At 72.7% G+C, this 57,671-nt stretch carries 49 protein-coding genes, 1 tRNA gene and 4 pseudogenes (1 of these 54 cut by a window edge); 30 read left to right on the top strand and 24 right to left on the bottom strand.

Annotated elements, in window-relative coordinates; translation table 11 throughout:
• The 3 genes from BJF81_RS03945 to BJF81_RS20535 all read right to left on the bottom strand — a co-directional run.
• Window positions 1–27, bottom strand: the beginning of a protein-coding gene (locus BJF81_RS03945; RefSeq protein ID WP_075957248.1) for a carbon starvation CstA family protein. The gene continues 1,767 nt to the left of window position 1, outside the view; the window shows 27 of its 1,794 coding nt (coding positions 1–27); its start codon is at window positions 25–27; its stop codon lies beyond the left edge, outside the window.
• A 216-nt stretch (window positions 28–243) separates the two neighbouring features.
• The gene (locus BJF81_RS20540) at window positions 244–3,030 is read right to left on the bottom strand and encodes a cell wall-binding repeat-containing protein (protein ID WP_158068605.1); all 2,787 of its coding nucleotides are present in this window, start codon (window positions 3,028–3,030) and stop codon (window positions 244–246) included.
• Window positions 3,031–3,041: 11 nt separating this feature from the next.
• Window positions 3,042–3,722 carry a S8 family serine peptidase gene (locus tag BJF81_RS20535; RefSeq protein WP_075957246.1) on the bottom strand — a complete coding sequence of 227 codons (681 nt, stop codon included), beginning with the start codon at window positions 3,720–3,722 and terminating at the stop codon, window positions 3,042–3,044.
• 412 nt (window positions 3,723–4,134) lie between these two features.
• Between BJF81_RS20535 and BJF81_RS03930 the strand changes: the two genes are divergently transcribed.
• Together BJF81_RS03930 and BJF81_RS03925 are read left to right on the top strand one after the other, a co-directional pair.
• Window positions 4,135–5,868: an ABC transporter ATP-binding protein gene (locus BJF81_RS03930; RefSeq protein WP_075957245.1), complete on the top strand. Its 1,734-nt coding sequence runs from the start codon at window positions 4,135–4,137 to the stop codon at window positions 5,866–5,868.
• A gap of 56 nt (window positions 5,869–5,924) precedes the next feature.
• Window positions 5,925–7,849, top strand: a pseudogene (locus tag BJF81_RS03925) (ABC transporter ATP-binding protein).
• A 1-nt stretch (window position 7,850) separates the two neighbouring features.
• On the opposite strand, the gene BJF81_RS03920 reads toward BJF81_RS03925, so the two are convergent.
• From BJF81_RS03920 to BJF81_RS03900, 6 genes are all read right to left on the bottom strand, one after another.
• Window positions 7,851–8,603 (bottom strand): class I SAM-dependent methyltransferase, encoded by a 753-nt coding sequence (locus tag BJF81_RS03920; RefSeq protein WP_075957244.1) that lies wholly within the window; start codon window positions 8,601–8,603, stop codon window positions 7,851–7,853.
• Window positions 8,600–9,595, bottom strand: a complete 996-nt coding sequence (locus BJF81_RS03915) for an SLAC1 anion channel family protein (RefSeq protein WP_075957243.1) — start codon at window positions 9,593–9,595, stop codon at window positions 8,600–8,602. The genes BJF81_RS03920 and BJF81_RS03915 overlap by 4 nt, the downstream gene beginning before the upstream one ends.
• A 184-nt stretch (window positions 9,596–9,779) precedes the next feature.
• Window positions 9,780–10,940 (bottom strand): ABC transporter permease, encoded by a 1,161-nt coding sequence (locus tag BJF81_RS03910; RefSeq protein WP_075957242.1) that lies wholly within the window; start codon window positions 10,938–10,940, stop codon window positions 9,780–9,782.
• On the bottom strand, window positions 10,937–11,101 hold the full coding sequence (locus BJF81_RS17890) for a hypothetical protein (protein ID WP_158068604.1): 165 nt from the start codon (window positions 11,099–11,101) through the stop codon (window positions 10,937–10,939). Before BJF81_RS17890 ends, BJF81_RS03910 begins: the two co-directional genes overlap by 4 nt.
• Window positions 11,059–12,201: an ABC transporter permease gene (locus BJF81_RS03905; protein WP_075957241.1), complete on the bottom strand. Its 1,143-nt coding sequence runs from the start codon at window positions 12,199–12,201 to the stop codon at window positions 11,059–11,061. Before BJF81_RS03905 ends, BJF81_RS17890 begins: the two co-directional genes overlap by 43 nt.
• 5 nt (window positions 12,202–12,206) lie before the next feature.
• The gene (locus BJF81_RS03900; RefSeq protein WP_075957240.1) at window positions 12,207–13,202 is read right to left on the bottom strand and encodes an ABC transporter ATP-binding protein; all 996 of its coding nucleotides are present in this window, start codon (window positions 13,200–13,202) and stop codon (window positions 12,207–12,209) included.
• Between the two features lie 140 nt (window positions 13,203–13,342).
• Between BJF81_RS03900 and BJF81_RS03895 the strand changes: the two genes are divergently transcribed.
• The 3 genes from BJF81_RS03895 to BJF81_RS03885 are packed head-to-tail and all read left to right on the top strand — an operon-like array spanning window position 13,343 to window position 16,996.
• Window positions 13,343–14,086: a methyltransferase domain-containing protein gene (locus BJF81_RS03895; protein WP_075957239.1), complete on the top strand. Its 744-nt coding sequence runs from the start codon at window positions 13,343–13,345 to the stop codon at window positions 14,084–14,086.
• 28 nt (window positions 14,087–14,114) lie between these two features.
• Window positions 14,115–15,731, top strand: coding sequence for an FAD-dependent oxidoreductase (locus tag BJF81_RS03890; protein WP_075957238.1), 1,617 nt, complete (start codon window positions 14,115–14,117; stop codon window positions 15,729–15,731).
• Entirely contained in the window at window positions 15,728–16,996 is a 1,269-nt protein-coding gene (locus BJF81_RS03885; protein WP_075957260.1) for a cytochrome P450, read from the top strand. The genes BJF81_RS03890 and BJF81_RS03885 overlap by 4 nt, the downstream gene beginning before the upstream one ends.
• Here BJF81_RS03885 and idi read toward each other — a convergent pair.
• The 3 genes from idi to BJF81_RS03870 are packed head-to-tail and all read right to left on the bottom strand — an operon-like array spanning window position 16,932 to window position 20,535.
• Window positions 16,932–18,587 (bottom strand): isopentenyl-diphosphate Delta-isomerase, encoded by a 1,656-nt coding sequence (gene idi / locus BJF81_RS20785; RefSeq protein ID WP_075957237.1) that lies wholly within the window; start codon window positions 18,585–18,587, stop codon window positions 16,932–16,934. The genes BJF81_RS03885 and idi overlap by 65 nt on opposite strands.
• Window positions 18,588–18,640: 53 nt before the next feature.
• Window positions 18,641–19,969, bottom strand: a complete 1,329-nt coding sequence (locus BJF81_RS03875; RefSeq protein ID WP_143780654.1) for a glycosyltransferase — start codon at window positions 19,967–19,969, stop codon at window positions 18,641–18,643.
• Between the two features lie 20 nt (window positions 19,970–19,989).
• The gene (locus BJF81_RS03870; protein WP_269087301.1) at window positions 19,990–20,535 is read right to left on the bottom strand and encodes a glycosyltransferase; all 546 of its coding nucleotides are present in this window, start codon (window positions 20,533–20,535) and stop codon (window positions 19,990–19,992) included.
• A 290-nt stretch (window positions 20,536–20,825) separates the two neighbouring features.
• Here BJF81_RS03870 and BJF81_RS18295 point away from each other — a divergent pair, with 290 nt between their 5' ends.
• Window positions 20,826–21,296 carry a hypothetical protein gene (locus BJF81_RS18295; RefSeq protein WP_075957234.1) on the top strand — a complete coding sequence of 157 codons (471 nt, stop codon included), beginning with the start codon at window positions 20,826–20,828 and terminating at the stop codon, window positions 21,294–21,296.
• 28 nt (window positions 21,297–21,324) lie between these two features.
• Here the strand turns inward: BJF81_RS18295 and BJF81_RS03860 are convergent, their stop codons facing one another.
• Both BJF81_RS03860 and BJF81_RS18290 read right to left on the bottom strand, forming a co-directional pair.
• Window positions 21,325–21,702, bottom strand: coding sequence for a hypothetical protein (locus BJF81_RS03860; protein WP_075957233.1), 378 nt, complete (start codon window positions 21,700–21,702; stop codon window positions 21,325–21,327).
• A gap of 60 nt (window positions 21,703–21,762) precedes the next feature.
• Complete coding sequence (locus BJF81_RS18290) at window positions 21,763–22,413, bottom strand: cobalamin B12-binding domain-containing protein (protein ID WP_075957232.1); 651 nt, start codon at window positions 22,411–22,413, stop codon at window positions 21,763–21,765.
• Window positions 22,414–22,508: 95 nt separating this feature from the next.
• On the opposite strand from BJF81_RS18290, the gene BJF81_RS03850 reads away from it, so the two are divergent.
• Window positions 22,509–23,828 carry an alpha/beta hydrolase family protein gene (locus BJF81_RS03850; protein WP_075957231.1) on the top strand — a complete coding sequence of 440 codons (1,320 nt, stop codon included), beginning with the start codon at window positions 22,509–22,511 and terminating at the stop codon, window positions 23,826–23,828.
• 225 nt (window positions 23,829–24,053) lie between these two features.
• Here BJF81_RS03850 and mgrA read toward each other — a convergent pair.
• Window positions 24,054–25,084: pseudogene (gene mgrA / locus BJF81_RS03845) on the bottom strand (L-glyceraldehyde 3-phosphate reductase).
• 412 nt (window positions 25,085–25,496) lie between these two features.
• Between mgrA and BJF81_RS03840 the strand changes: the two are divergent.
• The 3 genes from BJF81_RS03840 to BJF81_RS03830 are packed head-to-tail and all read left to right on the top strand — an operon-like array spanning window position 25,497 to window position 26,965.
• The gene (locus BJF81_RS03840) at window positions 25,497–26,117 is read left to right on the top strand and encodes an NAD(P)/FAD-dependent oxidoreductase (RefSeq protein WP_237770000.1); all 621 of its coding nucleotides are present in this window, start codon (window positions 25,497–25,499) and stop codon (window positions 26,115–26,117) included.
• A gap of 34 nt (window positions 26,118–26,151) precedes the next feature.
• Complete coding sequence (locus BJF81_RS03835) at window positions 26,152–26,478, top strand: ArsR/SmtB family transcription factor (protein ID WP_075957230.1); 327 nt, start codon at window positions 26,152–26,154, stop codon at window positions 26,476–26,478.
• Between the two features lies 1 nt (window position 26,479).
• Window positions 26,480–26,965 (top strand): SRPBCC family protein, encoded by a 486-nt coding sequence (locus BJF81_RS03830; RefSeq protein WP_075957229.1) that lies wholly within the window; start codon window positions 26,480–26,482, stop codon window positions 26,963–26,965.
• 80 nt (window positions 26,966–27,045) lie between these two features.
• Here BJF81_RS03830 and BJF81_RS03825 read toward each other — a convergent pair.
• Window positions 27,046–27,132: transfer RNA gene (locus tag BJF81_RS03825), tRNA-Leu, on the bottom strand.
• A gap of 198 nt (window positions 27,133–27,330) precedes the next feature.
• Between BJF81_RS03825 and BJF81_RS03820 the strand changes: the two genes are divergently transcribed.
• The 7 genes from BJF81_RS03820 (at window position 27,331) to pknB (ending at window position 35,149) form a co-directional block, all read left to right on the top strand.
• On the top strand, window positions 27,331–28,221 hold the full coding sequence (locus tag BJF81_RS03820) for an FhaA domain-containing protein (protein WP_075957228.1): 891 nt from the start codon (window positions 27,331–27,333) through the stop codon (window positions 28,219–28,221).
• Window positions 28,222–28,692 carry an FHA domain-containing protein FhaB/FipA gene (locus BJF81_RS03815; RefSeq protein ID WP_075957227.1) on the top strand — a complete coding sequence of 157 codons (471 nt, stop codon included), beginning with the start codon at window positions 28,222–28,224 and terminating at the stop codon, window positions 28,690–28,692.
• 12 nt (window positions 28,693–28,704) lie between these two features.
• Complete coding sequence (locus BJF81_RS03810; protein ID WP_075957226.1) at window positions 28,705–30,138, top strand: PP2C family protein-serine/threonine phosphatase; 1,434 nt, start codon at window positions 28,705–28,707, stop codon at window positions 30,136–30,138.
• Window positions 30,129–31,520 carry an FtsW/RodA/SpoVE family cell cycle protein gene (locus BJF81_RS03805; protein ID WP_075957259.1) on the top strand — a complete coding sequence of 464 codons (1,392 nt, stop codon included), beginning with the start codon at window positions 30,129–30,131 and terminating at the stop codon, window positions 31,518–31,520. The genes BJF81_RS03810 and BJF81_RS03805 overlap by 10 nt, the downstream gene beginning before the upstream one ends.
• A 190-nt stretch (window positions 31,521–31,710) precedes the next feature.
• The gene (locus BJF81_RS20775; protein WP_446740533.1) at window positions 31,711–32,454 is read left to right on the top strand and encodes a penicillin-binding transpeptidase domain-containing protein; all 744 of its coding nucleotides are present in this window, start codon (window positions 31,711–31,713) and stop codon (window positions 32,452–32,454) included.
• A complete protein-coding gene (locus BJF81_RS20770; RefSeq protein ID WP_342447068.1) occupies window positions 32,340–32,972 on the top strand; it encodes a penicillin-binding transpeptidase domain-containing protein in 633 nt (210 codons plus the stop codon). Before BJF81_RS20775 ends, BJF81_RS20770 begins: the two co-directional genes overlap by 115 nt.
• Window positions 32,969–35,149 (top strand): Stk1 family PASTA domain-containing Ser/Thr kinase, encoded by a 2,181-nt coding sequence (pknB, locus tag BJF81_RS03795; protein ID WP_075957225.1) that lies wholly within the window; start codon window positions 32,969–32,971, stop codon window positions 35,147–35,149. Before BJF81_RS20770 ends, pknB begins: the two co-directional genes overlap by 4 nt.
• 45 nt (window positions 35,150–35,194) lie before the next feature.
• Here pknB and BJF81_RS03790 read toward each other — a convergent pair whose 3' ends face one another.
• Window positions 35,195–35,854, bottom strand: coding sequence for a DUF881 domain-containing protein (locus BJF81_RS03790; protein ID WP_075957224.1), 660 nt, complete (start codon window positions 35,852–35,854; stop codon window positions 35,195–35,197).
• 198 nt (window positions 35,855–36,052) lie between these two features.
• On the opposite strand from BJF81_RS03790, the gene BJF81_RS03785 reads away from it, so the two are divergent.
• Window positions 36,053–36,316, top strand: a complete 264-nt coding sequence (locus tag BJF81_RS03785; RefSeq protein ID WP_075957223.1) for a cell division protein CrgA — start codon at window positions 36,053–36,055, stop codon at window positions 36,314–36,316.
• 241 nt (window positions 36,317–36,557) lie between these two features.
• Here BJF81_RS03785 and BJF81_RS19010 read toward each other — a convergent pair whose 3' ends face one another.
• Both BJF81_RS19010 and BJF81_RS03775 read right to left on the bottom strand, forming a co-directional pair.
• The gene (locus BJF81_RS19010; RefSeq protein WP_237769999.1) at window positions 36,558–37,172 is read right to left on the bottom strand and encodes a rhomboid family intramembrane serine protease; all 615 of its coding nucleotides are present in this window, start codon (window positions 37,170–37,172) and stop codon (window positions 36,558–36,560) included.
• A gap of 372 nt (window positions 37,173–37,544) precedes the next feature.
• Window positions 37,545–38,062 (bottom strand): annotated as a pseudogene (locus BJF81_RS03775) (peptidylprolyl isomerase).
• A 117-nt stretch (window positions 38,063–38,179) separates the two neighbouring features.
• Between BJF81_RS03775 and BJF81_RS03770 the strand changes: the two are divergent.
• The 8 genes from BJF81_RS03770 (at window position 38,180) to BJF81_RS03735 (ending at window position 49,853) form a co-directional block, all read left to right on the top strand.
• Window positions 38,180–39,784 carry a hypothetical protein gene (locus BJF81_RS03770; RefSeq protein WP_075957222.1) on the top strand — a complete coding sequence of 535 codons (1,605 nt, stop codon included), beginning with the start codon at window positions 38,180–38,182 and terminating at the stop codon, window positions 39,782–39,784.
• A gap of 319 nt (window positions 39,785–40,103) precedes the next feature.
• A complete protein-coding gene (locus BJF81_RS03765; RefSeq protein WP_083663972.1) occupies window positions 40,104–42,389 on the top strand; it encodes an acyltransferase family protein in 2,286 nt (761 codons plus the stop codon).
• A 55-nt stretch (window positions 42,390–42,444) separates the two neighbouring features.
• Complete coding sequence (locus tag BJF81_RS03760; protein ID WP_075957221.1) at window positions 42,445–43,662, top strand: ATP-grasp domain-containing protein; 1,218 nt, start codon at window positions 42,445–42,447, stop codon at window positions 43,660–43,662.
• Complete coding sequence (locus BJF81_RS03755; RefSeq protein WP_075957220.1) at window positions 43,652–44,695, top strand: hypothetical protein; 1,044 nt, start codon at window positions 43,652–43,654, stop codon at window positions 44,693–44,695. Before BJF81_RS03760 ends, BJF81_RS03755 begins: the two co-directional genes overlap by 11 nt.
• Entirely contained in the window at window positions 44,692–45,882 is a 1,191-nt protein-coding gene (locus tag BJF81_RS03750) for an alpha/beta hydrolase (RefSeq protein ID WP_075957219.1), read from the top strand. Before BJF81_RS03755 ends, BJF81_RS03750 begins: the two co-directional genes overlap by 4 nt.
• 62 nt (window positions 45,883–45,944) lie before the next feature.
• Entirely contained in the window at window positions 45,945–46,496 is a 552-nt protein-coding gene (locus BJF81_RS03745) for an NYN domain-containing protein (RefSeq protein ID WP_075957218.1), read from the top strand.
• A gap of 116 nt (window positions 46,497–46,612) precedes the next feature.
• Window positions 46,613–47,140 (top strand): peptidase, encoded by a 528-nt coding sequence (locus BJF81_RS03740; RefSeq protein ID WP_075957217.1) that lies wholly within the window; start codon window positions 46,613–46,615, stop codon window positions 47,138–47,140.
• A 43-nt stretch (window positions 47,141–47,183) separates the two neighbouring features.
• Window positions 47,184–49,853, top strand: a complete 2,670-nt coding sequence (locus tag BJF81_RS03735) for a phosphoenolpyruvate carboxylase (RefSeq protein WP_075957216.1) — start codon at window positions 47,184–47,186, stop codon at window positions 49,851–49,853.
• A 55-nt stretch (window positions 49,854–49,908) separates the two neighbouring features.
• Here BJF81_RS03735 and BJF81_RS03730 read toward each other — a convergent pair whose 3' ends face one another.
• Window positions 49,909–50,730, bottom strand: coding sequence for a mechanosensitive ion channel family protein (locus BJF81_RS03730; RefSeq protein WP_075957215.1), 822 nt, complete (start codon window positions 50,728–50,730; stop codon window positions 49,909–49,911).
• Between the two features lie 111 nt (window positions 50,731–50,841).
• On the opposite strand from BJF81_RS03730, the gene BJF81_RS03725 reads away from it, so the two are divergent.
• Both BJF81_RS03725 and BJF81_RS03720 read left to right on the top strand, forming a co-directional pair.
• Complete coding sequence (locus tag BJF81_RS03725; RefSeq protein ID WP_075957214.1) at window positions 50,842–51,837, top strand: asparaginase; 996 nt, start codon at window positions 50,842–50,844, stop codon at window positions 51,835–51,837.
• A 50-nt stretch (window positions 51,838–51,887) separates the two neighbouring features.
• On the top strand, window positions 51,888–52,766 hold the full coding sequence (locus BJF81_RS03720; protein WP_075957213.1) for a polysaccharide deacetylase family protein: 879 nt from the start codon (window positions 51,888–51,890) through the stop codon (window positions 52,764–52,766).
• Window positions 52,767–52,780: 14 nt separating this feature from the next.
• On the opposite strand, the gene BJF81_RS17200 is transcribed toward BJF81_RS03720, so the two are convergent.
• Window positions 52,781–52,960 carry a hypothetical protein gene (locus BJF81_RS17200; RefSeq protein ID WP_143780652.1) on the bottom strand — a complete coding sequence of 60 codons (180 nt, stop codon included), beginning with the start codon at window positions 52,958–52,960 and terminating at the stop codon, window positions 52,781–52,783.
• Here BJF81_RS17200 and BJF81_RS03715 point away from each other — a divergent pair.
• Together BJF81_RS03715 and BJF81_RS03710 are read left to right on the top strand one after the other, a co-directional pair.
• A complete protein-coding gene (locus tag BJF81_RS03715; RefSeq protein ID WP_143780651.1) occupies window positions 52,950–53,297 on the top strand; it encodes a hypothetical protein in 348 nt (115 codons plus the stop codon). The genes BJF81_RS17200 and BJF81_RS03715 overlap by 11 nt on opposite strands.
• Before the next feature lie 513 nt (window positions 53,298–53,810).
• Window positions 53,811–54,892: pseudogene (locus BJF81_RS03710) on the top strand (transposase).
• 142 nt (window positions 54,893–55,034) lie between these two features.
• On the opposite strand, the gene BJF81_RS03705 reads toward BJF81_RS03710, so the two are convergent.
• From BJF81_RS03705 to BJF81_RS17190, 3 genes are all read right to left on the bottom strand, one after another.
• Window positions 55,035–55,715, bottom strand: coding sequence for a phosphorylase family protein (locus BJF81_RS03705; protein ID WP_075957211.1), 681 nt, complete (start codon window positions 55,713–55,715; stop codon window positions 55,035–55,037).
• A 1-nt stretch (window position 55,716) separates the two neighbouring features.
• Window positions 55,717–56,100 (bottom strand): hypothetical protein, encoded by a 384-nt coding sequence (locus BJF81_RS17195; protein ID WP_143780649.1) that lies wholly within the window; start codon window positions 56,098–56,100, stop codon window positions 55,717–55,719.
• Between the two features lie 158 nt (window positions 56,101–56,258).
• The coding region (locus BJF81_RS17190) for a hypothetical protein (RefSeq protein ID WP_237769997.1) at window positions 56,259–57,671 on the bottom strand (1,413 nt) is incomplete at its 5' end.

Below are 57,671 nucleotides of genomic sequence, written 5' to 3'. Positions count from 1 at the left end.
GATGAGGGCGAGGACCAGGGAGTTCATGAGCGGCACCTTTGGGGGGCGTTACGGGACACTTCGCACCGTAGCCCTCCCCTAGCACCGTTCCGACGGCCGGGTTCCCGATCCGACGAAACGTTACACAGTTGTGACGCGTGTGGCGTGTGTGATGTATGTGGTCGTACGCATGCGAGCGCCCCCCGCACCCGGACGGGTGCGAGGGGCGCCTGCGTGGACCGTCGGTCCTGCGAGGTCAGGACCTCACGGGTAGACGATGTCGTTCAGCCGGTCCTCGACGGCCTTCTCCACCGAGACGTAACCGCCGGCGATGGTCATCTCCTGCACCCGCAGGTCGATGATGGCCTCCAGGATCGGGGCCGGGACCGAGCCGGTCTTGACCAGCAGGACCGGGCTGTTGTACTTCGCGGCGACCGGGCCGGCGGCCAGGGCGTCCGGGTAGTTCCAGCCGGTGGCCACCAGCGCGTGGTCGACGGGGGCGTCGTAGAAGCGCTGCGCGACGCCGGCGGACACGGCGAACCGGTCCTCACCGCCGATCCGCTCGACCTCGGGGGCGTAGGCACCCAGGTCGGTGAGGATGTTCTCGCTCACCGTGGACGGACCACCCACGACGACGATCCGGTCCGGCGAGAGCCGCTCCAGCTCGTCGATGACCTCCGCCGGGACACCGGTCGGACGGACCAGCATGACCGGGGACTCCATCATGCCCGCGGGGGCCGAGGCGGACAGTGCGTCCGCGTAGACCTCGCCACCGGCGACGAAGACGGTGTCGGCCGCGTCGAACTCGGCGGCGATGTTCGCCGAGAGCGCGTAGCGGTTGAGACCGTCCAGCCGCTTCACGGGGGCGTAGTCGGCCAACGCCTCGGCCAGGGCCGGGGTGATGGTCGTCGTGCCGCCGAGGACGACGATCTGCTCGGGCTGCAGGGTCTGCAGCGCCATGCGGGTCGCGGCCGGGATGACCTTGTCCGTGGTCAGCAGCACCGGAGCGTCGTCCGCCGCGGCCAGGGCACCACCGGACAGGGCGTCCGCGTGGACCCACCCGTTGGCGACGTAGACCTTCTCCACGCCGGCGTCGAAGTTCTCGACCGCCAGCTCGGAGGCGACGGAGTAGCGGTCCTGGCCCAGGGCCCGGGTGACGGTCGGGCTGTCGACGGTCGAGTCACCCTCCCAGGCCACCGTGAAGTACGGGCTGGTCCAGGTCTCGACGCCCGGGTCACGGTCGTCGTTCCAGGCGCTGGCCTTGGTGACCCGCACCTCGAGGATGTAGTCCCCGGACGTCACCCGCTGACGGGCACCGTCGGAGTCGACGTACTTGCCGTCCCAGGTCCACGCCGAGATGCCGTTGCGGCTGCCGGAGCGGGCCAGGTAGTCCACCTCAGTGACGACGCCGACCGAGGCACCCTTGGTGCCGTCGACGTTCGCGCGGTAGACCTCCCACTCCATGTGGCGGGCCTGGTGCTCGAAGTGGAGCGCGAGGGTCGGCACGTCGTTGCCGTCCATCTCGTAGATGTTGCCCTCGTCGACCAGGTTGTAGCTGCCGTCCGCGTCGACGCAGTCGACCCCGAGGAAGGTGTCGCACTCGGCGACCTCGAGCAGCGCGGGCAGCTCGAGGGTGGTCACGAGGTTGCCCTCCGCGTCCTCGGCGACCATGTCGGCGAGGACCTCGACGTCCTGCAGGTCGTAGGCGGACCCGCCGTAGGCGACCGAGTAGTCGATGCCGTCCGGGTCGTCGAAGGAGATGTACCCACCGAAGGTGACACCCTCCGCCGGCGAGGTGATCGTCACCGGGACGGTGGCGGTGCCACCGGCCGGCACGGTCACGCTCGCGGGCACGTCCACGTCGGCGTAGGAGAGGTAGAAGCCGTAGTCGTTGGCCGTCCCTCCCGTGGCGACGGTCGGGACGTGCTCGACCGTGAACGTCTTGGTCAGGGTCCCGGTGTTGGTGAGGGTGATCTCCTGCGTGGAGCTCTCACCGGACAGCTGCTGGCCCAGCTGGATGATGCCGGGTGCAGCGATGGTCTCGGCCAGGATGGCCTCGTCGACCTGGATCATGCCCGACCCTTGCTTGTGCACGACCTCCGGGCCGTAGCCGGACAGCAGGTTCCACTCCAGGACCTCGGAGGTGTTCTGCAGGCGAAGCAGCAGCTCGTCGTGCAGCAGACCCGGGCTCGCCTCGAGCATAAGCGCGGCGGCACCGGCTGCGTGCGGGGCGGCCATGGAGGTGCCCGACAGCGTGGCGTAGGGCTGCTGCTCGAGCGGGTAGGTCGAGTAGATCGACCCGCCCGGCGCCGAGATGTCCGGCTTGAACGTCAGGTCGGCCGTGGTGCCGTAGGAGCTGAAGCTGCTCATCAGGCCACCGGTCGGGTTGGGCGCCTCGACCTGCTCGTCGGTCCACGTGATGGACGTGGTGCCGTCGCCGGCCGCCGCGTCGTCGTCGAGAGCCTCGCCGTCGGCGCGCGTGATGGCCACCACGGGGATGGTCACCGCGGGGTCGCCCGCAACGGTGGGGCTGAAGGCACCGGCCACGTTGTTGTAGATGATGACGCCGGAGGCACCGGCGTTCATGGCGTTGACGGCCTTCGCGTGGAAGGTGCACGTGCCACGCTGGATGAGGGCGATGTTGCCCTCGACCGCGGCAGCCACGTCTGTCGGCAGAGCCGTGCAGGCCTGGGCCTCGGTGGTACCGGGCGCACCGACGGGGACGACGGCCTCGGTGCCGGAGGTCGGGGCCGCCGGCGCACCGGTGGCCTCGCTGTAGGGGACGGGCTCGCCGTCGGCGTCGAGGAACATGTTCGCCCGGTAGGCCACATTGTCGACCGAGCCGACCCCGATGGTGTCGTGGCCCACGCCGGGGGCACCGGCGGAGTGCAGGCCGCTGTCGCCGCTGTTGCCGATGGAGGCGGTGACGATGACGCCCTCACGGGACAGGGCATCGGTCGCCTGGGCGGTGGGGTACTCCTGCCAGGCGGAGAACGCCGAGCCGATGGACAGGTTCACCACGTCCATGCCGTCGGCGAGGGTGCGCTCCATCGCGCGGAGCATCACGTCGCGTCGGTGGAGCCCTCGCAGCCGAACACCCGGTAGGCACCGAAGGTCACGTCAGGGGCGACGCCGTCGACCGTGCCGTCCGCGCCGACGATGCCGGCCACGTGCGTCCCGTGCCCCTGGCAGTCGTCGGGGTTCTCGTCCGGGATGGGCTGGGGGCTGTAGGCGTCCGAACTGGGGTCGGCGTTGTACGCGTCGCCGACGAAGTCGTAGCCATGCGTCACCCGGGCCGACGGGAAGGGCGTGCTGCCCGGCTCGCCGTTGCCGCCCAGGTCCGGGTGGTCGATGTCGATGCCGGTGTCGATGACGCCGACCTTGATCCCCTTGCCGGTGTAACCCAGCTCGCTCTGGGCGACGTCGGCACCGGTCATCGAAAGCGCGGTGAACATCTCCGGGTCGATGGTCGTCGCCTCGGGCTCCTCCGGGGCGTCCATCACGGCGATCGGGAAGATGGCCTCCACGACCTGGGAGGACGCCAGCTCGGTGAGCTTGTCCTCCATGGCGTTGACCGAGATGCCGTTCCACAGGCTGTCGAACTCGGCGCGGACCTCGACGTCCACCCCGGCCTGCTCGGCGTCCGCCAGGAACTGGTTGCGCTCGGCCTGGATCTGCTGCAGCGAGCCACCCTCGCTGGTGGGCGCCGAGGCGAACTGGACGAAGAAGGCGTGCGGCGCCATCTCCACGCCACTGATGGTGCTGCCCTGGATCTTGCTCTCGGGCGCGGGGATCCCGGGGCCAGGTAGTCGTCGTTGGCTGCCGCGGACAGGGGAGCAGCGAGCGCCCCCGTCATGGTCAGGGCGACGACACCCGCGAGAGCACGGCGAGGATTGTTTCCTCGAGGTGCTGAGTTCACGCGACTATCTCCCTTGATGCCGAGACGCACGCCGGTCGGCGCACGCCGCCCCCGAGCCTGCCAAAGACTGGTCGTCGGCTGAATGGTGCCTTGGTTACGACTGGGTAACGATCGGTCGGAACAGGTCACGGAACGGCAAAGTGACGTCACGGCCACCTCGCCGCCACCCCCTCAGGGGTGAGACGGGAGCAGTGAACCTGAGAGGACCGACAGACCCGGGGTGCACAATCGACCTTGTGCTGATCCGAGTCCTGCGCCGCCGGCTGCGGCCCTACCTCGGACTGGTCGTGGGGGTCCTGGTGCTGCAGCTGGTGGCCACCCTGGCCAGTCTGTGGCTGCCCGCGTTGAACGCCGACATCATCGACAACGGCGTGGCCCGGGGGGACACGGCATACATCTGGCGGGTCGGTGCGGTCATGCTCGCGGTGAGCGCCGTGCAGGTGGTCTCCCAGATCGGCGCAGTGTGGTGCGCCGCGCGGACCGCGATGGGGGTGGGGCGCGACCTGCGCGCGGGGGTCTTCGACACCGTGCTGTCGTTCTCCTCCCGCGAGCTCGGCCAGTTCGGAGCCCCGACGCTGATCACCCGCAGCACCAACGACGTGCAGCAGGTCCAGATGCTGACCTTCATGACGCTGGTCATGCTCGTGGCCGCCCCGATCACCGGGGTGGGCGGGGTGGTCATGGCCATCCGTCAGGACGTCGGCCTGTCCTGGCTCATCGCCGTGGCCGTCCTGGTCCTGCTCGCGGGGATGGGCCTGGTCATCCGGGCCATGGTGCCGCTCTTCCGGGCGCAGCAGAAGCAGCTCGACGCCGTCAACCGGGTGATGCGCGAGCAGATCGGCGGCATCCGGGTGGTCCGGGCGTTCACCCGCGAGGAGGACGAGAAGGCACGCTTCCGGACGACCAACACCGAGCTCACCCGGATCGGGCTGCGGGTCGGGGACCTGATGGCGCTGATGTTCCCCTTCGTCATGCTCGTGATGAACCTCTCCAGCGTCGGCGTGGTGTGGTTCGGCGCCCAGCGGGTGGAGTCGGGGGCGATGCAGGTGGGCTCGCTCATCGCCTACATCAGCTATCTCATCCAGATCCTCATGTCGATCATGATGGCCACGATGGTCGCCACGATGATCCCCCGCGCCTCCGTGGCCGCCGAGCGGATCGGCGAGGTGCTCGACACCGCGACGAGCGTGGTCCGGCCCGAGGATCCGGCGACGCCGCCGACCCGGCACGGCACCGTCCACCTCGACGGGGTGTCGTTCACCTACCCGGGGGCGGAGGAGCCGGTGCTGCGGGACGTCACCTTCACCGCCCGCCCCGGCACGACCACCGCGATCGTCGGGGGCACCGGCGCGGGCAAGACGACGCTGCTGCGCCTCATCCCCCGCCTGGCCGACGTGACCGGCGGGGCCGTCCGGGTGGACGGCGTCGACGTGCGCGACCTGGCCCCCCACGACCTGTGGGCGCGGGTCGGCCTCGTGCCGCAGCGCCCCTACCTGTTCTCCGGCACGGTCGCCAGCAACCTGCGGTTCGGCGACCCGGACGCCACCGACGAGCAGGTCTGGGAGGCCCTGCGGGTGGCCCAGGCCGCCGACTTCGTCTCCACCTGGTCGGACGGTATCGACCACCCGGTGGCCCAGGGCGGGACGAACGTCTCCGGCGGCCAGCGGCAGCGGCTGTGCATCGCCCGGGCGCTGGTCGCCCGGCCGGACATCTACCTCTTCGACGACAGCTTCTCGGCGCTCGACCTGTCCACCGACGCCCGGCTGCGGGCCGCCCTGCGTCCCATCACGCGGCAGGCCACGGTGGTCGTCGTCGCCCAGCGCATCTCCACCGTCGTCGACGCCGACCAGATCGTCGTCCTGGACGCCGGGCGGGTCGTGGGCACCGGGACGCACGACGAGCTGCTGGCGAGCTGCCCGACCTACGTGGAGATCGCCCGGTCCCAGGAGCTGGCGGGGGCGTCGTCGTGAGCGAGGACCGACGCCCCGAGGTCCGGCGCGGACCCCGTCCCGGAGGCCCCCACGGGATGGGTGCCCCCGTGGAGAAGCCGTCCGACTTCCGGGCGTCGGCGGCCCGGCTGGCCCGCCGCCTGGCTCCCTACCGGCTGCTCATCGGCCTGTCGGTCGTGCTCACCGTGGTGGGCGTCGTCCTCGGCACGCTGGGCCCCCGGGTCCTGGGCCGGGCGACCGACCTGGTCTTCGGCGGCTGGATCGGGTCCCGGCTGCCGGCCGGGGCGTCGGTCGAGGACGTCGCGGCCGGGTTACGTGCCGACGGGCAGGAGACCTACGCCGACCTCGTGGAGGGCACGCCCCACCTCGTCCCCGGCCAGGGCATCGACTTCGACGCCCTGGCCCTCGTCATCGCCCAGGTGGTCGGCCTCTACCTGGCCGCCGCGCTGCTGACCTGGATCGCGGTCCGACTGGTCAACCGGATCTCTATGTGGACCGTCCGCGACCTGCGGTCCGAGTCCGAGGACCAGCTGCACCGGCTGCCGCTGTCCTACTTCGACCGGCAGCCCCGCGGGGAGATCCTCTCCCGGGTCACCAACGACCTGGACAACCTGCAGCAGACGCTGCAGCAGACCTTCGGGCAGCTGCTCAGCGCCGCCGTCACGGTGGTCGCGATCCTGGGCATGATGCTGTGGATCTCGCCCGTGCTGACCCTCATCGCGCTGGGCACGATCCCGGTGTCCGTGGTCGTGACCATCCTCGTGGCGAAGCGCTCGCAGAAGCTGTTCAAGGCCCAGTGGAAGCACACCGGGACGCTCAACGGGCAGATCGAGGAGGCCTTCACCGGGCACGAGCTGGTCACCGTCTTCGGCCGGCGCGAGCAGGTCACCGCCCGCATGAGGGCCACCAACGAGGAGCTCTACGACGTCACCTGGCGGGCCCAGTTCATCAGCGGCATCATCATGCCGGCGATGTTCTTCGTGGGGAACCTCGGCTACGTGCTCGTCGCGGTCGTCGGCGGGCTGCGGGTGGCGACCGGCACCCTGTCGCTGGGCAGCGTGCAGGCGTTCATCCAGTACTCCCGCCAGTTCACCCAGCCGGTCACCCAGGTCGCCTCGATGGCCAACCTGCTGCAGTCCGGCGTCGCCTCGGCCGAGCGGGTCTTCGAGCTGCTGGACGCACCGACCGAGACGCCGGACCCGGTGGACGCCGCCCCGGTCAGCGCGCCGCGGGGCCGGATCGTCTTCGAGGACGTCGACTTCTCCTACGGCCAGGAGCCCCTCATCGAGGGCCTCTCACTCGTCGCCGAGCCGGGACAGACGGTGGCGATCGTGGGGCCGACGGGGGCCGGGAAGACGACGCTGGTCAACCTGGTCCTGCGGTTCTACGAGCTCGCCGGGGGCCGGATCACCCTCGACGGGCGGGACATCACCACGATGACCCGGCACGACCTGCGCGCCCGGATCGGATGGTGCTCCAGGACGCCTGGGTCTTCGAGGGGTCGATCCGCGACAACATCGCCTACGGCCGGCCCGGGGCGACCGACGCGGAGGTGCAGGCTGCGGCGGAGGCGGCCTACGTCGACCGGTTCGTCCAGCACCTGCCCGACGGCTACGCCACCGTCCTCGACGACGAGGGCTCCTCGATCAGCGTCGGCGAGAAGCAGCTGATCACCATCGCCCGGGCGTTCGTCTCCCAGCCCTCCCTGCTCATCCTGGACGAAGCCACCAGCTCGGTCGACACCCGCACCGAGCTGCTCGTCCAGGAGGCGATGGCCCGGCTGCGGACCGACCGCACCAGCTTCGTCATCGCCCACCGGCTCTCGACGATCCGCGACGCCGACCTGATCCTCGTCATGGAGCACGGCCGCATCGTCGAGCAGGGCACCCACGAGGAGCTGCTGGCGGCCGAGGGGGCCTACGCCCGGCTGCACGCCGCGCAGTTCAGCGGGGCGGCGGTGGACGTGGACCAGGTCGACGAGGTGCGGGTCCCGGCCTCGTAGGTCAGCAGGCCCGGCGGGCGACCACCCCGTAGAACTGGCCCATCCGCCGGAACGGCTCCCGGCGCGACAGGGCGATCTCGAGCCGCTCCCAGGACGCGTAGAACTCCGGGTCCTCCTTGGGCCCGTTGTCGAGCATGAGGTCGCCGACGGTCCGCCCGCCGAAGACGTCGACGACCTCCATCCCGGCGTCGGCCACCCAGCGCTCCAGCCGGGGCAGGGCGATCTTGGCGACCTCGGTGCCGAACGTCAGCGTCGGGGCCCTCGTGGCCGCCAGCTCGGCCAGCGCCGCGTCCGGCCCCTGTCGCAGGAAGGTGGTCAGCACCCGGTGGTCCGGGTTCGGCAGCACCACCGTCAGCAGGCCGTCCGGCCGGAGCACGCGCACGAGCCGGCGCAGGTCCGCGGCCGGGTCGGGGCGGTACTGCAGCACGTAGTGGCACAGGACGGCGTCGACGGCCGGCCGGCCGCCCAGGTCGTCCAGCCCGCCGACCTCGGTCCGCAGGCCCCGCTCCCGCGCCAGCGCCAGCATCCCCTCGGCCGGGTCGAGCACGGTCACCCGGTGCCCCAGCCGCTGCAGGGGGGCGGCGTCCAGCCCGTCCGCGCCGCCGACGTCGAGCACGTCGAGCCGCGGGGCCCCGGTCCCCACGTCCCCCAGGTGGGCGGCGAGCACGTCGCGCACGACGGCATACCTGACCCGGTTCCAGGGCTCGGCGGTGTAGGACCGCCAGTCCTGGAGGTGCTCGTCGAAGGAGCTCACGGAGCCATCGTGGCAGGAGCCGGCCGCGGTGCCTCCTCGGGGACGCAGATCTGACCGCGGACGGCCGCCCGCAGGGTCAGCGCGAGCACGTAGAGCGCGAGCGCGGTGACGAGGGCGAGCAGGGCGCCGGCGACCAGGTCGTAGCCCCACCCTGGACGGGCCCCGGCCATGGCCGTCGTGGCGACCGCGGCGGCGGCGAGCGGGAAGGTGTAGGCCCAGTAGGGCAGCGCGAAGGGGATGCGGTGCAGCCGGCCGGCCTGCGCGACCAGGACCGCGACGAACGCCAGGACGGCGGCGTGGAGGATGCGGCCGAAGGGGTCGTCGACGCGGCCGGTGAGCACCTCCCAGGACAGCAGGGCCACGGCCGGCGGGGCGACGAAGATGGCCAGCGTGGGCAGCAGCTTGGCGGGCAGCGGCTCGGCGTGGATGAGCACGCGCTCCAGGACGAGGGGCAGCAGGGCCACCCAGAAGAGCACGCCGACCCCGAACGCCACCCAGGCCAGTTCGACCGAGCCGACCGACCCGGCCGCGAGCGGGGTGACGATGTTGCCGACGACGGGGATGAACCAGGCGGGCGTGATCTGGGAGGCGCCGATGTCCCCGCGCCCGGCCCACGCGGTGAGCACGAGCACGGTGGCCAGCAGGTGCCCGACGGCGCCGACCCACCACAGGACGGTGGCGAGGGTCGGGGCGATCTCGGCGTAGGCGGTGGCCAGGATGAGGACGGCGATGGTGATCGTGGGGGCGAAGGCCATCTTCACCGGGTGCCGCAGCTCGGCCCGGGCGGCCTGCGGGTGCCACGCCCACTTGGCGACGTACGCCACGGCCACGACGACGAACGCGACGCTGGCCAGCGCGAGGAAGGTGAGGAAGGGCCATTCGGGCAGCTCCCACACGCGGGCCGCACGGCGCCAGGCCAGCGCGGTCCCCCCGAGACCCATCACGGCGGAGAACAGGGTCACGGGCAGGTGGGCGAGGGAACGGTCGGCCATGCCTCCATGATACCCCTGGGGGTATGTGGTACGGCCGGCGAGGCGGTCCCCCCTCCTCCGCGATCCTCACCCGCCTCGGGGCCCCTGAGCCGTCAGAGGCCCTGGAACCGGCAGGCTGACCGATCGTGGTCGTCAGGACGACCACGATCCTCCACGCTGCCGGGGGCGCCGGGCGGCCCACCCCTCACATCACGCGGCCGAGGCTCCGGCGCAGCGCCCAAGTGCCGAGGGCGAGCACGACCGCGGCCATCCCGGCCAGCACCCCGACCTGCGGCAGCACGTCGACCAGGCCCCCGCCGCGGCGCTGGACCTCGGCGATCGCCTCGTAGGCCCAGGCGTGCGGCGTGAGGTAGGCGAACCGGCGCATCGTCTCGGGGAAGAACTCCAGCGGCACCATCGAGCCGCCCAGCGCCGCGAGCACCAGGCCGACGCCGACCGCGACCCCGCTGGCCACGCCCTCGCCGTCCATCAGCACGCCGATGAGCATCGCGACGCCGGCCGCGACCAGGCCGAACACCGCGACCACGACGGAGACCACCGCGAGGTTGCCCCACTCGACGCCGAAGAGCAGCGAGCTGGCCGCCATGATGTAGACGCCCTGGAACACCGCCACGACGAACCGTCCGAGCGCCTGCCCGGCCACCACCTGCCGGGCGCTCACCGGGGCCGCCATGACCCGCCGCAGCGCCCCGCTGCGCCTCGCCTGGATGGTCGCGCTGGCCGCCGTGAGGGTGTTGAGGAAGACGAAGAGCAGCAGCTGCCCGCCGGCGCCGATGTCGAAGCGGCCCATCGAGGCGAACTCCTGCATCACCGGGTCGGTGGAGCGCACGTCCACCGTCACGGGGTCGCGCTGCTCCTCGGCCCGCGCCAGCGCCGCCGCGACGTCGTCGGGCGAGACGCCGTCGGCCGCACCGGCCAGCGCCTGCCGGCGGCCCAGCTCGACGACCGCCGAGTCGGCCGCCCCCTGCACCAGCTGGTCCAGCCCCGGGGGCGCCTCCTCACCGGGGGCGACCATCTCCAGGGCGACGGGCTCGGCCGAGCGCACGACCACCCCGACGTCGAGGGCCCCCTCGGTCACGGCATCCCCCAGCTCCTCCTCGTCGGGGTATGCCGTGGCCTCCAGCCCGGCCGCCTCCAGCTGGTCGACGAGGACGGTGGTCAGGGTGGCCGCCCCGTCCCCGGCGGCCCCGTCCACGACGCCGACCGAGCTGGCCGACTGAGAGGTGGCCTGCAGGCCCAGCACGACGACGAGGATCATCGGCAGCACGAGGACGAAGAACAGGTTGAACCGGTCGGCCAGGAACCGCTTGAGCTCGTGGACGGCGATGGCGACGACGGCGCTCACAGCGGGTCCTTCCGGCCCGGGACGACCCGGGCGAGCAGCAGCAGGGCGGCGATGAAGCCGACCAGGGTCAGCAGGACCGGGCCGAGGTCGGCGACCCCGCCGCCTCCGGCGGTGATGCTCAGCCCGCGGCCGAGCGCCGCGACCGGGTTGAGCGCGAGCACCTGGCCCAGGAGCCCCTCGTCGGCACCCGGAAGAAGGTCCCGCCGACGACGCCGAGCGAGATGGCCACGACCGAGAGCATGAGGCTGGCCTGCTCGGCGGTGCCGGCCAGCTTGAGGATGAGGGCCATGACCGACGTCGCCGCGGCCACCACCGCCACGACGAGGACGAGGACCACGGGCCAGGACCCGAAGGCCACGTTCTCGAGGAACAGCGACCCGGCGACGAGCAGCACCGTCGTGGACGCCGTGCCGAGCAGGACCGCCACGACCGCCTTGGCCAGCGGCACCAGCCACGGCCGGATCGGGGCGGAGCGCACCCGCGCCAGCGTCCCCCACTCCCGTTCGGTGAGCATCGTCAGCACGGCGAAGCCGACGGTGAAGAAGAGGAACATCCCGGCCTGCCCGGCCACGATCCCGGCCGACAGCGACAGCTGACCGCCGGCGACCCCCCGCACCGTCCAGGCGGCCCCGCCCGTCGCGAGCCCGTCCTCGGCGCCCTCGGCTGTCCCTGCGGCACCGTCGGCCGCGCTCGCCTCGGCCTCGGACGGACCCCCGGCCCCCGACCCACCCCCCGACAGCTGGGCCACGAGCGCCTCCAGCTGCTGCCCGTCCAGGCCCAGCTCGGCCCCGGCGGCGACGGCCGTGGCGTCGCGGCCCATCGCCTGGACGGTGCTGCTGACCACCCCGACGACCACCTGGCCGGCCAGGCCGGCGTCCTCGCCCACCTCGACCTCCACGGTGGCGCCGGTCCCGTCGGCGAGCGCGGCGGCATACCCCTGCGGCAGGGTGATCCCGACCTGGGCCTGGCCGGAGGTGACGGCGGCGGTGACCTCGTCGGCGGGGACCTCGAGCACGGTGACGTCGATCCCCGCCTCGGCCAGGCCGGCCAGCGTCTGCGGGACGGCGGCGGCCGCCTCGTCGCCCTCGGGCACCGAGACCGCCGCCGTGACCGGCTCCAGCTGCGGGTCGTCCACGCCCGAGAACGCCAGGCTGAAGACCGCCGACAGCGCCAGCGGGATGACGACGGCGAAGAGGACCATCGACCGGTCACGCAGGTGCTGGCGCAGGTCGTGCGCGACGAGGACGAGGAGGGCGCGCACGCGCGTCAGTCCCTCAGCGCCCGGCCGGTGAGGTGCAGGAAGACCGACTCCAGGTCGGGGCGGGTGATCTGCACGTCGTGCAGGCTCATCCCGGCGTCGGTGGCTGCGGTGACGATGCCGGTGATCGCCGTCGGTGCCCCGCGCACGGTCAGCCGCAGGCCCTCGGCGTCGCGGGTCACCCGCTGCACGGCGGGCAGGACCTCGACGGCGGCCTCGGCGGCCTCCAGCGCGCCCCCGCCGGCCAGCACGACGAGGTCGGCGTCCCCGACCAGTTCGACGAGCTCGTCGCGGGTGCCCTGGGCCTGGACGCGCCCCTCGTCCATGACGGCGATCCGGTCGCAGAGGCGCTCCGCCTCCTCCATGTAGTGCGTCGTGTAGAGCACGGCCATCCCCGCGTCGGTGAGCGTGGCGACCGACTCGAGGATCGCGTGACGCGACTGCGGGTCCACCCCGACCGTGGGCTCGTCGAGGATGAGCAGCGTGGGCTCGTGCAGCAGGCCGATGCCGATGTTGAGCCGGCGCTTCATGCCGCCGGAGAAGGTCTTGCTCGGCTTCTTGGACCGGTCCTCCAGGCCGACCAGCTCGAGCACCTCCTCGACCCGGGTCTTCAGCCGGGTGCCGCGCAGCCCCTGGAGCCGGCCGAAGAAGCGCAGGTTGTCGCGGGCGGACAGCTCGGGGTAGATCGCCAGCTCCTGGGGCACCAGGCCCAGGTGGCCCTTGGCCCGGATCGGGTCGGCCGCCATGTCGGTGCCGGCGACGTGGACGCTGCCGGCGTCGGGGCGCAGGAGGCCCGCGATCATGAGGATCGTGGTCGTCTTGCCCGCGCCGTTGGGCCCGAGCAGCCCGAACGTCTCGCCGGGGTCGACCCGCAGGGAGACGCCGTCGACGGCCCGCAGGTCGCCGTAGGCCCGGACGAGGCCGTCGACCTGCAGGACCGGGGCCGAGGTCCGGGTCTGGTCCGGGCGGACGGGGGCCGCGGTGCCCGGCGAGGAGGTGGTCATGACGCCACGCTATGCCCGACGGTCACGCCAGGACAGTGACAGACGTCCCGTCCTGGCCGTGCGACCCGTCACGGGGCGGTGGACGCCCGCGACTAGGCTGGCGGCGTGGACCGCATCCCCTTCCTGATCGTGCCCGGCCGGTGAGGGCCGCGGCGACGCAGCTGGCCGAGCAGTTCGACCGGGCGGCCGACCGCTACGACCTGCTGACCCGGCTCAACCCCGGCTACCACCGGGCGCTGCGCGACGCGGCCAGGGGCCTGGTCGACCGGCTGCGGGGCACCGGCACGTCCGACCGTCCGCCCACCCTGTGGGACCTGGGCTGCGGGTCGGGGCTGTCCACCGAGGCCCTCCTGCAGGCGGCCGGCCAGGACGCCCGGGTCGTCGGGCTGGACGCCTCGGAGGGCATGCTGGCCCAGGCCCGCGCCAAGGACTGGCCGGACGGCGTCCGGTTCGTCCACGCCGTCGCCCAGGACCTGCCCGAGGTCGCCGCGCGCGAGCTGGACGGGCCCGCGGACGGCGCGTTCGCGGCATACCTGCTGCGCAACGTGCCCGAGGACCAGCGCGACGACGTGGTCCGCGCCATCGGAGAGCAGGTACGCCCCGGGGGGTGGGTCGCGCTGCAGGACTACCACGTCAAGGGCGACCGGGTCGCCGGCGCCGTGTGGACCCTCGTGTGCTGGGGCGTCGTCATGCCGCTGGCGGTCGTGGTCCGCGGCAACCCGACGATCTACCGCTACCTGTGGCGCAGCGTCCTCGACAACGACAGCACCGCCGAGCTGACCGGCCGGCTGACCCGCGCCGGGTTCACCGACGTGGCCTGGTCCACCGCCGGCGGCTGGCAGCGCGGCATCCTGCACACCGTGCTCGCCCGCCGACCCGGCTGAGCCCGCGACCCGACCCAGGGAGCCCCCCATGACCGACCGCACCCCTCCCGGCCGCGACCCGCACGCGGTCCACCACCCGGCCCCCGACGGCGCGCCCCGCCTGGACGACGACCGGCACGTGGTCGTCGTGGGCGGCGGCATCGCCGGGATCGCCGCCGCCGTCGTGCTCGCCGAGCGGGGCGCCCGGGTCACCCTCGTCGAGGCCTGCGAGCAGCTGGGCGGCCGGGTGCGCGCGTGGCCCACGGAGGACGGGCGGACGATGAGCCGCGGCTTCCACGCCTTCTTCCGGCAGTACTACACGCTCCGCGCCCTCCTGCGCCGCGCCGACCCCGGGCTGGACCACCTCGTCCCGGTGCCCGACTACCCGTTGCGCCGCGGCGACGGGCTGACCGACAGCTTCGCCAAGCTGCCCGCGACCCCGCCGGCCAACCTCGTCACCTTCGTGCTCCGCAGCCCCACCTTCCCGGTCTCGGCGCTGCCGTCGGTGCACATCCCCAGCGCGCTGGAGCTGGTCAACGTCTCCTACCCGGAGAGCCACGAGCGCTACGACGGGGAGTCCGCGCAGGACTTCCTCGACCGGCTGCGCTTCCCCGAGGGCGCCCGGCACCTGGCGCTGGAGGTGTTCGCCCGCTCGTTCTTCGCCCATCCCAGCGAGTTCGGCGCCGGCGAGCTGGTCGGGATGTTCCACAGCTACTTCACCGGCTCCTCCGAGGGCCTGCTCTTCGACGTGCCCGACGACGACTACGACACCGCCCTGTGGGCGCCGCTGGGGCGCTACCTGGCCGGTCTCGGGGTCGACGTGCGCACCGGCACCCGGGTGGAGGGGCTCGCCCCCGGCGAGGACGGGGTATGGCGCGTGCGCGCCGGCTCCGAGGAGCTCGCCGCCGACGCCGTCGTGCTGGCGACCGACCCGCGGGCGACCCGCGCCCTGGCCGCCGACCTGCCGGTGTCGTCGGACCGCACGCTCGGCCGGGCGCAGCAGGCATGGCACGGGCGGGTGGCGGACGGGCGCAACGCCCCGCCGTTCGTCGTCGTGCGGCTGTGGTTCGACGGGCTCGTCGCACCGTCGCGGGAGGCCTTCCTGGGCACGAGCGGCTACGACCTGCTCGACAACGTCACCGTGCTCGAGCGCTTCGAGCAGGGCGCGGCGGACTGGTCGGCCGAGCACGGCGGGTCGGTCGTCGAGCTGCATGGGTATGCCGTGGACCCCGCCCGCGACCCCGACGTCGCCGGGGAGGGACGCGGCGGGCTGGACGAGATCCGCGTCCGGGCCCGGCTGCTGGCCTCGCTGCACGAGGTCTACCCCGAGACCGCCGAGCTGGGCGTCGTGCACGAGGAGCTGCTCGTCGAGGACGACTGCGGACTCGTCGGCACCGGCCCCTGGCGGCAGCGGCTGACCGTGGACACGCCCTACCCCGGGCTGGCCCTGGCCGGCGACGGGCTGCGGGTCGACTGGCCGATCGCGCTCATGGAGCGCGCGGCCGTGACCGGTGTGCTCGCCGCCAACCACCTGCTGCAGGGGTGGGGCGTGCGGGGCGAGGACGTGTGGACGGTGCCGCTGGAGGGGATCCTGCGCCGGCGGCCGCACGTGCCGGCGGCGCTGCGGAGGGGCGCGGCCCGGGTGCCCGGGCTCCGGCGCCGATGAGCCCCGACCGGCGCCGGGCCGTCAAGGCGGGCGAGGCGAGCACGCCGCGGGTCGAGCGCGAGGGCCACGTCTGGCGGATCCGGTCGCTGGAGGCAGCCCGCCAGGTGCTGCGGGCGCGGGAGGCCACGACCCAGGCCGGGTTCACCGCCGAGGCGATCCCGCAGGGCTACCTCGACCACCACCCGATCCTCGTCTCCGACGGGCCGCAGCACGACGACCAGCGGCGCAAGGTCGCCCGGTTCTTCGCGCCGAAGGTCGTCGGCGAGCGCTACACCGACCTCATGGAGGAGTGCGCCGACCGGCTGCTCGACGAGGCGGAGGCGGCCGGCGGGTGCATGCTCGACGAGCTGGCGCTGCTCTACACCGTCGAGGTGACCGCCGAGGTCGTCGGGCTGACCGAGTCGTCGGTGCCGCGGATGGCCCGGCGCCTCGAGTCGTTCTTCAACCAGCCGCCGTTCGACATCACCCGCGACGACCTGGGCCGGACCCCGCGGCAGTGGGCCAGGGCCGCCGTCAACGGGCTGGTGCCGGTCGCCCGGTTCTACCTCGCCGACGTCCGTCCTGCCCTGCGGGAGCGCCGCCGGCAGCGCCGGCCGGACGTCATCAGCCACCTGCTCGACGAGGGCTACTCCACGACCGGGGTGCTCGTGGAGTGCGTCACCTACGGCACCGCCGGGATGGTGACGACCCGCGAGTTCGTCGTCATGGCCGCCTGGCACCTGCTGCGGCACGACGCGCTGCGGGAGCGCTACCTCGTCGCCGGCCAGGAGGAGCGGTTCGCGATCCTGCACGAGATCATCCGGCTCGAGCCGGTCGTCGGGCACTTCTACCGCCGGGTCCACCAGCCGGTGCGGATCAGCGACGGGGAGGAGTCGTGGACGATCGGCGAGGGCGACCTCGTCGACGTCTGCGTGCGCCCGGCGAACGCCGACCCGCACGTCGTGGGCGAGGACCCGCTGGACCTGTGCCCGGGCCGGTCGCTGCCCGCCGGGGTCAACGACTCCGTGCTCTCCTTCGGCGACGGGGCGCACAAGTGCCCCGGCCAGCCGCTGGCGATCCTCGAGTCGGACGTGCTCCTGCGGCGCCTGCTGGCCCGGGCGCCCCGGATCGTGGCCGAGCCCGAGCTGGGCTGGGACCACCTCATCGAGGGCTACTGGCTGCGGGGCATGCGGCTGGCCCTCGGCGAGGGGGACGGCCGCCTCAGACGTCGCGCCAGGCGATCGCCCGCGCGGTGGCTCGCAGCCCGTCGACGCCCTCGGGCGTGAGCGGGGCGTCGACGAGCACGTCCTCGGCCGCGGCCAGCTCCTCGGCGATCCGGTCCTCCAGCTCCTGCCGGATGCCGGCCTCGACCAGGGCCTCCTGCATGAGCCGGACGTCGCCCGGGCGGGCCTCCGGCGTGCCGACCCGCTCCATCGCGGCGGCGGCCTCCCCGGTGAGCCGCTCGGCGCCGAGCACCCAGATGAGCGTGGTCTTGCCCTCGCGCAGGTCGTCGCCGGAGGGCTTGCCGGTGACGTGGTGGTCGCCCCACACGCCGAGCACGTCGTCGCGCCAGGCGAACGCCCGGCCCAGGTGCCGGCCGTACGTGGCCAGCGCGGCGCGCTGCCCGGGGTCGGCCGTGGCGGCCAGGGCCCCCAGCTGCAGCGACCGCTCGATCGTGTAGGAGCCCGACTTCAGCGCGGCCACCGCCTCCGCGTGCGGCAGGTCGGTGCGGCGGGCGGCGGCCCCGGTCAGGTCCGCCCGCTGGCCGACGATGAGCTCGAGGTTGAGCTCGTACCAGTAGTCGCGCATCTCGCTGGGCAGCGGGTGCACCATCCGGTCGGCCTCGCAGTGGGCCAGGTCGCCGAGCAGCACGGCGATGTTCTCGCCGAACCGGTCGGCGTCGCCGTGCCCACCGCCCCGGCGGAAGGCCTCCGCGGCGACGACGTGGGCGGCCGCCCGGCCCCGGCGCTCGGCCGACTGGTCCATGACGTCGTCGTGGACGAGGGCGAACAGGTGCAGGGTCTCCAGGGCGGCGGCCGCGCGCACGACATGGCCGTGGCCGCGGCTGCCGATCTCGCCGCCCGAGGCCACGAAGCCCCAGTGGCACATCTGCGGCCGGATCCGCTTGCCGCCGCCGGCCAGCAGGGCGTGCAGCCAGGTCGGCAGGTCGCCCACCTCGGCCCCGAGCAGGTCGGGCGGGCCTGCGGGGGCCAGTCTGCTCCATACCTGATCCACCCAGGCGCTCTCGTCGCGCAGCAGCGCGTCCACCCGGTCCAGGGTCGCGGCGGCGCCGGTCCCCCCGGCGCGGTCGGGGGCCGGGCCGACCGGCAGCCGTGGGCGCTCGCCGTCCAGCTCGGGGACCTGGAGGGTCGACCAGGGGCTGTAGACCTGGGGCGTGGCGCGCATCGCCGTGACCAGGTCGGACCAGGCCACCCAGGCGTGCTCGCACACCTCGGCGGGGTCGGGCCGCACGTCGCCGACGACCCGGCCCACGAGCACGGGGCACAGCTCGTGCTCGACGATGCCGCTGGCGTCGACGGCGCGGTAGCGGAAGTCCGGGAGCACGAGCTGGAGGTCCTCGACCTGCAGGCCGAGCTCCTCGCCCAGGCGGCGGCGGACGGCGTCGCCCAGCGCCTCCCCGGGGCGGGGGTGGCCGCAGCAGGCGTTGGTCCACACGCCCGGCCAGGTGAGCTTGTCGAGGGCGCGGCGGGTGATGAGGACCCGGCCGCGGTCGTCGAAGAGGTAGAGCGAGAAGGCCCGGTGCAGCGGCGTGTCCGTGCCGTGCACCTGCGTCCGTGAGGCGGTGCCGATCTCCGTGCCGTCGTCGTCGACCAGCACGACCCGGTCGTAGTCGCGGTCCGTCGTCGTCGTGCTCACCGAGAAAGCATCCTCACCGTCGCCCTCCCCGGGCGAGCGCCCGGGACTCGACTCTATCCGTTCGTCCAACCCTGACCCAGCAGGCCCAGCACCAGCTCGGCCCCGTCCCGCCCGGGGTCGCGCGTGGCCAGGGACGCGGCGACCCGGCGGGCCCCGGCCCGGTATGCCGTGCCCTCCGCCCGCGCGAGCGCGCGGGCCAGCGCCCGGGGCCGGGGGCGGGAGCCGCCGAGGTGGAGGCCGGCGCCGGCCCACTCGACGCGCCGGCCGATGTCGGCCTTCTCCTCGGTGCTGCCCACCTGCAGGACCGGGACGCCGTGGGCCAGGGCGAGCAGGACCCCGGTCCAGCCGCCGTTGGTGACGAAGACCCCGGCGTGCGGCAGCACCGCCGAGTAGGGGACGAACCGCTCCACGGCCACCGGGCCCCGGGCACCACCGGCCCCGTCGCCGTGCCGCGGGGGCCCTCCTGCCAGGCGGTCCGGCACCACGCCGGGGCCGCCGAGGCGGGCCGGGTCGCCCGAGCCGGTGGTCAGCACGCCCGCCCGGCCGGTGGCGCGCAGCGCGGCCAGGGTAGGGGCCAGCACCTCGGCCGGGTCGTCGCGCAGCGTGCCCTGGGTGGCCAGGACGACCGAGCCGTCGTGGCCGGCGACCACCTCGTCCCACCAGTCCGGCCGACGCCAGCCGGTCGGCCCCGGCGGGCGCAGGGCCCCGACGAAGTGGACGTGGTCGGGCAGGTCGGCGCGGGGGTACTCCAGCTCGGGGGCCCCGCAGTGCAGGTGCAGCAGCGGCGACAGGCTCGCCTCGAGGACGGGGACGTCGCGGCGCGGCAGCCCCAGGGAGGCGCGGAGCGCGGCATACCCCTGCTGCGCCCGCGCCATGACCACGCGGCGGCTGGCGACCTGGACGACGGTGTTGCGCCACACCCACGGCTGGGGCGTGCGGTAGGGCAGGCCGGCGCCGAAGGGCGGGGTCAGCGCGTCCGGGAAGTGCAGGGGGCCGTCGCCGAAGCTGACCCACGGCACGCCGAGCCGTTCGGCGGCCAGCGCGCCGGCGTGGCCGAGGGAGTCGGTCAGCACGACGTCGGGGCGGACCTCCTCGACGAGGCGCACGACCGTGCGCACGCGGGTGACGGCGTCGGCGACCAGCCAGGCGTAGCGCGCGGAGACGTCGCGGACGCGTCCCCCGGGCGGGCTGAACGGCGGCACGGGGCCGGTGTCGTGCACCGAGCCGTCGGGCGCGGCGACGGCCAGCGACCCGACCCAGGGGGTGGCAACCCCGTGGTGCACCTCGGCCCCGCGGGCGGTCAGGCCCTCGAGGAAGGGCACGGCGTTGAGCGTGTGCGCGTAGATCGGGCTGCTCAGCGCCAGCACTCTGGGTCCCCTCACCCGACCATTGTCGGGGTCGGTCAGCCGTGCGTGCCGACCTGCGTCATCCGGCCGACGACCCGCACCGTCGTCGCGAGCCCGTCCTCGGCCGCCATCACGGCGGCGGCGGCGCGGGCGCGGGCGGCGTAGCGCGGCGCGGTGAGCGCCTCGTGCAGCCGGTCGGCCACCGTGCGCGGGGTGGCCAGCACCGGACGCAGGGGCGCCGGCCCCAGACCGGCCCGGTGGACCTGCCGGGCGAAGTGGGCCTGGTCGCCCAGGTGCGGGACGACGACCTGGGGCAGCCCGGCGGCGGCCACGGCGTGGGTGGTGCCCGCCCCGCCGTGGTGGGCGGCCGCCACGACGTGCGGCAGCAGCGCCCGGTGGTCGACCTCCCCGACGACGAACGCGCCGTCGCGCGGACCGGGCCGGGCCCCGGCCACCTGGACGACGGCCGGCCGACCCAGCCGTCGGGCCACCCCGGCGAGCCGGTCGACGAGCTGGTCGGGCCGGTCGGCGGGCATGCTGCCGAGCGCGAGCAGCAGGCCGCCCGGGTGCCGGCGGAGGTGCTCCTCGAGGTCGGTCGGCAGCGACGCGACCGGTGCGGGGTCGGCCCACCAGCGACCTGCTGCACGTCGGGGGCAGGGTCGGGGTCGAGCGCGGCGCTGGTCGCCAGGAGGGCGGGCGCGCGGTATGCCGCGGGCGCGGCGGGAGCGTCAGGGGTGGCGGGCGCGGTGGGCGTCAGCCGGCGCGCGACCTCGTCGGCGAGCGCCGCGGACAGGCCGGTGGTCATCCGCCACAGCATCCGCTGCCGGGCCGACTCGAGCACGGAGGGGAGCAGCTCGGTGACCGTGTGGGACCAGGCCGAGGTGCCCGCGGGGTGGGGGGTGAGGGGTGCCATGAGCGCCAGCCGGGCCGGGACGCCCCGGGCCTGGAGCAGGGGGACCAGGCGGGCCGTGGGGAGGCCGGAGACGACGGGGTCGGCACCGCGCAGCAGCGGCGCGATGCCGTCGGCCAGGGTGGCGGCCCGGGCGGTGAGGGCGCGGCGCATCTGGAGGTACATCAGCCCGGGGTTGAGGTGCGCGGACCGCCGGACGGCCGGCGAGGGCGACCACATGGTCCGGTCGGCCGTCGGCCCGACGACGACCGGCTCGACCCCGGCCCACCGCATCCGGGCGGCGCCGTCCTCGAGGACGGCCGCGGTGACGGCATACCCCTCGGCGCGGAGCGCCTGCCCCAGGCGGGCGAACGGCTCGACGTCGCCACGAGTGCCCAGCGCCAGCAGGAGGACGTGCGGTGCCCGGTCGCCTCCGTGGGGACGGTGTCGATCGCGCTCTCTAGAGAATTCTAGGTCTATGGCGAGATTCCGTGATATCTCGTCAGAGACCGGACTCGGTGCCCAGCACGTCCCGCTCGGCGGGGATGGCGTCGGGGTCGTCGCCGCCGACGGGTGGCCCCGTGGTGCCGGCCGGGTCGTCGGCGCCGCCGAGGACGCCGCCGGGCTCGGGCGCCCCGTAGGCCGTCCCCTGCTCGGGCACCTCCTGGGCGATCCGCTGGTCGATGGTCTCCTCCTCCGGGTCGTCGTCGAACTCGGAGTGGATCGGCTGGCTGGTCGGCGGGCTCCACGGCACGTCGTCGGTGGACTCCGGCTGGTCGAGGTCGACCTGGGCGCGCTCCGCCTGCTCCTCGGTGCGGTCGACCGTGCCGAAACCGTCGTCGTCGCGGTCGCGCTCGTGCTCGGGGGTGTGTTCGCTCATGGCCCCACCGTGCCCCCCGGCGGCCCCGGGGGCAAGCCGGAGCGGGGAGGGTCGGTCGGCTCAGGCCGTCCCGAGCAGCTCCGCCGGGCCGGCCTGCGCCTCGGTGAGCACCTCGGCCAGCCGGTCGGCCGCGACGACCAGGTCCGGCGGCAGCACCGTGCCGGGCAGGTCGGCGCCGGCGAGCTCGGCGGCCCGTCCGCCGAGGGCCAGGACCGCGTCCCCGGCGATGAGGTCGAGGGCCACCCGGCTGGCCCGCAGGCGGGCCGGGTCGTCGCCGGAGACGACGACCACCTCGGGCCGGTGCACACGCAGGGCGCGGCGCAGGTCGTGCAGCGGCGTGCTGGCCCCGAAGAAGCGGACCCGCCACCTGCGCTCGCGCAGGAGCAGCCCGTAGGCCAGCAGCGGCAGGTCGTGCAGCTCCCGCGGCGGGCAGGCGAGCCACGCCTGCGGCCCGTCGCCGCTCCCCCAGCCGTCGGCCATCCGGTCCAGCGCCGACCGGACGAGCTGGGTCGCCAGGTGCTCCTGGGCCACCGAGACCTCGCCCCGCTCCCAGCCGAGCCCGACCTGCCGCATGACGGGGACGACGAGGTCGCCGACCAGCCGGTCCAGCCCCAGCCGCTCCCGCTCCCGGCGCAGGACGTCCTGGGCCGCGTCGTCGTCGAGCCCCACCAGCGCGGCGAAGAGCTCGGTACGCGCGTCGGGGGTGGGCATCCGTCCATCGTCCCACGTCGCGGGGACGGTGCCGCCCTTGACACGGGGTGTGACCGGGGTCACCCTGAAGGATCATCTCGACGCAGGGGAGTGCCATGGGGATCGTCGCGGCCGACAGCGAGGTCGGCCTGCCCGTCGTGTCGCAGCTGCGCCGCTACCCGCAGCCCGCGGCCCGGCTGGCGCTGCGCGCGCTCGGGCTGGCCAGCCTCGGCGCGCGGCACGGGGTCCGGCTGCACCGCGTCATCTACGCGACGACCGGGGTGGACGGGCGGCCGACGGTGGCCTCCGGCCTGGTCGCCACCCCGGAGGGGGTGCGTCCGCACGCGGTCGTCTCCTACCAGCACGCCACCCAGACCCACCGGCTGCACGTGCCCTCCGCCCCCCACAAGCTCGAGGGCGTGATGGCCTCGCTGGCCTTCGCCGGCGCCGGCTACGTCTTCGTGGCACCGGACTACCTGGGGATGGGCAGCTCGCCGGGGCCGCACCCCTACCTGCACGCCGAGACCGAGGGCCGGGCCGTCGTCGACCTGCTGGCCGTGCTGCCACGCGTGCTCGCCGAGGTCGGGACGGCGGTGCCCGACCGGGTCGCGCTGCTGGGGTTCTCCCAGGGCGGCCACGCCTCGCTGGCCGCGCTGGGGAAGCTGACGCGGACGCCGCAGCCGTTCGAGGTGGCCGCGGTGGCGTCGGTGGCCGGGGCCCACCGGCTGGCCGAGACCGTCGGGCCGGCGGTCCTCTCGGGGAGGTCGGCCCACCACACGACCTACCTCGCGGCGCTGGCCACCTCCTACGCCCGGGTCTACGGGCAGCCGCTGGCCTCGATCGTCCGCGAGCGCTGGGCACGGCGGCTGCCGATCCTGCTCGACGGGCGGCGCAGCTCGATGGAGGTCGAGCTGGCGCTGCCCCGCGACCCCGCCCACCTGCTCACCCGCGAGACGGTGGACGACCTCGTCGGTGCGGGCGAGGGCTGGTTCCCCCGGCGGCTGGCGGAGAACAGCGTCGGGGACGTGGCGACGGCGGCCCCCGTGCGGTTCTACGTCGGCGGCCAGGACGTCGACGCCCCGGCCGAGGACGCCCACCGGGCCGCCGCCCTGGTGCGCACGCACGGCGGACGGGCCCAGGTCGTCCACGTCGGCGCGGTCGACCACAAGGGCACGGCCCTGGTGGCGGTCGGCCTGACCCGGGAGTGGTTCGACGAGGTGCTGGCCGTCCCGGAGGCCCCGGCCGACGCCGTCGCGACCGGCGAGGCGGACGACGGGTCCGCCACCGAGAGGGCGCTGGCCGGGCGGTCCCGGCTGCGGTCTGTGCACCTGCCGACGGTGCACCTGCCGGCCGTCCCGCGTCCGGCCGTGCACCTGCCCACGGTCCACCTGCCGGCCATGCACCTGCCGCTCGACCGCCTCCGCCACAGCGCCTGAGGGCCGCCGTCGGCCCGACCTGACGAGTTGTGGCCCCCACCAGGGCCTCAACCCGACGTACGAGACGCGGCCGCCGTCGTCCGTCATGCAGCGACCGGGTCAGGGCTCTGGGAATGCCTGACCGTCGGGAACGCCTGACCGTCGGGCGCACGAGCGACCCTGACACGGTGGGGTGACCACCTCCCGCCCCGGAGCGCCGAGGGGCCGAGGGGCCGACGGCCGGCCTCAGCCCAGGCGGGCCCCCCGCCACAGGTCGATGCCGGAGTCGACCGCGTGCTGGTCGATGAGGGCCAGCTCGTCCTCGTCGAAGCTGATCCGGTCGAGGGCGCCGACGTTCTGCTCGAGCTGCCCGGGGCTGCTGGCGCCGATGAGCACCGAGCTCATCCGCTCGTCGCGCAGCGTCCACGCCAGCGCCATCTGGGCCAGCGTCTGGCCGCGCCCGGAGGCGATCTCGTCCAGCGCACGGAGGTGCTCGACGGTCTCGTCGGTGATGAGGTCGGTCGACAGGCTCTTGCCCTCGGTGGCGCGGGACCCCTCGGGGATGCCATGCAGGTACTTGTCGGTGAGCATGCCCTGGGCCAGCGGCGAGAAGGCGATGCAGCCGGCGCCGACCTCGTCGAGGGTGTCGAGGAGGGCGTCCTCCTCGGTCCAGCGGTTGAGCATCGAGTAGGACGGCTGGTGGATGAGCAGCGGGGTGCCCAGGTCCTCGAGGATGGCCGCGGCCCGGCGGGTGTCCTCGCTGGAGTAGCTGGAGATGCGACGTAGAGCGCCTTGCCCGACCGCACGATCGCGTCGAGCGCCCCCATCGTCTCCTCCAGCGGCGTCTCCGGGTCGGGGCGGTGGTGGTAGAAGATGTCGACGTAGTCCAGCCCGGTCCGCCGCAGCGACTGGTCGAGGCTGGCGACGAGGTACTTGCGCGAGCCGCCGACCTGGCCGTAGGGGCCGGGCCACATGTCCCAGCCCGCCTTGGTCGAGATGACCAGCTCGTCCCGCAGCCCGGCGAAGCTGCGGCGCAGGTGACGGCCGACGTTCTCCTCCGTCGCCCCGTAGGGAGGCCCGTAGTTGTTGGCCAGGTCGAGGTGGGTGATGCCCAGGTCGAAGGCCTTCCGCAGCACCTGCTCCTGCCGGTCGAAGGTCACGTCGTCGCCGAAGTTGTGCCACAGGCCCAGGCTGACGGCCGGCAGCTGGAGGCCGGAACGGCCCACCCGGCGGTAGTGCATCGTGTCGTAACGGGTCGGGTCGGGCGTGTACGTCATACCCCCAGTGTCGCGCAGGCCCCGGCCCGCCGTTCACCGGTCCGGGAGGCGCCGCCCGCCGCCCGGCCCTACAGTCCGGTGGGTCCGCACCCCGACGAGATGCCAGGAGCACCGACATGACCGTGCCGTCGACGTCCGAGGTGGTGGTGGTCGGCGGCGGCCCCGCCGGCCTGCAGGCCACCCTCACGCTGGGCCGGGTGCACCGGCAGGTGGTCCTCGTGGACGAGGGGGAGGGCCGCAACGCGTCCGCCGGACACCTGCACAACCTGGCCACCCGCGACGGCACCCCGCCCGCGGAGTTCCGCCGGATCGCGCGGGAGGAGCTCGCCGGATACCCCACCGTGCAGGTGCTGGACGGCCGGGCGCTCCGGGTGCGCGACGTCACCGAGGACGGCGACGGCGACCCCGCCTCATGGTCGAGCTCGAGGACGGCGGGCGGCTGCACACCCGGCGGGTGGTGCTCGCGACCGGGATGCGCGACGAGCTGCCGCAGGTCCCCGGGCTGGCGGAGCTGTGGGGGAGCCTCGTGGTCCAGTGTCCCTTCTGCCACGGGCACGAGATGGCGGGGCGACCGGTCGCGGTGCTCGGCGCCGACGCGGCGGCGCACACGGCGGGCATCATGCGGCCCGTGGCCTCCGAGGTGGTCGTGCTGACCGACGGCACGGAGCTGCCGGAGGACCCCGGCGCGTCCGTCCGGTCGGAGCGGGTGCGCCGCCTCGAGCGCGTGGGGGACCAGGTGCGCGTCGTCCTCGCCGAGGGTGAGCCGGTGGTGGTCGCGGGCATCTTCGTGGCGACGACCGCGGTGCAGGCCACGCCCTTCGCCGAGCAGCTCGGCCTGGTGCTCAACCCCTCCGGCGGGGTGCGGGTCGACGAGCACGGCCGGACCAGCCGTCCGGGGGTCTACGCCGCGGGCGACCTGGCGCACGTGGCCGCCCTGGAGGCCCCCGTCCCGTCGGTCGTGCAGGCGCTGGCGGCCGGGTCGATGGCCGCCGGATGCGTCGTGGCCGACCTCGTCGACGGCACCCGACCTTGACAACATACAACTGATTAGTTGTATGTTGGTTCTCATGGACGGGACGAGCGAGGACCGGGCGGACGCCCTGTTCCACGCGCTCGCCGACCGGACGCGGCGCGACATCCTGCGTCGCGTGCTGGCCGGCGAGCACTCCGTCTCCTCCCTGGCGGCGAGCTACGACATGAGCTTCGCCGCGGTCCAGAAGCACGTCGCCGTGCTGGAGTGCGCCGGCCTGCTCACCAAGCGTCGCCGTGGCCGCGAGCAGCTGGCCAGCGGCGACGTGGAGGCGGTCCGGTCGGTCGCCTCGATGCTCACCGAGCTCGAGGGGATCTGGCGGGGCCGCATCGACCGCATCGACGCACTGCTCGAGGAGAACTGACATGCCTGTCACCGACGTCACCCAGGACATGGACACCCGCACGCTGACCATCACCGCCGAGTTCGCCGCCCCCGTGGAGAGGGTCTGGCAGGTGTATGCCGACCCGCGCCAGCTGGAGCAGGTGTGGGGCCCGCCGACCCACCCGGCGACCTTCGTCGAGCACGAGCTGACGCCCGGCACCCGCTGCACCTACTACATGACCGCCCCCGACGGGCAGCGGTACGGCGGGTGGTGGCAGATTACCGAGGTCGACGCCGCGTACCGGCTCACCTTCGACGACGGCTTCGCCGACGCCGAGCTGAACCCGGTCGACACGGCCCCGGTCTCGCACAACGTCTACACCTTCGAGGAGGTCGACGGCGGCACCCGGGCGGTGTACGTCTCGACCTACGACTCCGCGGAGGCCCTGCAGCAGGTCCTCGACATGGGCGTCGTCGAGGGGTCGCGGCTGGCGATCGACCAGATCGACGGCCTGCTGGCGGCCTGAGCCGACGCCGCGCGCCCCGCGTCCACCCGGGGCCGGCACGACGAAGCCCCCCGGACCTGGAGGTCCGGGGGGCTTCATGCTGGTGCGCGAGGGGGGAGTTGAACCCCCACGCCCTTTCGGGCACACGGACCTGAACCGTGCGCGTCTGCCTATTCCGCCACTCGCGCGAGTGCCGAGCAACAGTAGCACGCAGGCGGAGGCGCCCCGAAATTCCTCCCGGGCCTCCGCCGGGCGCCGACCGGCGGCCGGTCTCCCGAACAGGCCACCGACCCGCGGGTCCAGCCCGTCCCCAGACCTGGACAGTACGATCGCACGGGCGGCGTCTGCCGCCGCGACCGACCGTACCGACCAGACGAGGAGAGGCCGTGGGAGTCTTCGACCGGCTCGAGCGGGGGCTCGAGCGCGCCGTCAAGCAGCCCTTCGCCCGGGTCTTCAAGGCCGAGGTCCAGCCCGTGGAGATCGCCTCGGCCATGCGTGGGGCGATGGACGACCGCGCCGCCGTGCTGGGACCGGGCCGCACCATGGTCCCCAACGTCTTCACCATCGAGCTGGCCGAGTCCGACCACGAGCGCCTCAGCTCCTACGAGCGGGCGCTGACCGACGAGCTGGTCGCCGCCGCGGAGGACCACGCGGACGCCCAGCGCTACGTCGCCCCCGGCCCCTTCGAGGTCCGTCTCGTCGCCGGCGAGGACCTGGAGACCGGCATCTTCCGCGTGCGCCCCGCCGCCAAGGACGGGCGGGCCGGCGCCCGCGGCGAGGACCGCGGGCGGTCCGCCCCCTCCCCCGACCAGGGATATGCCGCCGCGTCCGCCGGTCCGTCACCAGCACCCCGGCGACCTGGGGGCGAGGGCCGCGACGACGCTCGTGACGAGAGCCACGACGAGAGCCGCGACGAGGGCCGCACCGCCCAGTTCAGCCACGAGCCGGCGCCGGCCCCCAGCCGGCCGTCCCGCCCCCGGCGACCCCGGCCCTCGCTCGAGGTGGACGGGCGCCGCATACCCCTCACCGCCGCGGTCACGACCCTGGGGCGGGACCACACCACCGCGGACGTGGTGCTCGACGACCCCGGTGTCTCCCGGCGCCACGCGGAGGTGCGGATCACCCACGACGGACCCCACCTGCAGGTGGTGCTGCGCGACCTCGGCTCGACCAACGGCACCTACCTCAACGGCGACCAGGTCGGCTCCGAGGAGCTGCGCGACGGCGACCGGATGACCATGGGCCGCTCGACCGTGGTCTTCCGGCTGGAGGGGTGAATGGGTGAGCTGACCCTCAACCTCGTCCGCCTCGGGGTCATCGTGCTGCTGTGGGCGTTCGTCTTCTCGGTCGTCGGCGCCCTGCGCAGCGACCTCTACGGCACGCGGGTGCTCTCCCGCACCGCCGGCCGGCCGGCCCGCAAGGAGTCGCGCGGCGAGCGCCGGCAGCGCCGCAAGGAGACCCCCACGCACGTGGTCGTCACCGAGGGCAGCCTGCGCGGGACCTCCGTGCCGCTGCACGAGTCCGGGCTGCTCGTGGGGCGCAACCCGGAGTGCTCCCTGGTGCTGACCGACGACTACGCCTCCGGGCGCCACCTGCGCGTCTACCCGGGCGCCGACGCGTGGTACGCCGACGACCTGGGCTCGACCAACGGCACCCTCGTCGACGGCGCGCGGATCACGACCGGCGCCCGGCTGGAGCCCGGCTCGCAGATCCGGATCGGCCAGACCGTCCTCGAGCTGCGGCGCTGACCCCCGGTCCCCATGGTCGCCTTCCGCTACGCCGCCCGCAGCAACCTCGGGCTCGGCAGCAAGTCCCGCAACGAGGACTCCGCCTACGCCGGGCCCGAGCTGCTGGTGCTGTGCGACGGCATGGGCGGGCACGCGGCCGGGGACGTGGCCTCCTCCCTCGTCGTCGGCGAGCTGGTGCACCTCGACGGGGAGTCGCACGGGGCCGACGACGCCCTCGACATCCTCGAGCGGGCGATCGAGGAGGCCAACGGGCGGCTGGCCGACGTCATGGACGTCTACCCCGACTCCGACGGCATGGGCACCACCTGCATCGCGATGATGCGCGTGGGCACCAAGCTCGCCGTGGCCAACATCGGCGACTCGCGGGCCTACCTGCTGCGCAAGGGCCGGCTGACCCGGATCACCAAGGACCACTCGTTCGTCCAGAAGCTGCTCGACGAGGGGCGGATCAGCAAGGACGAGGCCCGCCACCACCCGCAGCGGTCGCTGGTCACCCGGGTGCTCACCGGCCGCGAGGAGGACGCCCCCGACCTGTCGCTGCGCGAGCTGCACACCGGCGACCGGCTGCTGCTGTGCAGCGACGGCCTCTCGGACTACGTCGCGGAGGACACGATCGCCGAGCTGCTCGGCCAGACCGACCGGACGCCCGGCCAGGTGGCCGACCAGCTCGTCCAGGTGGCCCTGCGCGCGGCGGCCCGCGACAACGTCACCGTCGTGGTCGCCGACGTCGTCCACGCCGGGGCCGGCACGACCAAGCCGCAGGTCGTCGGCGCCGCCAGCGAGCGCCGCGGCGCGCAGGTCATCAGCCAGCTCACGCCGGCCGAGAAGGCGGCCATGCTCAGCCGGGAGGCCTCCGGGGCGTCGGCGGAGTCGCCGGTCCTGGCGGAGGAGGAGCCGGCCGGGCCGTGGGTGCGCTGGCTGCGCCGCGCGCTGGTGGCCACCGCCGCCCTGCTCGTCGTCGGCTTCGTCGGCTGGGGCGCGTGGACGTGGAGCCAGCAGCAGTACTTCGTCGGCGAGGAGGCCGGCCGCGTGACGATCTTCCGCGGCGTCTCCCAGGACCTGGGCCCGCTGGACCTCAGCCACACCGAGGAGCGCACCGACCTGGCGGTCGAGGCCCTGCCGACCTTCTACCAGGACCAGGTCCGCCGCACCCTGTCCGCCGACGACCGGGCGGGCGCGGACACGATCGTGGCCGAGCTGCGGGCCCTGGCCGGTGCGGACTGCGTGCCGGTCGTCACCCTGCCCGACGGGTCGGTGACCACCGAGGTGCCCGACGACGCCGTGGCGGTGACGCTCGCCCCCGGCACGCTGCATACCGCCCCCCTCGGCCGGCGGCTGGACACCGGCGTGGGCCTGGGCAGCGGGATCGTCGCACCGGACACGGCCGCCGCCACCGACGACGCGCGGCCGACCGTGCAGGTGCTGTGGCCGGAGGGATGCCCGTGAGCGCCACCGCCCCCACGCCCTCGACCGTCACCAGCCTGCGGGTGCGCAGCGGCCGGACCGTCGAGCTCCTGCTGACCCTGTTCGCGCTGGTCGTCGTCGGGCTGGCCTACGTCAACGTCCAGCTAGCGACCGTCGGCGAGGTCCCGCAGCTGGTCTGGTGGCACCTGGGCACCTACGCCGGCATCGTGCTGGCCCTGCACCTCGTGCTCCGCTGGCGCGCCCGGTATGCCGACCCGCTCCTGCTCCCGCTGGCGACCCTCCTCAACGGGCTGGGGCTGGTGATGATCCACCGGATCGACGTCGGCACCGGCTCGGAGGTGGCCGCCCGGCAGCTGGTGTGGACCGGCCTGGCCGTGCTCGCCGCGGCCGCCACCCTCGTGGCCGTGCGCGACCACCGGCTGCTGCGGCGCTACACCTACCTGGCCATGGCCGCCGGCTTCCTGCTCCTGCTGCTGCCGATGCTGCCGGTCGTGGGCCAGGAGATCAACGGCTCGCGGCTGTGGGTGCGCCTGGGTCCGCTGAGCCTGCAGCCCGGCGAGCTCGCCAAGATCATGCTGACGATCTTCTTCGCCGGCTACCTGGTGAGCACGCGGGACGCGCTCTCCCTCGTGGGCCGGCGCTTCCTCGGCCTGCAGCTGCCGCGCGCCCGGGACCTGGGCCCGATCCTCGTGGCCTGGGGCCTGTCGGTGATGATCCTCGTCCTGCAGCGCGACCTGGGCTCCTCGCTGTTGTTCTTCGGGCTGTTCGTGGCGATGCTCTACGTGGCGACCGAGCGGATCAGCTGGATCGTCATCGGGATGAGCCTGTTCGTCGGCGGCGCGTTCCTGGCCTGGCAGGTCTTCGGCCACGTGCAGGCGCGGGTGACGCTGTGGCTCGACCCGTTCGCCCCCGGCCAGTCCGACCAGGTGGCCAAGGGGCTGATGGGGCTGGGGCACGGGGGGATCTTCGGCACCGGCCTGGGGGAGGGCTATCCCTACATCACCTACTTCGCCAACAGCGACTACATCGTCGCGGCGTTCGGCGAGGAGCTGGGCATGGTGGGCCTGTTCGCGCTGCTGACCCTCTACGCGCTGCTCGCCGAGCGCGGGCTGCGCACGGCCATCGGCGCCCGCGAGGGGTTCGGCAAGCTGCTCGCCGCGGGCCTGTCGTTCACCGTGGCCCTGCAGGTTTTCGTCGTCGTCGGCGGGATCACCCGGGTCATCCCCCTCACCGGGCTGACCACGCCGTTCCTGTCCGCCGGTGGGTCCTCGCTGCTGGCCAACTGGATCATCGTCGCCCTGCTCATGCGGGTCAGCGACCACGCCCGCCGCCCCGTCTCCGAGCGCCGCCAGGACCCGACGAAGGACCTGACCCATCCCCGCGGGGAGGTCCGCACCCGATGAACACCCCCATCCGCCGCCTGGCCTACGTCGTCCTGGCCATGTTCACCGCCCTCCTGCTCGCCTCGACCTGGATCCAGTTCGTCCAGGCCGACGACCTGCGCGAGCGGCCGAACAACCGCCGCACCCTCATCGACACCTACAGCCGCGAGCGCGGGGCGATCCTCGTCGACGGCGACGCCGTGGCGCGGTCGTGGCCACCGACGACGACCTGGAGTGGGAGCGCCGCTACGACCAGGCCACCCGCTATGCGCACGTCACCGGCTACTGGTCCTTCATCTACGGCGCGGGCCTGGGGCTGGAGCGGGCCCGCAACGGCGTGCTCGCGGGCACCGACGACAGCCTCTTCTACCAGCGGCTGGTCGACGTCGTCACCGGTCGCCCGCCGCAGGGCGCCTCCCTGGAGCTGACGATCGACCCCCAGGTGCAGGCGGCCGCCGCCGAGGCGCTGGGCGACCAGCGCGGCGCCGCGGTGGCCATCGACCCCGCGACCGGGGCGGTCCTGGCGATGGTGAGCCGGCCCGCCTTCGACCCCAACGCGCTGTCCAGCCACCAGCTCAACGCGGTCGAGCAGGCCTACGAGGAGCTCTCGCAGGACCCGTCCCGGCCGCTGGTCAACCGGGCGCTCGCCGGCGACCTCTACCCCCCGGGCTCGACCTTCAAGCTGGTCGTGGCGGCGGCCGCGCTGGAGAGCGGGGAGTTCACCCCCGACAGCGAGCTGGAGGGCGGGCTGACCTACACCCTGCCGGGGACGACGACCGACCTGCCCAACTTCGGCGGCGCGGCCTGCCACCCGGAGGCACCCCCAGCCTGGCCCGGTCGGTGCAGGTCTCCTGCAACACCTCCTTCGCCTGGCTGGCCGGCGAGCTCGGCGCCGACGCCCTGCGCGAGCAGGCCGAGGAGTTCGGCTTCGGGCAGACGCTGCAGGTCCCCATGACCGCCACGCCCTCGACATACCCCGAGGACCCCGACGACGCGCAGACGGCGCTGACCGGGATCGGGCAGCACGAGGTGCGGGTCACGCCGCTGCAGGTGGCGATGATCTCCGCGGGGATCGCCAACGACGGCGTGGTGATGGACCCCTACCTCGTCGACACCGTCCGCAACCGCGACCTGGAGGTGGCCGAGCAGACCGACCCGCGGGCGCTGTCCCGGGCCGTCTCCGACGCCACCGCACAGGAGCTGACCGACATGATGGTCTCCGTCGTCGAGCAGGGGTCGGGCCAGCTGGCCGCCGTGCCCGGGGTGTCCGTGGCCGGCAAGACCGGCACGGCGGAGTTCGGCGACAGCGGCGCCGCGCACGCGTGGTTCACCGGGTTCGCGCCGGCCGACGACCCGCAGATCGCCGTCGCCGTCGTCGTGGAGTCGGCGACCGACAACTGGACGGGCGAGACCGGCGGCCGGGTGGCCGCACCCATCGCCCAGGCCATGCTCGAGGCAGGAGTGAGCCCATGACCGACCCCACCCGGCCGACGACCCCACCGTCGGGGCCCGAGCCGCGCGTCCTCGGCGGACGCTACGAGATCGGCGACCTGGTCGGCCGCGGCGGCATGGCCGACGTCCACGTGGGCCACGACCTGCGCCTCGGCCGCACCGTGGCCATCAAGATCCTGCGCACGGACCTGGCCCGGGACTCCTCCTTCCTCGCCCGCTTCCGCCGCGAGGCCCAGGCCGCCGCGGGCCTGAACCACCCCTCGATCGTCGGCGTCTTCGACTCCGGCGAGGAGACGGTGCACGAGGCGGGCGGCGGTGCCGCCGTCCACGTGCCCTACATCGTCATGGAGTTCGTCGAGGGCCGCACGCTGCGCGAGCTGATCAACGAGCACCGGGTGCTGGACCCCGACGAGGCCGCGCGGATCACCGCGGCGGTGCTGGCCGCGATGGAGTACGCCCACGACCGCGGGCTGGTCCACCGCGACATCAAGCCGGCCAACGTCATGGTCACCGAGGCCGGGGCGGTGAAGGTCATGGACTTCGGCATCGCCCGGGCCCTCGCCGACACCGCCGCCACGATGACCCAGACGCAGGCGGTCATGGGCACGGCGCGCTACCTGTCCCCCGAGCAGGCCCAGGGGCTCGACGTCGACGGCCGGTCCGACCTCTACTCCGTGGGCTGCCTGCTCTACGAGCTGCTCGCGGGCCGGACGCCGTTCCAGGGCGACCCCGTCTCGCTGGTCTACCAGCACCTCGGCGAGGCCCCCCAGGCCCCGTCCACCCACGAGCGCAGCCTGCCCCAGGCACTGGACGCGATCACCCTGCACGCCCTCGAGAAGGACCGGGACGAGCGCTACCAGACGGCCGGGGAGTTCCGCGCCGACCTCAACCGCGCGCGGGCCGACGAGCCCATCTCCTCGGGGGCGCAGGCCAGCTACGCCCGCGCGCTGGGGATCGCCGGGGCGGGTGCCGCCGCGGCCGCCCGCGCCCGCCGGGGCGACGCCGGCTCCGGCGACGAGGACACCCAGGTCGTCCGGCCCGCCGAGGGGGACGACACCCGGCGGTGGGGAGCCGGGGCTGCGGGCGCCGCCGCCGGGGCGGGTATGGCGTCCGCGTCCGCCTCGGGGGGTGGCGCCGCGGGCGGTCCTCCCCGCGACGGGGGCGACGCCACGGACCCGGGCCGGTGGAACCGCGCGTCGAGCGCCTACGCCTCGGACGACGACCGCTACGAGCGCACCGACGAGATGCCGGTCCGCGAGCGGCGCCACCGCGGCGCCGCCCTCCTGCTCGGCGTCCTCGCGCTATTGGCCGTGGCCGGGATGTCCTGGGTGCTGTGGCAGGTCGTGGGACCCGGGTCCGAGGAGGAGCCGGTCCTGGTCACGGTCGTCGACACCGTCGGGATGACCGAGCCGGAGGCCCGGACCACGCTCACGGGGCTGGGCTTCACGGTGGACTCCGAGGAGCGCAACAGCGACGCCCCCGTCGACGAGGTCATCGAGCAGGACCCGCCCAGCGGCCAGCTCGAGGAAGGCTCGGAGGTGCTCATCGCGGTCTCGGCAGGGCCGGAGGCCATCGAGGTCCCCGACCTGCTCGACATGGAGGAGCAGGCGGCCCGCGACCTGCTCGAGCGGGAGGGGTTCACCAACGTCCGCGCGGAGGCCGAGGAGGTCCACGACCCCGACGTCGAGGAGGGCCACGTCGTCAGCACCGAGCCGGAGCCCGGTGACGAGGTCGAGCCCGACCGCGAGATCGTGCTGACGGTCGCCAGCGGCCAGGTCGAGGTGCCCGACGTCGTCGGTCTGTCCAGCGACGAGGCGGCGGTGGCCCTCAACCGGCAGAACCTGGCCTACACCTTCGAGAACCGCCGGACGGCCGAGGCCGACCCGGGGACGGTCCTGGAGCAGTCCGTCGAGGAGGGCGAGCTCGTCGACCAGGGCGAGGAAATCGTGCTGGTCGTGGCCGCCGAGCCCGTCCTCGTGGAGACCCAGACCGTCGAGCGGACCGTCACCTCCGAGCCCACGCCGGAGCCCGAGCCGACGGACGACCCGACGGACGAGCCCGATCCGAGCACGCCCGCGCCGACGGACACCGAGCCCACCACCGACCCGCCGACCGACGAGCCGGACCCGCCGGTCGAGCCGACCGACCCGCCGGACGGGGCCGGACCGCCCATCGTGCCGCCGGGTCAGCGGGACTGAGGGCCGTCTCCTGCCGTTCACGGACGTCCCCGGACGTCCGCGACGTCAGTCGTTGCGGAGGCTGTCGATCTCCTCGACCTCGCCGGGCAGCTCCACCGGGGTGGCGTACTGGGGTCGCAGGCTGCCGGCGTAGGCGGGCATCTCCATGCTCCCCAGCTCGGTGACGGTGTACCCCAGCCCGATGAGCTCGGCCCAGTCGCGGTAGGTGCTGACCGTCGGGTCCTGCTCCAGCGCCGCCAGCATGGCGTCGGGGTCGCCGACGGCGGTGACGGTGTAGGGCGGGGAGTAGACCCTGCCCTGCAGGTAGAGCGTGTTGCCGACGCACTGGACCGAGCTGGTGGCGATGACCCGCTGGTCCTGCACCATCATCGCCTCGGCCCCGCCGGCCCACAGGGCGTTGATGACGCCCTGGAGGTCCTGCTGGTGGACGACGACGTCGTCGACCGAGTAGCCCTCGGGCAGGGTGTCGAGGCTGTAGCCCGCGTCGTCCAGGGTCACCTGCACGGCCGGGCCTTCGACGGGACCGAGGCCGACGGCCGGGGCCAGCGTGTCGGCGGCCCGGTTGAGCTGGCGGGTCTGGCTGGTGTCGACGGCCGCCTGGAGCACGGAGACCTCCTCGCGCAGCTCCTCGGCCTGCTCGGTCAGCTCGCGCACCTGGGAGTCGCGGGCGGTGATGAGGCCCGGGAGGTCGTTGACGCTGCCCACGGGGGGGGCGCTCGCGGGCGAGCGAGGCGCTCGTGCCGAAGAGGAGCCCGGCGAGCAGGAACATGACGGTCACGCCGACGGTCCGGGTCGGACGTCGGGACGTGACCGGTCGCTCGTCCGGCTCCCCGCTCGCGCTGCTCATCCCCACCAGCGTATCCGCGTATCCTGACCGTCACCCGAACCGACGAAGGAGACCCCGTGCCCGAGTCCCGAGGCCGAGAGGGCGCCAGGGAGCGCGCCCGCCGGGCCACCGAGCTCAACACCCAGAGCAAGGCCCCCGCGTCGAACCCGCCCTGGTTCGTCCCGCTCATGAGCGGGCTGATGATCGTCGGCGTGCTGTGGGTGGCCACCTTCTACGTCACGTCCGGGATGTGGCCGATCGCGGCGATCGGCTACTGGAACCTCGCGATCGGCATGGGCCTGATCATGGCGGGCTTCGTCATGGCCACCCGGTGGCGCTGACGGTCCGGTCCGCCGGCCGAACACCCCGCCGAGTTATCCACAGGCTGTCCACACATTGGGGATGAATCACACCGTTGTCATTCTTTTCTGTGGATAACTACCGGGGGCCTGTGCACGGCCGATCGCCCCGGCTGATCGGCTGATCCGACCGGCCACCTCGCGCGACCGATCGTGGCCCCGCCAGGGGCCCGAAGCCGTCGGGCGGACCCGACGGATCGGCGGGCCCCCTGCGGAACGACTCTCAGCCGGTCAGCATGAACGCCCCGGCGCCGAGCACCTGGACGATCCGGAAGACCCCGAGCCCCAGCAGCACGGCGGCCAGGCCGACCAGACCCGGCCAGAACATCGCGCGTCGACGCACGGCCTCCTTGTCCCGCCCGGGGGCCGAGGTCAGCAGCAGCAGGCCGCCCAGCGCGGCCCCGGTGACCGCCCCTCCGACGTGGGCCTCCCAGGCGATGCCGCTGACGAAGAACGGCAGCGCGAGGTTGATCCCGATCATCACCAGGAGCGCGGTGGGCACCTGGCCCTGCCGCACCAGCAGCACGACGTAGAGGAGCAGCAGGCCGAAGATCGCCCCGGAGGCGCCCACCACCTGCACGAACCATCCCGGCTCGAGCGGGCTGAGCAGCAGCACGCCGATGGACCCGCCGACGGCGCTGAGCAGGTAGACCAGCAGGAACCGGACCCGGCCGAGAGCACCCTCGAGGGTGGGCCCGAAGGCGTACAGGATGTACATGTTGAACACGATGTGCAGCAGCGAGGTCGGCGAGTGCACGAAGGCGGAGGTGATGAACCGCCACGGCTCGCTGCCGGCCAGCACGCCGACGAAGGACAGGTCGCGGGTCAGCCCGGGCACGAGACGCTGCCCGAGGTACACCGCGACGCAGAGGCCGAGGATCGTCCAGGTGACGACGGGCGGGCCGTCGGCGACGCGGGCGCGAACCGGGTGCGCGGCGTGGGGGTGGAGCGCGCACCCTCCTTGACGCAGTCGACGCACTGGATGCCGACGGCGGCCGGCCGCTGGCAGTCGGGGCAGGTGGGGCGCCCGCACCGCTGGCAGCTGACGTAGGAGACCCGGTCCGGGTGGCGTGGGCACGTGGGCGGGTCCGCCGCCCCACCGGACCCGGGGGTATGCGGCCCCGCGCCGTCACCGGGGCCGGTGGCCGGACGGGGGTCCGAGGGGTCGGGGCCCGGCGGGGGCGGGGAGCTCACGTGCCGCGGGGTCGGGTCAGCGCTCGACGCTGACGCGCTCGATGACGACGGGCTCGACCGGCTTGTCGTTGCGGCCGGTCTCGACGGCGGCGATGGCGTCCACGACGTCGCGCGAGGCTGGTCGGCGACCTCGCCGAAGATCGTGTGCTTGCCCTGCAGCCAGGTGGTGGAGTCCACGGTGATGAAGAACTGCGACCCGTTGGTCCCCTTGCCCATGCGCTTGCCGGCGTTGGCCATGGCGAGCATGTAGGGCTGGTTGAAGTTGTGGTCGGGGCTGATCTCGTCGTCGAAGGTGTAGCCCGGTCCGCCGATGCCTTCGCCCATGGGGCAGCCGCCCTGGATCATGAAGTTGGGGATGATCCGGTGGAAGGTCAGGCCGTCGTAGAACGGCTGCGGGCTGGTGCGCCCGGCGTCGTCCTTGTACTCCTTCTCGCCCGTGGCCAGTCCGACGAAGTTGGCGACCGTCTTCGGCGCCGCGTTCTCGAAGAGGGTCAGGTTGATGTCGCCGTGGTTGGTGTGCAGCGTGACGTTCATGGCGGACAGTCTCGCACGAGGCTCCGACGCCCCCGGTCCCGTGGCGACCCACCCCCGGTGGAGTTGTGTCCGGCGACGGTGCAGGATGGGAGGCAGACAACCGAAGGAGGAGCAGTCGTGTTCTTCAAGACCGACGCCGAGCGTGCGTCCGCCCAGGCCGCCAAGGCCAGATCCGACGCCGGGGAGGCTGGCAGCATCGCCGCCACGGGGGCCCGCAACCTCGGTGCCGCCGTGCTGGCGACCCTGGCCGAGGCGACCGCCCCCAAGGACGACAGCAAGGGTCGCAAGCACGCCCAGAAGGCCCGCGCCAAGGCGCTCAAGGCCGCCACCCACGACCGCGAGGAGGCCGCCAAGGCCGCCTCCAGGGCCGCCGAGCACGGCCGCAAGGCCACCGACCTGGGGCTGGCCGCCGCCGACCGCTCGACCAGCAAGCTGACCAAGGACGCCCGCGAGCGGGCCGGGAAGGCGAGCAAGGTCGCCGGCAAGAAGGCCAGGAAGGCGAACAAGAAGGCGGAGAAGTCCGCCGGACGTCTTGCCGCGCTGGCCGGCACCGCCGCCGTCGGGGCCCGGTCCGGGGCCAGCCACCTCGCCGAGGAGACCCGCGAGCGCAGCAGCTACCTGGCCGACAGCGCGCGGGAGCGCGCCGGACACCTCGCCGAGCGCACCGCTCCGCTCACCGCGGACGCCAAGGAGAAGGCCGGGGCCAGCGCCGCGATGCTGGCCGCCCTCGCGGCCGCCGCCCGCGAGAGGGCCGAGGAGAGCCGGGACCGCGCGGTCCTGGGGATCGACCACGGCATCGACGCCGCCGTGCCCCGTGCGCAGGAGGGGGTCGCCGCCGTCGGACCGCGCGTGGACCACCTGCGCGACGTGATCAACGAGGAGCTGCTCCCCAAGATCCAGGCCATGCTGGGCGACGTCCAGGCGGGCAAGGACCGGGTGCTGACCCAGGAGGAGGGCCTGGCCGCCGCCGTCACGGGCTCGCCCAAGAAGCGCAAGAAGAAGGGCGGCGTGCTCATCGCCCTCGGTCTGCTGGCCGCCGCCGGTGCGGCCCTGGCCTGGTGGCTCGGCGAGCAGGAGAAGGCTCCGGCCAAGGACCCGTGGGCCTCGCAGGCCGGCGGCGCCGACCCGTGGGCGAGCCGCACCCCCACCAGCTCCGGCACGACGCCCGAGGTGGCCGGCGCCTACGCCCCCGCCACGTCGACCACGGGCACTGCCGATGTGTCGGGCGGCGCCACCACCCCCAGCTCGCAGAGCTTCGGGGTCGGCAGCGCCGCCGGGGCGGGAGCGGCCGGCACGGCCGCTGCCACCACCGGCACCACCACCGGGACCACGTCCGACAGCGGGTCCTACGAGCAACCGCGCATGCTCGACTCGGAGGAGATCGACGAGCTCGCCACCGACGAGCCGACGACCACCGACGAGCAGACCCCCGGTGAGTCCCCGACCGAGGAGATCGCGTCCGCCCGGAAGCACCACGGCGAGCCGGTCGCCCACGGGAGCGGGACCGGTTCGGACCCTGCCGACGACTCGGTCGCCCACGAGGAGGCCGAGGCCCGCGACGAGGCTGACAGCGCCACCTGGTCGGGCGCCATCGACCGGTCCGACGCCGACGACCGTGCCGGCCTGGGCACCGGCCCCGACGTGGACGCCGACCCGGCCCAGCCGCCGCTCGACCGCCCCGAGGCGGAGCGCCGCTACGACGACCGGTCCACCGGCATCTGACGAACGGCCTGCCGGCCGACGGCACCAGCACCACGACCGAGGGCGTCCTCCACCAGGAGGGCGCCCTCGGTCGTCGCCCGACCACTTCCGGCCCTCCCGGGGGCCATACCTCGTCACGCCGCACCTCGAGGCCGGCACCAGCACCTGTGCCCGTTGCAGAACGACCCCGTGCCCGACCCTGCGACACACCGGGCGATAGCGGAGTGACGGGTGTGGTGCGAACCTACGCTGGGTCCGACCGCCGCAGCTCGGGGAGCAGGTCCTGCCGTCCGGAGGCAGCGACCGCCCCGCCCCGTGGTCGTGAGGAGGTGGGCGGCCGATGTCCCTGCCCGCGCACCTGCCCGACGAGACCGAGGTCGTACCGACACCCCCCGCTCCGCGCGGCCCCGAGGCGCTGCGCGCCCAGCCGGCGCGCACGGCATACCCCTCCTCGCGGACCCGGACCGGCTCCGGGCGCACGAGCAGCGCGAAGGGGCGCGGCCGCAGCGGCCGGCGCCGCGGGCCCGAGGGCGTCTCGCCCCGGCCGGGCTACATCCCCGGGCTGGACGGCCTGCGCGCGATCGCCATCGTCTCGGTGCTGCTGTTCCACTTCCTGCCGACGACCCTGCCCGGGGGCTACCTCGGCGTCGACGTCTTCTTCGTCGTCTCCGGCTTCCTCATCACCACGCTGCTCCTGCGCGACGTCGCCCGCCGCGGCAGGCTGGACCTGCTGAACTTCTGGAAGCGCCGCGCCCGACGCCTCCTGCCCGCCCTCGTCCTCGTCGTCCTCGTCAGCGTCACCGCGGCGCGGATGGTCGGCGGCGACCTGCTCGTGGGCATCGGCCGCCAGGCGCTCGGGGCGCTGACCTTCACGACCAACTGGCTGGAGATCGGCGCGGGGGCCAGCTACTTCCACAGCACCTCGCCGATCCTCTTCATCAACTTCTGGTCGCTGGCCGTGGAGGAGCAGTTCTACCTGCTCTGGCCGCTCGTGCTGGCGGTCGGGCTGGCGCTGACCCGGACGACCCGGCAGCGGCTCTACCTCGTCGGCGGGGTGGGGCTGGCGTCGACGATCGCCATGGCGGTCCTGTGGTCGCCCACCGAGGACGCCACCCGCGTCTACTACGGCACCGACACCCACCTCATGGGGCTGATGGCCGGGGCCGCCCTGGCGATCGCGTGGGCCGACCCGACCCACCGGGCCGGGCTGCGCAGCGCGGTATGGCGTCGCTGGCGGTGGGCGGCCGTGCTCGGGGCCCTGGTCGTGCTGGGGGCGCAGCTGCGGTGGATGGACGAGGGCTCGGCGCTGACGTTCCGGGGCGGCTTCCTCCTCGCCTCGCTGGCGACCGTCGTGCTCGTGGCCGCCCTGCTGGAGTCCGACGGCCTGTGGCGCTCGACGATGGAGCTGGCGCCGCTGCGGTGGATCGGTGAACGGTCGTACGGCATCTACCTGTGGCACTGGCCGGTCCTGATGATCGTCGGCGCGGTCTTCCCCTACGCCGTCGGCACCACCCGCGGCTGGGTCGTGCTCGGCGGGGCGCTGGCGCTGACCCTGGTCATGACCGAGCTCTCGCTGCGGCTCGTCGAGCGGCCGGTGCGCAAGCACGGCTTCCGGCGCTCGATCCGACGGGCGACCCGGTGGGTGCGCACGCCCTGGGAGACCAGCCGGACGCCGCGGATCGTCGCCGGGGCGCTGGCGGCCATGGTGCTGCTCACGGCGGTCGCCGTGGCCACCGCCCCGGAGAAGTCGCAGACCCAGCAGCAGATCGAGGAGTCCGAGGCCCGGCTCGGGGTCACCGGCGGTGCTGCCGACGGCGGGGACGACGCGGCTGCGGACGGGGGCGCGGCCGACCTGGACGCCGGCGACACCGGGATCGTCGCCGGCCAGGCCCTGGGGACGGCCGGGGACGCGGGGGCCGCAGCGAAGGATGCCGCCAAGGACGGGTCCGACGCGAAGGACGGCGCGAAGGACGAGAAGGACTCCGGGGACAAGGACAAGGACACCGACAAGGCCGCGGCGAAGGACGACAAGGACGGCGACAAGGAGGAGCCGGCCGACGCCGAGCTCTCCGAGGGTGCCGTGGTGGTCAACGGCTCGTCCTTCGCCCCCGACGCCGACGACCTGCTCGTCCCGGCGGGGGAGGAGATCACCGCGATCGGCGACTCCCTCGTCGTCACCAGCGCCGACGGGCTGACCTACCGCTTCCCGGGCGTCGCCTACGAGGCCCGGTCCAACCGGCAGTGGCACGACACCCTGGCCGTCATCGAGGAGTCGGTGGCCGCCGGCACCGTCCGCGACAACGTCGTCCTCCACCTGGGCACCAACGCCGGCGTCGACGGGAAGGCCCTGCGGGCGGCGCTCGAGGCGTTCGGGCCGGAGCGCAACGTGGTCGTCATGGACCTCTACGTGCGCAGCTCCTTCGTCGACTCCTCCAACGAGACGATCCGCGAGGTCGTCGCCGAGCACCCGAACGCGGTCGTCGGCGACTGGAACGGCACGATCAGCCAGCAGCCGCAGGTGCTGCAGTCCGACCAGGTCCACCCGGACATCGAGGGGATGCACGTCTACGCCGAGGTGGTGGCCCGGGCGTTCGACGAGCTCGCCCGCGGCGCGCAGAAGGACTGACGCGGCGCGGCCGCATACCTCTCCCCGCGGTCCCCGATGTGGCAGGCTCGACCTCGTGAACATCGTCTTCGTCGAGCCGCACTTCCCGCGCAACCAGCGCGAGTTCCCCCGGGCCCTCGCCGGGACGGGCGCCACCGTCATCGGCATCGGGGAGACGCCGCTGGACTACCTGGACGACCAGCTCAAGGACTGGATGGTCCACTACGAGCAGGTGGGCTCGGTGACCGACCTGCACCAGATGACCGAGGCGGTCCGCCGGGTGCAGGGCATGGTCTGGGTCGACCGGCTGGAGTCGACGATCGAGTCCCACCAGATGGTCGCCGCCCAGGTGCGGGAGGCCCTCGGCATCCCGGGCACGTCGGTGCGCACGACCTGGCTGTGCCGCGACAAGCCCTCGATGAAGGAGGCGCTGCGCCGGGCCGGGGTGCGCACCGCGGCCACGGTCGGCGCCGACGACGCCCAGCAGGTGTGGGACTTCGCCCGGGAGCACGGCTACCCGATCATCCTCAAGCCCCGCGACGCCGCCGGGGCCGCCGACACGCGCCGGGTCGACGACGACAGCCAGCTCGCGGCGGCCCTGGACTCCATGGGGCACTACAGCTCGATCGCCGTCGAGGAGTTCATCGAGGGCCACGAGGGGTTCTACGACACGGTCAGCATCGACGGCCAGATCGAGCTGGACTTCGCCTCGCACTACTACCCCAACGTGCTGGAGGCGATGCGCACACGCTGGATCTCCCCGCAGTTCGTGGCGACCAACCGGGTCGACGGCGGCGGCCTCTACGACGAGATGCGCGAGATGGGCACCCGGGTCAACGCCGCCCTGGGGATCGGCACCTCCGCCACGCACATGGAGTGGTTCCACGGGCCCAAGGGCCTGGTCTTCAGCGAGATCGGCTGCCGCCCGCCCGGCGTGGGCTGCTGGGACCTCTACAACGCCGCCAACGACATGGACGTGTATGCCGCGTGGGCCGAGGCGGTCGTGCACGGTCGCATCAGCCAGCAGCCCTCGCGCAGCCACTCCGCCGGGATCGTCGCGCTGCGGCCCGACCAGGACGGGGTGATCAGCGGCTACACCGGGCTGGAGGAGGTCGAGAACCGGTTCGGACGGTGGATCATCGACGCCAACGTCCCGGTGGCCGGCACCGGCACCCAGCCGGTGGAGGCCGGCTTTATGGCCAACGCGTGGGTCCGGATGAAGCACCCCGACTACGACCACCTGCGGTTCATGCTCGACGAGGTGGGGCGCGTCGTGCAGGTCCATGCCGGCTGACCCGGTCCCGGAGGACCTGACCGCCGACCCTCGGATCACCCTGCTCGGACCGCAGCGCAACCCCCGGATCGGGCAGGTCGTGGCCGACCTCGGCCTGGCGGGGCGCCGGTTCGCCACGATCACCACCGGGTGGCGCGACCGCGAGGCCGACGACGCGCTCCTCGCCGAGCAGCTGGGGCACCGGTGCGTCAACCTCGGGCTGTGGCAGCTCATGCAGGAGGTCTGGGAGGCCGACCCCGAGCTGGCCGAGGCCGACCGGCGCCGCCGGCTGGTGCACACCGAGATGCAGGAGCTCTACCTCATCGGGCTCGAGCAGGCCGTCGAGGCCCTGCGGCGGATCCGGCAGCACACCCCCCGTGACCCCCGGGTCGTGGAGCTGGCCGTCGAGGACGTCCTGTCGATCATGCGCGAGATGGACGTGCGGCACCTCGAGCGCGTGGGCGACCTCAACCACGAGTTCTACGCCCGCTGGGAGCCGCACCACCGCGACGCGGTCGTCACCGCCCGGTTCCACGTCGGCCGGCTCGTCGCCGACACCGAGGCGGTCGTGGTCACCGGCGGGCACGTGGGGGTGCTGCTGGGGGCCCTGCACCTGTTCAACCTCGGTCCCGCGCTGGCCACGCCGCCCGACGTCGAGCCCAGCACGCCGTTCGACCGCAGCGGCGGGCCGGACTTCGGGCCGGCCCCGCGGCTGCTGCGGCCGATCATCGCCTGGGGGGCCGGCGCGATGGCCCTCAGCGAGCGGGTGCTGCTCTTCTACGACGACCCGGTCGCCGCCCCCGGCGTCTCCGAGCTGCTGATGAACGGGCTGGCGCTGACCCGGGGCGTCGTGGCCCTGCCCTCGCCGCGGGAGCGGCTGCTGATGCGCGACCAGGACCGGATGCGGATGCTGGCCGCCCGGACGGCCCCGTGGACCGCGCTGCTGCTGGAGGAGCGGGCCCAGGTCACGCTCACCGCCGACGGCCGGCTGCCCGCGGGGGCCCGGGTCCTGGGCACCGACGGTCTGCCCCACGACCTGGAGGGAGCAGCGTGAGCCTGCCCACGCCATACCCGATCGCGCCGCGCCCGAAGGGCAAGCTGGCCATCAACCGCCTGCGGGAACGGGCCCCGCTGACCGACGCCGAGGTCGAGGAGTTCCTCGCCGAGCACGAGGTGCCCGTCGTCGAGGGACCGCGGAGCACCTTCCTCTACCGGGGCCGGGCCGACGCCGTCGCGGTGCTGCACCGGATCGTCAACCAGCCCCAGCACGTGCCGATGAAGCGGCTGGACGTGCTCGACGGCGACCCGCTGTGGTACGTCACCATCGAGCTGCCGGCGCACTCGCGGGTGGAGTACCAGCTCGAGGTGCGGCAGGGCGCGGCCGTCGAGGCGGTCAACGACCCGCTCAACCCGCACGTCGCGCACTCCCCGGTCGGCAGCTCCAGCGTCTGCCAGGCGGCCGGCTACGAGACCCCGACGTGGGTGCTGCCCCAGCCGGAGTCGCGGCCGGGGGAGCTGATCGACTGGGACCTGCCGTCGAAGGCGCTGCGACGGACCACGCACAACCGGGTCTACCTGCCCGCCCGGTTCCGGCGGTCCAGCTCCTACCCGTTGCTCGTCGTGCACGACGGGGACGACTACATCACCTACGCGGCGATGAAGACGGTCCTGGACAACCTCATCCACCACCTCGACATGGCCGAGACGATCGTCCTCTTCTCCAACCCCGGCGACCGGCTCAGGGAGTATCCCAACCACGCGCCCCACGCCCGGCACGTCACCCGCGAGCTGCTCCCGGCGCTGGAGGAGGAGCTGCCGGTCGTGCGGCGGTCGGACGCGCGGGCGCTCATGGGCGCCAGCTTCGGGGCGGTGGCCTCGCTGTCGACGGCGTTCCGCAGCCCCGACACGTGGGGCAACCTGTTCCTGCAGTCGGGCTCGTTCGTCTTCACCGACATCGGCTCCGACCACGGCGGCGGGCCGGCGTTCGACCCGGTCGTGAAGTTCATGAACCGCTACCGGGAGCGGCCGCGCCGGGTGGCCGACCGGATGATGATCACCTGCGGGGTCTACGAGCCGCTCATCGTGCCGAACCGGTCGATGGTGCCTGTCTTCGAGTCCACCGGGGCGCAGGTGCGGTATGTGGAGTCCCGCGACGGGCACTCGTGGGAGAACTGGCGCGACCGGCTGCGCGACGGGCTGTCCTGGATCTTCCCCGGCCCGCAGAAGCTCGTCTACGAATGATCGTGGACGATAGGACTATCTCGTGTTTTTCGTAGATCAACCGATATCAACCTAGGAGAGAGATGAGCACCTCGTACCTGCTGGTGGACGGCGAGAACATCGACGCCACCCTCGGCAACAGCATCCTGGGGCGTCGGCCCCACCCGGAGGAGCGTCCGCGGTGGGACCGGCTGCTGAGCTTCGTCCAGGACACCTGGGGCAACCCGGCCAAGGGGCTGTTCTTCCTCAACGCCAGCTCGGGCCTGCCGATGTCCTTCGTCCAGGCGCTGCGGGCGCTGGGCTACACGCCGGTGCCGCTGTCCGGGTCGGCCGAGGAGAAGATCGTCGACATCGCCATCCAGCGCACGCTGGACGCGCTCGCCGAGCGCGAGGACGACGTCATGCTCGTCTCCCACGACGGCGACTTCCTCGCCTCGGTCGAGCCGCTGCTCGACGGCACGCGGCGGGTCGGGCTGGTGGCGTTCGAGGAGTTCCGCAACTCGGGGTTCACCGACCTGGTGCACCGCGGGATGGAGTTCTACGACCTCGAGCACGACACGCGGGCGTTCAACTCCACGCTGCCGCGGATGCGGATCATCCCGATCGAGGAGTTCGACCCGGCGCAGTTCCTCTGAGGAGGCGGCGCGACCGCATCGTGACCTGCCGGTGCTTCCCCCCGACCCTCGGGCGTGGCACTCTTGGAAGGACCAAGCAGTGACCTGCATCACACGAGGTTCCTGAGGAGGTCGTCGTGTCGGATCGGGAGGTGCCGCCCGTCGAGGTGGCGCCGTGCACCAAGGACGGCTCGCTGGCAGGCTTCGTCATCTCCAACCGGTGGCCGGACGACACCCTGGAGTGGACCAACTTCCTGCTGCTCGCGGTGCAGATGGCGGCGGTGCCGGGGCTCCTCGGCGGCAGCACGGTCTTCCGGGTCATCGAGGAGCCGCCCGAGGGTGCCGATCACGCGGTCGGCCTGGTGATGGCCGAGGTGCAGGTCGGCGACCTGGGGCAGATGGTCCCCGGGCGGTATGCCGCGCACCCGCCCCCTGGTCTGGCGGTGCTCCACCCGCCCGGCTCGACGCTGGCGTCGGTGCCGGAGTACGCCACCGCCTCCGGCTGCCTCCTCCTGCCCGGCCTGCCCGACCTGGGTCTGGACCACCGGGCCGCGTGGGTCGAGGCGGACGCCCAGGGTCACGTCACCCGGATGACCAGCCGGGCCAACGTCGACCCGGGGTCGGACGTGGACACCGCGGCGCTCGCGCTGCTGCTGGCGGCGTGACCCTGCCGGACGACGACCCGCCCTGGCCGGTACGTTGGTCGGCATGCGGCACCTGGCCAACGACCTCGACCTGCTGACCGAGCTGCACGAACAGGTGCTGCAGGAGGCGGGGCAGGGTGACCTGGTCGAGGTCCTGCGACGGTTCCAGGATCCGGACGGGTCCGACGACGGGGACCTCGCTCCTCCCCGGGGGCCGGACCAGGTCGCCGCCGTCAGTCGCGCGGCCACCGTCCGACTGCATCTGACCAACCTGGCCGACGAGCGTCACCGCGCCCGCTCGCTCCGCACCGAGGACGGCGAGCACGGGGGGTCGGTCGACACCGGCGACGTCGGTCCGACGGTGGGGAGTGTGGGACCCCAGGCCCGTGACCGGTTCGCGCGGATGTGCCTCCACCCCGTGCTCACGGCCCACCCCACCGAGGCGCGGCGTCGCGCGGTGACCACCGCGCTGCGCCGCCTCGCCGAGCAGCTCGACCGGCACGCCGACCCGACCTCGGGGCCGGCCGAGCGGGCGTTCGCCCGTCGGCGCATGCTCGAGGACATCGACATCCTGCACCGCACCTCGACCCTCCGCACGACCCGCCCCCAACCCGTCGACGAGGTCAGCACGGTGCTGTCCATCTTCGACACCACGGTCTTCCGTGCCCTTCCGCGTTTCCAGCGGGCGGTGGAGGCGGCGTTGGCCGCCCAGGACGAGGGGCCCGTCGACCAGGAGCTGCCCTCCCTCGTGCGCTACGGGTCATGGGTCGGCGGCGACCGCGACGGCAACCCCCACGTGACGGCCGAGGTCACCCGGGCCACGATGGAGGCGCAGGCGGGCGTGGCGCTGCGGACGCTGCAGGCCAACGTCGAGCGGGTGGCCCGCACCCTGACGATGGACGAGGAGGGGACCCCGCCGTCCGCCGCGCTCCGGGAGGCGCTCGCCAACGACGCCGTTGCCCTTCCGGGCGACTTCGCCGGGATCGCCAAGGACTCCCCCTCGGAGCCCCACCGGCAGAAGCTGCTCGTCGTCGCCCATCGGCTGGAGGCCACCGCCCAGGGCGCGGCAAGCACGGCATACACCGACCCCGAGGAGCTGCTGGCAGACCTGGCCCTGGTCCGCACCTCCCTCCGCGACGCGGGTGACCGCAGGGCCGCGGACGGGGAGCTGCTGCACCTGGTGTGGCTGGTGCAGACCTTCGGGTTCCACCTGGCCGAGCTCGAGGTGCGTCAGCACAGCGGGGTGCACGTGCAGGCCCTGGTCGAGCTGCTCGGTCACGTCCGGACCCACGGCGCCACGGTCGACGGACGCCCCGTGGATGAGCCGGAGCGGGCCGCCCGCGACCCGCAGGTCCTGGACGCCCTGGCCCGGCACGGGTGGCCGATCGCCCTCCCGGAGCTGTCCCCGGCCACGCGCGAGGTGCTGGACACGCTGCGGGTCATGTCCTGGCTGCAGCATCGCTGGGGGGTGCGATGCTGCGGACGCTACATCGTGTCGTTCAGCCAGGGCGCCGACCACCTCGTGGCGGTGCGGGCCCTGGCCCGGCTGGCCGTGGGGGACAGGCCGCTGCGCCTGGACGTGGTCCCGCTCTTCGAGACGGGTGAGGACCTTCGGGCCGCCGGCAGCACCCTGGAGGAGTGGCTGGCGCTGCCGTCCACCCGCTCGTGGCTTGAGGAGCGCGACCGCCGGGTCGAGGTGATGATGGGCTACTCGGACAGCGCCAAGGACATCGGCCCCGCGGCCGCGACGCTGACCCTGCACCGGTCCCAGCAGCAGCTGGTGAGCTGGGCCGCACGGCACGACGTCGAGCTGACCATCTTCCACGGGCGCGGAGGCTCCTTGGGGCGCGGTGGCGGGCCGCTGCACCGCGCCATCACCGCCCAGCCCACCGGCTCGGTCGACGGTCGGCTCAAGGTGACCGAGCAGGGGGAGGTGATCTACGCACGCTACGCCGACGTGCGGCTGGCCCAGCAGCACCTCGAACGCATGGCCTCCGCGGTGCTCCTCGCTGACTCACCCGACGTCGTGCGTCGGCGCGAGCGGGCCGGGGAGCGCCACGCCGCCCTGGGCGAGCGGCTCGAGCTGGCCAGCAGGACCGCCTACCGCGACCTCATGGACACCGGCGGGATCGCCGACCTCGTGGCCGAGGCCAGCCCCCTGGACGTCCTGGGGGACCTGCGGCTGGGCTCCCGTCCCGCCCGTCGCGGGGCCGGGTCTGGTCGGAGCCTGGCCGACCTGCGGGCGATCCCGTGGGTCTTTGCGTGGTCGATGACCCGGGTGAACCTGCCCGGCTGGTACGGCCTCGGGACCGCCCTCGCGGCCGAGACGGACCGGGACGCGCTGCGCGCCGCCTACCGGGAGTGGCCCGTCCTGTCCTCGATGCTGGACGTGGCCGAGATGAGCCTGGCCAAGAGCCACGAGGAGCTGGCCGGGGAGTTCCTGGACCGCGCCGGCCGCCCGGAGCTGACGGCGACCATCCTGGCCGAGATGCGACGCACGCGCGAGCAGGTGCTGGACGTGCTCGGCCAGACCACCCTCCTGGAGCACAAGCCCCACCTGAGGACGGCTGTCGAACGACGACAGCCGCTCATCGACGCCCTGAGCCGGGTGCAGCTGCGCTGCCTCGAGGAGCTCGATGCCACCGGCGCGGACACGCAGGAGGGGCGGCCCTGGCACCGCGCGCTCCTGCTGACCATCAGCGGCATGGCCGCCGGTCTGCAGAACACCGGCTGAGGCCGGGCGGGGACTACTGGCACCACATGCCTGGTACCTGAATCCCCACCGGTCCTCACCCGGGCGCGTCCTGACCCTCCTGGGGCGTGACGTGTCGCACCACCCGCTGGGGGAACGGGATCTGGACCCCTGCCCGGTCGAGCCCACGCTTGACCGCCATCGCCGCCGCGCTGCGGGCGGCCCAGGTGGACGCCATGTCCGAGGCGTGCCAGAACATCACCGCGAACGTGATGGCGCTCTCCCCGAACTCCTGGGCCCAGGCCTTGGGGGTGGGGGTGGCCTGCAGCTCGTCCAGACCGGCGAGCGACTCGATCAGCACCCGTTGCGCGAGCGCCAGGTCGGTGTCGTAGGCCACCCCGACCACCAGCGTGGTGCGACGCAACGGCGTCCGGGTGTGGTTGACGATCGGGTGGCGCAGCACCTCGGCGTTGGGCAGGACCACGTCGAGACCGTCGTAGGTGCGCAGCCGCGTGGCGCGCAGGTCGATGTCCAGCACGGTGCCCTCGTAGTCGAGGCTGGTGATCTGGTCCCCCACCTTGAAGGGCCGGCGGGCCTGGATGAGCAGACCGGCGAGGAAGTTCTGCAGCAGGTCCTGGGCGGCGAAGGCCACCGCGATGCCACCGACGCCCATCGCCCCCAGCAGCGGCCCCACCTCCAGGCCGCTCACCCGCAGCGCCCACAGGCTGCCGAGGACGAAGACGGCCACGCTGGCGAAGCGGCCGACCTGACGACCGGTGTGGCGCTGCCCGTCGGCACCGTCGATCCCCCGGGTCAGCAGGCGATGGATGACCAGGCTGAGGAGGACGGTGACGACGAACACGAGCGCGCCGGACCAGGCGGGGCCGAGGTCCTCCAGCAGGCCGTTCAGGTCCGACATGGGAACGAATGTCTCACAGGCGACGGCCCGGGGGAGGCTCAGCCAGGTTCACCCACGCTCCGTGGTCCGGGGCCCGCTGCTAGCGTGCTGGACAGAGCAGGAGTGGTGCGGATGACCGATCGGAGCCGTGGCGGACCCCGGCGGGTGCTCGTGCTGGGCACGGGCGGCACGATCGCCTCCACGAGCGCGGACGGGTCAGGCGCCGTGGCCAGCCTTACCGCCCGGGACCTGCTCGGCGAGCTGGCCCCCGAGGGCGTCGAGGTGGAGACCGACGACGTGTTCACGCTCGGGTCCTACCTGCTGGAGCACCGGCACCTGCGGCAGGTCGTCGAGGCGGTCGCCGCCGCGGTCGCCCGCGACGACGTCGACGGGGTGGTCGTCACCCACGGCACGGACACGGTCGAGGAGACCGGGTTCCTGCTGTCCCTGTGCCAGCGCAGCGACAAGCCCGTCGTGCTCACCGGCGCCCAGCGGTCGGCCGACCACGCCGACACCGACGGGCCGCGAAACCTGCGGGACGCCGTGGTGGTCGCTGCCGACCCGCATGCGGAGGGGATGGGCCCGCTGCTGGTCTTCGCGGGGCTGGCGCTGCCCGGCGGCCGGTTCCGCAAGGCGCACACCCTGGCCCCGCAGCCGTTCGCGGTGTCCGACGGGGGGCCGCTGGGGACCGTGGGGGAGGACGGAGTCCGCCTGCACGCCCGGCCCGTGCGGCATACCTCGCCGTTGTCCTTGACGGCCCGGTTCGACACGACGCGGGTGGACGTCGTGACCCTGCACCCGGGGGCCGACGCCGCCCTGGCCCGGGCCGCGGTCGAGGCGGGCGCCGAGGCGGTCGTCCTGGCCGGCACAGGGGCGGGCAACGGCAACCACGCGCTGCTGCGGTGGGTGACCGAGTCGGTGGCGCAGGGGGTGACCGTGGGCGTCTCGACCCGCGTCGCCGAGGGTCCAGTCGCGCCGCTCTACGGCAACGGCGGCGCCCGTGACCTGCTCGACGCCGGCGCTCTCTCCATGGGGGCGCTGCCGCTGTTCCACGCACGGCTGCTGCTGGCCGCGCTGCGATCCACGGGCGAGAAGGTCACCCAGGAGCTCGTGGACCGCTACGCCTGACCTGGCTCCGACGATCCTGCACACCGCAACCGACAGAGAGGTAGCTGGCAATGAGCAAGAAGATCTACGTGGCCCTGGGCATCGACGTCGACGCCGTCGGGGGGTGGCTGGGCTCCTACGGCGGGGAGGACTCCCCGTGCGACATCTCCCGCGGCATGTTCGCCGGGGAGGTCGGGGTGCCGCGAATGCGGCGGCTGCTGGAGCGCTACGACCTGCCGTCGACGTGGTTCTGGCCGGGGCACTCGATCGAGACCTTCCCGGAGGAGTTCGACGAGGTCGTCGCAGCCGGCCACGAGATCGGGGCGCACGGCTACAGCCACGAGAACCCGATCGCGATGAGCCGCGAGCAGGAGACCGAGATCCTCGACTACTGCATCGACCTGATCGAGCGGCGTGCGGGCCGACGGCCCACGGGTTACGTGGCGCCGTGGTGGGAGTTCTCCCCGATCACCAACGAGCTGCTGCTGGACCGCGGCATCACCTACGACCACTCGCTCATGCACCGCGACTTCGAGCCGTACTACGTCCGGGTCGGCGACTCCTGGACCAAGATCGACTACGACAAGGACGCCCGCGACTGGATGAAGCCGCTGGTACGTGGCGAGGAGACGGACCTGGTGGAGATCCCGGCCAACTGGTACCTCGACGACCTGCCGCCGATGATGTTCATCAAGGCCAGCCCCAACAGCCATGGCTTCGTCAGCCCGCGGGACATCGAGCAGCTGTGGCGCGACCAGTTCGACTGGGTCTACCGGGAGATGGACTACGGGGTGTTCACGATGACCGTGCACCCGGATGTGTCCGGACGGCCGCAGGTGCTGCTCATGCTCGAGCGCCTCATCGAGCACATCAACCAGCACGACGCCGTGGAGTGGGCCCAGTTCAACACCATCGCCGAGGACTTCAAGCAGCGGTTCCCTCGCGGCTGAGGCCGGAGGTCGGTTCAGGTGTGCGGCGCCTGCGGGTCGGCCACGGACTGGGCGACGCCCTTCGTGTCCGGCCCGCGCCGGCGCGGGGACGTCGCGCGGTTGCTCACCTCGGTCGGCCACGGCGTCCGGGTGACCGGCGGCCCCCACGGGTGGACGGTGACCGGCCGGACGGGTGCAGCGACCGTGGCGTCCACCCTCGACGGTGTGGTCGCGGCCGTGGCCGGGTCGGTGCGGGCGAGGTCGTGGTCCGAGGTGGAGCAGCTGTTCGAGGCGCACGAGGGACGGGCGCAGGCGTATGACGACCCCTACCCCGATGCCGTCCCGCACCTTGCGCGGGGACCGGCCAGAGGTCCGGCCGTCCTGGGCTGCGGTGCTGATGGTCGTCTGCACCTGCGGGTGACGGCGTTCCTGCTCGGTGTGCGGGTCGTCCCGGACGGAGGCGTAGTCAGCCTGCCGGTGACGTCCCGCGACGCACCGTTCACCCTGGTGGGCGGTGGCGGGTCGGGCCTGACCGTGGTGGGCGATAGCTGACCACGACAGAGGCCCCTCCCGGATCCCGGGAAGGGCCTCTGACCTGGGTGGAGGCGAGGGGACTCGAACCCCTAACCCCCTGCTTGCAAAGTCCACGTCTGGGGCACGCGAGAACCCATTCCTGCAGTTCAGGGCGTTGCAGAGCACACCGGATCGCGCCGATTGCGTACCCCACTGCAGTACTTTTCTGGGGTACGGTCGGAATAGTTGTCTCGTCGATCTGCTTGAGGAGGAGCCTGCGATGAGTGCTGCTGCCACCCATGATTCCACCGGTCAAGGGCAGGCCGCCCGGGCCGCCGGGTCCCTCAGGGATCGTTGCTCGGCGCGTTCGTCGCGGCGCGCTAGAACGGGAGTGGTCTTCGGTGAGCTGCAGGCTCACGCATCTGCGCCCGCCGTCAAAACGGGCCTTTCACAAATGAGGGTGTAGTGCGCGCTGGCGCGCCGGTCCGGGGGTAGGTGTCGAGGTCTTCTGGTGATGGAAGTTCTCACACCACCCATCCGACAGACCTCGACGTGCCTGACGCTACCTTCACGCGCCCTTACCTGACCACCTGCACCCGCCTGGGTGTCAACGGCCAGGTGGAAGTCACTGGCCAGCTCTCGAACCTGATCGTGCGGTGTTCGCCTGCCGGGTCGTCAAACCGGACCGGACGACTGGTCCGGCGGTGCGACTGCCAGGGCGTCCCGCGCGACACGGTGACCCGAGAGCTGGGCGCACGAACCGTTCGGGTGGCGCCCCACGACCCTGCTGGTCACCCTGCGCCGGTACCGGTGCAAAGAGTGGGTCCGTGTGGCGCCAGGACACCACCGCCCCGGCCGAGCCGCGCGCGAAGACCTCCCGCGTCGGACCGCGGTGGGCACTGGTCGGCATCGTGACCCAGCACCGGTCCATAGCACGCGTCGCCGAAGGACTCGCCGTCTCCTGGAACACCGCCAACGAGGCAGTCCTGGCCGAAGGACAACGGCGGCCCATCGCCGACCCGGGCCGCCTCAACGGTGTCCCCGTGATCGGCGCGGATGAGCACGTCTGGCGGCACACCAGGAAGGGAGACAAGTACGGCACCCTGTCATCGACCTCATCCCGGTCCGCGACGAGACCGGGCCCTCCCGAGCTGGGCACCGGAGCCGCAAGGACGACCCCTTCTCCGCCGCGCGGCGGACCCTGCACACCGGAGCCGACCTGCTCACCGAACGCCAGCAGGAGCGCTTCGACAAAGCGGCTCTTCGCCAGCGATGAGCACCTGCAGGTCGAGCTGCCCTGGGGCATCTACCAGCGCATGATCTCCGCCTACCGTGACCCCGACCGCGCAGGCGGCCACATCGGGATGCGCTCGGTGATCGACGCCCTCACCGACCGACGGCGCACCCAGGCCGCTGATCGGCTGCGCAAGCTCGGCCGCAACCCTGGCCAGACGCGTCTGTGATGTCCTGGCCTACTTCGAGCGGCCCGCACGAGCAATGGCTTACCGAGACCGTGAAGGGAGGTCTCGAGCACCTACGCGGCCTGCCCTGGGATTCCGTACCTCACCCACTACATCGCAAGAGCGCTCCTGGAGGTCGGCGGATTCAGACCCCAACTACACCCTGCATGGTGAAGATCCTCAAGACGAGAGCGATACTAGATGACCGCAGAATCATGCGTCTGCACCCGCCGGTCAAACGCACTGGGTGCGCCGCCGGGCCCTCCCTCCACACCGGCCTAGCTCACAAAGCTGGTTATCCCTCAAGGGACCTCGATCATTCCCGGCTTACAGCCACGGCGGACAACTCGACCAAGATAGCCGCGGCGTTCATCGCATGGACACGCCAAGAGGTATCAGACTTCAGTGGATCGGCGTGGTCCGACACCCCCCTTACCACGCAAAAGGGGCGAGCGGTAGCAGTCTGCAATAGAGCGGCCGCAACGCCCCCAGCCTCCATCTCGACACCCGTCACCTTCGGCCAAGCCTCAATGAGTTCTTGGCGCCACTCGTCACTTGCCACGACTTCATCAGCGCAAACGATACCCTCCCCCATCTTTAGCGACGGCCGGACCCTCTGCGGGTAAAGCGGCAAATCTGAAACGGATTGGTACCAAAGAGCGTCATCGAAGTCGCCAGAACGAAGAAAATGAAGAAGTTTGCCGTTCACTGGAGAAGGCTGTAGCCGAAATTCCGGCGGTTCGTCTCCAAGCAACTTTCGTGTGCCCAGATCAACCACAACGTCCGGCACAAGCACGTCCCCTAGCGCCACATCTTGCTCCTCGAAGCCGCCAGCGATGCCGACAACCCAAACAGATAGTAGATTCTCCGTATCCACTGTGTGCAGATAGTGCATTACCGTAACTGCTGATCGCACACGCCCTGGTCCATGGCCCGGCAAAACCCTAACCGCGAGACCTGAGCCAGGCAACTTGCCGTCCCAAGTTGCATCCCCCATTCTATTCTGCAACCCCCCATCGACCTTTTAGAACATCCAGTTCCGCCGCCAACGCAACAAAGACCAGAATGTGGTCGCTTGATGCGGAAACACCAGAGGCACGGTCGTCGCCCACCCTATACTGAACGTCAACCAGGTCAGCAATATCTTGAGAGAAGTGAGCCCATCCATATTTCGTCGGATCCTGTATCTTTTGCCTGTAAGCAAAGAGGTGAGCACCAGCGTTCTTGGCGTCATTTTCAAGGTCCGGAAAACGATTAACATTCCCGATGGACAAGCCGACAACTACCGCGCCTCGGCGATGACCCACTTGAATGACGTCGAGGCCCCGCGGTACATGATCCTCCGCAGCTGCCCCAGGGTCGTCCTCCGGCGGAAAGAACATGTCAACGACCACAATGTCCGCTGGATTGTTCGGCCCCATAAGATATTCGATTGCGTCTAAGGGCTGATCAAACTCCTTGACATCAATACCCCCCCAAGAGCGGTGCCAACTGTAGTTTCAAGTTTCGCGCGTAAATCTGTCGCGCATCGTCTTTGTCGTCAACGATTACTAGCGTCTTCATTATATTCCTCCTGCACTCCGTTCCACAACGGCAGAACGAGTGTAGCTACGTATGTAAACGGCCTTCCATCGCTGGGTGACCCTTTCAGCGAGCCCCCAAAATTCCCGAGCAAACCATCGAAGCGACTCATGCCTTGGCCAGGATACTCCGCCTCCTCTGTACCGGTATTTTTGATCTCGAGCACAAGCTGCCCTTTGGCCACCTTGTGAGACACCTCGATAACCCGCCGCTCGCGTCGCCTCCCTCTGTGCCTCGTTGAGTAGACGTTCTCCATAACGTGGACCAGCGCATCACGCAGTACCATCCTGTCGCAAAACACCATATCCGCGGGGATGGAGGCTCCCGCGAAAACCGGTTCAGTACCTTCCGCAATGAGCCTCGTCCGGGCTTCAGCCCAGACCTTTTCCACATTCGCCGGGCACCGCTCCAACGCCCGGTAGAGGTAAGCCGCGTCTTCAGCATCGCCGGTAGGGCCACGTCCCACGGGAGCTTCCAATACGCTGGCAAACCAATCCCTGAATAGGTCCGCCAAGTCATTCCGATCTTGCTCGCCCAGCGTGTCGTTCTCAAGCGCCTCCATACCTCGGTCCAGAGTTTGTAGCTTCAGCAGCGACATTTCATGAGAATCCAACAACACCTCTGCCCTACGGCGCATACCCCACGAATTCTCCATGTCCAGGTATACTTCGATAATGGGACGTACAAAGGGAAGATTGGGTACAACCTGAGTCCCGATATAGTCAGAACAGTTTCGCCAAGCGGCACGGACACTGTCCCATCCGCCCGGCGGCTTCCACGAACCACCGATGCGTCCTTGTTCGCGGATACTGGGCCCGTCGAGTGCGTCAACAACAATGAGCGCATCCCCAGCGATGGCAGGATGACGAGCAAAAAGTGCCCTATAATCTCTTCGTAGTGCCTGCCACGCGGATTGCATGGTCGGACGCGTCGCGGCACGCTCGCGCGACCTCGCTGACCGCTCCATCCTCTGCAAAGTGTCGATCATGGCACCGGACTCTTCTTCGTGTGGCAAAATCTGGCTCTGCGCATCAAGACACGCCGCGGCGATTCTAGATTGTACCCCTTGAGTCTGGTGGTATGGACGGCTGGATAAGGTGTGCATCCCCAGGATCAACTCCCAGCGCACCTCATGCTCATTACAAGCCATGAAGAGTAAAGCGAAAGAATCAAGGAACACTTCTTTAGACACCGCTCTCAGGAGTGCGGACGCCGCCCATTTGCTAACACCTCCCCCCTGGCCTTCTCCGCGAATGGCTGCGACACATAGCCTGCCCAACCTTTGTCGCACCGAAGGAATGGCAAGAGGCAGATCTTTCAACCAGTCCGGCTCGACGAGTAAGAGCAGGAGTAGTGCTTGCCCCATTTCCCC

Source organism: Ornithinimicrobium sp. CNJ-824 (genome assembly GCF_001942405.1).
Lineage (GTDB): Bacteria > Actinomycetota > Actinomycetes > Actinomycetales > Dermatophilaceae > Ornithinicoccus > Ornithinicoccus kibberensis.
The sequence above is the reverse complement of the archived record's forward strand: the minus strand, read 5'-3'. Positions and strand labels throughout refer to the sequence as shown.

Coding starts and splice junctions, on each gene's coding strand:
- BJF81_RS20540 (WP_158068605.1), bottom strand. CDS start 3,030: ATGGAGCGCACCCTCGCCGACGGCATGGACGTGGTGAACCTGTCCATC.
- BJF81_RS20535 (WP_075957246.1), bottom strand. CDS start 3,722: ATGGCGCCGCACGCCTTCTTCGTCCAGTTCGCCTCGGCGCCCACCAGC.
- BJF81_RS03915 (WP_075957243.1), bottom strand. CDS start 9,595: ATGGCCGACCGTTCCCTCGCCCACCTGCCCGTGACCCTGTTCTCCGCC.
- BJF81_RS03900 (WP_075957240.1), bottom strand. CDS start 13,202: ATGACCACCTCCTCGCCGGGCACCGCGGCCCCCGTCCGCCCGGACCAG.
- BJF81_RS03890 (WP_075957238.1), top strand. CDS start 14,115: ATGACCGACCGCACCCCTCCCGGCCGCGACCCGCACGCGGTCCACCAC.
- BJF81_RS03885 (WP_075957260.1), top strand. CDS start 15,728: ATGAGCCCCGACCGGCGCCGGGCCGTCAAGGCGGGCGAGGCGAGCACG.
- BJF81_RS03860 (WP_075957233.1), bottom strand. CDS start 21,702: ATGAGCGAACACACCCCCGAGCACGAGCGCGACCGCGACGACGACGGT.
- BJF81_RS18290 (WP_075957232.1), bottom strand. CDS start 22,413: ATGCCCACCCCCGACGCGCGTACCGAGCTCTTCGCCGCGCTGGTGGGG.
- BJF81_RS03850 (WP_075957231.1), top strand. CDS start 22,509: ATGGGGATCGTCGCGGCCGACAGCGAGGTCGGCCTGCCCGTCGTGTCG.
- BJF81_RS03840 (WP_237770000.1), top strand. CDS start 25,497: ATGGTCGAGCTCGAGGACGGCGGGCGGCTGCACACCCGGCGGGTGGTG.
- BJF81_RS03835 (WP_075957230.1), top strand. CDS start 26,152: ATGGACGGGACGAGCGAGGACCGGGCGGACGCCCTGTTCCACGCGCTC.
- BJF81_RS03830 (WP_075957229.1), top strand. CDS start 26,480: ATGCCTGTCACCGACGTCACCCAGGACATGGACACCCGCACGCTGACC.
- BJF81_RS03815 (WP_075957227.1), top strand. CDS start 28,222: ATGGGTGAGCTGACCCTCAACCTCGTCCGCCTCGGGGTCATCGTGCTG.
- BJF81_RS03810 (WP_075957226.1), top strand. CDS start 28,705: ATGGTCGCCTTCCGCTACGCCGCCCGCAGCAACCTCGGGCTCGGCAGC.
- BJF81_RS03805 (WP_075957259.1), top strand. CDS start 30,129: ATGCCCGTGAGCGCCACCGCCCCCACGCCCTCGACCGTCACCAGCCTG.
- pknB (WP_075957225.1), top strand. CDS start 32,969: ATGACCGACCCCACCCGGCCGACGACCCCACCGTCGGGGCCCGAGCCG.
- BJF81_RS03765 (WP_083663972.1), top strand. CDS start 40,104: ATGTCCCTGCCCGCGCACCTGCCCGACGAGACCGAGGTCGTACCGACA.
- BJF81_RS03755 (WP_075957220.1), top strand. CDS start 43,652: ATGCCGGCTGACCCGGTCCCGGAGGACCTGACCGCCGACCCTCGGATC.
- BJF81_RS03745 (WP_075957218.1), top strand. CDS start 45,945: ATGAGCACCTCGTACCTGCTGGTGGACGGCGAGAACATCGACGCCACC.
- BJF81_RS03735 (WP_075957216.1), top strand. CDS start 47,184: ATGCGGCACCTGGCCAACGACCTCGACCTGCTGACCGAGCTGCACGAA.
- BJF81_RS03730 (WP_075957215.1), bottom strand. CDS start 50,730: ATGTCGGACCTGAACGGCCTGCTGGAGGACCTCGGCCCCGCCTGGTCC.
- BJF81_RS03725 (WP_075957214.1), top strand. CDS start 50,842: ATGACCGATCGGAGCCGTGGCGGACCCCGGCGGGTGCTCGTGCTGGGC.
- BJF81_RS03720 (WP_075957213.1), top strand. CDS start 51,888: ATGAGCAAGAAGATCTACGTGGCCCTGGGCATCGACGTCGACGCCGTC.
- BJF81_RS03705 (WP_075957211.1), bottom strand. CDS start 55,715: ATGGGGGATGCAACTTGGGACGGCAAGTTGCCTGGCTCAGGTCTCGCG.
- BJF81_RS17195 (WP_143780649.1), bottom strand. CDS start 56,100: ATGTTCTTTCCGCCGGAGGACGACCCTGGGGCAGCTGCGGAGGATCAT.